Genomic DNA, 43,764 nt, shown 5'->3' on the forward strand with positions numbered 1-43,764 from the left:
TCTCGCCATCCTGAAGCTGGGATCTGGGGATGAATCCACGTAGACCCTCGAGATCACAGGTGACGCCTCCACGGTTGAAACCACTGACCTTCACCTGGGCCACCTTGCCCTCCTTCTCGAGCTGCTTCACCTTGTCCCAGCTTTGACGCAGTGCCAGGGCCCTGCAGCTGATGGTGACCATGCCGTCGGCATTCTGCTCCCGAGTCACCAGCACCTGGATCTCGAGGCCTTTCGGGAAACGTTCCTTGAGATTTGTGATCACTCCCAGACCGCACTCGCTCTTCGGCATGAAGCCAGGCGCTTTACCACCGATGTCGACATACACACCATCGCTTTCCATCCCGATCACCGTTCCTGTGACCACCTCGCCTGTGGTGCCGATGGGTTCGTTCTCGTCCAGGGCAGCCAGGAAGGCATCCTCGTCAAAGTCGAAATCATCAACACTGCGCTGAAGCCCTCCTGGGGCCTGCTGCATTTGAGCAGGCTTCCGGCGAGGCTCAGACCCACCCATGAGATCGGCCATGGTCATGCCGCCGAAATCGTCGTGATCGGGTGATCGGCTCGCCTGGGGTTCCGCTGTGCGGGGAGCTGCAGGCACGGCTGCCTGGGGAGGCGGTGCAAGGGACGTCCCGGCCTCACGGGCCGCCTGCTCGAGCTGTTCTGCCTTCGCTGCCGCCGCATCTGCCGCAGCTCTGGCTTCTTCGGCTTCCCGGCGGAGACGGTCTTGCTCCTCACGCTTGCTGATGTGCATCACCTGCAAGGGCTTCTTCGGCTGCTGAGGGGAGGGAGTCAATGCCTTAGGGGATTCTTCAGATGAATTTTGACGTTCTGTGCCGGCCATGGGACCCGTCGTCCTTGATCAGCCACTTTGACAGGAAATGGTGAAGTGCCGATGGAATGCTCGGACTCCCGCGGGTCGCGACGGCTTGATTTTCTGCATTGGCCTGATGCCGCGTCAGGGCTGAAAGCTCACCGTTCAACGCTGGTCTGGCCATTCGGAGCCCTGGAACAGCACGGACCTCAGCTGCCTCTCGCCACAGATGCTCTCTTCGCAGAGCAGATTCTCAACAGGGTGCTGGAGTCACTCCCTGCCCAATGGCCGATCTGGTCCCTCCCGCTTCAGTCCATCGGTCTGTCTCCTGAACACCGCGGCTTTCCTGGAACCCTGAGCCTCAGTGCCGACCTGCTGATCCGGTTGGTCGTGGAGGTGGGGAAGCAGTTGGCGGACCAGGAGGTGAAGCGACTTGTGCTGTTCAACGCTCATGGTGGGCAGATTGGATTGCTTCAGACCGCGGCCAGAGAACTGGCGGTTCGGGCTCCTTCGATGGCCGTGCTTCCCTGCTTTCTGTGGAGTGGGGTCCCTGGGCTCGAGGCCTTGATCCCGCGCCAGGAGCTGCAGAACGGATTGCACGCAGGGTTGGCAGAAACAAGTCTCATGCTGGCGCTTGCCCCTGATCTCGTTGGCGTGGAGCGCCCCTGCGACGGCCATCAATCCTCCACGCCTCCTCCCGACGGATGGAGCCTCGAGGGTGCCGCCCCTTGTGCCTGGTTCACAGCCGACATCAGTCACAGCGGAGTTGTCGGAGACAGCCGTGGGGCCGACGCATTCCTTGGGCAGCGTCTGCGTGAGGTCTTGATTGAGCACTGGACCGGCCTCTTCAAAAGCCTGATGACTTCTGACTGGCCGCCCTCTGCCGACGCCAGGCGTGTGAGAGGACCATCAACCGAACATCCATAGTGGGTTGCACTAGTTACAGTCAGTCGCATCGATGAATACGGAAAGATCCATGCCGACCCCTGTCACCTCCGAGGTCGCCGTCCTTGACGAGCAGGCTGGGTCCTCTTCGCTGCTCCCCGACTTTTCCAGCGAAGCCTATAAAGACGCTTACAGCCGGATCAATGCGATCGTGATTGAAGGTGAGCAAGAAGCTCATGACAACTACATCTCACTGGGCACATTGATCCCTGATCAGGCCGATGAACTGGCTCGCCTCGCCAGAATGGAAATGAAGCACATGAAAGGATTCACATCCTGCGGACGCAATCTGGGTGTTGACGCAGACATGCCTTTCGCAAAAACTTTCTTCGCTCCCCTTCATGGCAATTTTCAGACGGCTCTGAAGGACGGAAAAGTTGTGACCTGTCTGCTCATTCAGGCGTTGCTGATTGAAGCTTTCGCAATCTCCGCATATCACATCTACATACCAGTTGCTGATCCCTTTGCACGCAAGATCACTGAGGGTGTGGTGAAGGATGAATACACCCATCTCAATTACGGTCAAGAGTGGTTGAAGGCTAATTTCGACGCAAGCCGCGAGGAATTGATGGAAGCCAACAAAGTGAATTTGCCGCTGATCCGTTCAATGCTCGAGCAGGTGGCCGAGGATGCCGCTGTCCTCAAAATGGAGAAGGAAGATCTGATTGAGGATTTCCTGATCGCTTACCAAGAGGCGCTGGAACAGATTGGATTCACCTCGAGAGATATCGCTCGGATGGCTGCTGCGGCACTCGCGGTCTGAACCCGGAAACCTCGATCAGGTCCGGTTCGCCCACAGTCACGTTGTGCACAACACGTGCCAACGTGGGACCATGATTGATCAGCCCACCTTCGCGTGAGCTTCTGTTCCATGCGTTCACACACGACCGTCGGCGGCATATGTTTGGTCTGATTGGACATTCCACAAGTTTCGAAGCCGCCAGGCGGAAGGCTTCCGACCTTGGGTTCGATCACATTGCCGAGGGAGATCTCGATGTGTGGTGCAGTGCTCCTCCCCAGCTTGTGGAGCATGTCGAAGTCACCAGCCCCACAGGCAAATCCATCCAGGGTGCCTACATCGATTCCTGCTTCGTGCCGGAAATGCTGAGTCGTTTCAAGACAGCACGACGCAAAGTGCTCAATGCCATGGAGCTCGCCCAGAAAAAGGGGATCGACATCACGGCTCTTGGCGGATTCACATCGATTATTTTCGAGAATTTCAACCTGCTTCAGCATCAGCATGTGCGCAGCACAACCTTGGCTTGGGAGCGTTTCACTACGGGGAATACCCACACGGCCTGGGTGATCTGCAGGCAGGTTGAAAACAATGCTCCGTCTTTGGGCATCGATCTCAAAAAGGCCTCGGTTGCTGTTGTTGGAGCGACCGGCGACATCGGCAGTGCTGTGTGCCGCTGGCTCTCCTCCCGAACCGGGGTGGCTGAATTGTTGCTCGTGGCCCGGCAACAGAAACCACTTGAAGATCTCCGGGATGAGCTGGGTGGCGGTCGGATTCTCAGTCTCGAGGACGCCCTGCCGGAAGCTGATGTTGTGGTTTGGGTTGCCAGCATGCCGCGCACCCTCGAGATTGATGCGTCACGACTGAAAACACCCTGTCTGATGATCGATGGTGGTTACCCCAAAAACCTTGATGCCCGTGTGGCTGCCAAGGGTATTCACGTTCTGAAGGGAGGGATTGTTGAATTCTTTACTGATATTGGATGGTCGATGATGGAAATAGCAGAGATGGAGAAACCTCAACGGCAGATGTTTGCTTGTTTTGCCGAAGCCATGCTCCTCGAGTTTGAGTCGCATCACACCAACTTCAGCTGGGGGCGGAACAACATCACGCTTGAGAAGATGGACTTCATCGGTGGAGCATCCGTTCGCCATGGTTTCTCCACCCTCAATCTGCAAGGCCTTCCGCAGGCTGCCGCTGCCTGACCTCACTCTCCTGAACCGCAATGCCACGCCGTCCGCTTCTCGAGTTTGAGAAACCCCTGGTCGAACTCGAACAGCAGATCGAACAGATCAGACAGAGAGCGAGAGATTCTGAGGTTGATGTCAGCCCTCAGCTCCAGCAGCTCGAAACATTGGCCGCACGTCGTCGTGAGGAGATTTTTAAATCCCTGACACCCGCTCAGAAGATTCAAGTAGCCCGTCATCCCCACCGCCCAAGCACGCTGGATTACATCCAGATCCTGTGTGATGACTGGGTTGAGCTCCATGGGGATCGGCGTGGCAGTGACGATCAGGCTCTAATCGGAGGTATTGGTCGTTTGGGAGATCGTTCAGTGATGTTGATCGGACATCAAAAAGGACGGGATACCAAAGAAAACGTGGCACGGAATTTCGGGATGGCGACGCCTGGTGGCTATCGCAAAGCCCTCCGGCTGATGGATCATGCCGATCGCTTTCATCTGCCGATTCTTTCGTTTATCGATACCCCAGGGGCCTATGCGGGCTTGCTCGCCGAGGAACAGGGCCAGGGAGAGGCGATTGCCGTGAATCTGCGCGAGATGTTCAGATTTGGAGTGCCGATTATCGCCACAGTGATTGGTGAAGGTGGATCCGGTGGCGCTCTGGGTATCGGTGTTGCCGACAGGCTGCTGATGTTCGAGCACAGCGTCTACACAGTTGCGAGTCCTGAGGCCTGCGCTTCCATTCTTTGGCGTGATGCCGCCAAAGCCTCGGAAGCGGCGACGGCTCTCAAGATCACGGGCCCGGATCTGCTCAGTCTTGGTGTTGTGGATGAGGTGCTGCCTGAGCCAGTCGGCGGAAATCATTGGGCACCACTTGAGGCTGGTGAAATCTTGCGAGAGGCGCTCTCCCGAAATCTTGAGGCCCTGCTCGAGCTTTCCGAGCAGCAACTGAGAGAGCAGCGCTACCGCAAATTCCGGGCCATGGGGCATTTTCTTGATGGCTCATCGACGGAAGTCGTCTCAGATGACTAGGGTGCTGCAGCTCGCGCGGATTCATTGCCTTCCGTACTGATTACAGGTGCATCCCGGGGAATTGGTCACGCAGCTGCAAAAGCATTTGCAGAGGCTGGTTGGGATCTCCTTCTGGTTTCACGAAGTGAGGCGGCTCTTCAGTCCCTTACGACGGAACTCTCAGCCAGTGGAGTCCGAGTTGTTTATCAAGCCATTGACCTCACAGACCCTTCAGTCATCGCTCCGGGTCTGCAAGATCTCCTCAACCAGGGTCTGCGTCCTTCGGTACTGATCAACAATGCGGGTGCGGCCTGGACTGGTGATCTGCTTGCCATGCCTCTTGATCGTTGGGCGTGGCTCATGCAGCTCAATCTCACAAGCGTTTTTCAAGTCTGTGCAGGCGTGGTTCCGGCCATGCGTCCCGCGGGCGGTCTTGTTATCAATGTCAGCAGCCATGCGGCACGTAACGCGTTCCCAGGTTGGGGGGCCTACTGCACTGTTAAAGCTGCTCTGGCAAGTTTCACTCGCTGTTTAGCAGAAGAGGAGCGGACGAATGGGATCCGCGCTTGCACGCTCACCCTCGGAGCTGTTGACTCGTCACTCTGGGATTCGCCCACAGTGGAGAGCAATTTCGACCGCCGTGCCATGCTTCCCGTGAATCAGGCAGCTGCCGCGCTCCTGCACCTTGCTCAGCAACCCGCCACTCAGGTCATCGAAGACCTCACCCTGATGCCGGCCACCGGCGCATTCTGATCACAGCTCGATATGACTTCCACTCTTCCTGTCTCCACCAACGGCAACGGTTCCGTATCCCAGAACGGAAAGCTACCTGCTCTAGATTCGCGCGTTTCCGATCGCATCCGTGCGCGATTGCGGGAACAGGATGTGTCGTTTCTAGCCAATGACAATGTGGCTGACCACATCCTCCCTGGGGAGTTGGATGATTTGCAGGTTGAAGTTGCGGATCGTGTTCGTGATCTCCTGCATGCCTTGGTGATCGATATCGAGAACGACCACAACACTGCGGAAACAGCAGAACGAGTGGCGAAGATGTATCTGCACGAAGTTTTTAAGGGTCGCTATCATCATCAGCCAAAAGTTGCAAGTTTCCCTAACGTTAAAAGGCTTGATGAGATTTATACAGTTGGGCCCATCACCGTGCGTTCTGCCTGTTCTCACCACTTGGTGCCGATCATGGGTAATTGCTGGATCGGCATCAAGCCTGGCGAGAGAGTCATTGGCCTCTCCAAATTCACAAGAGTTGCCGATTGGGTTTTTTCAAGACCTCATATCCAGGAAGAAGCTGTGATGATTCTGGCCGATGAGATTGAGCGACTCTGCGAACCGCAGGGTTTGGGGATCATCATCAAAGCCCAGCACTACTGCATGAAATGGCGCGGCGTAAAAGAACCTCAGACCAGCATGGTGAATTCAGTGGTTCGGGGCGATTTCCGTCATGATCCCAGCCTTAAACAGGAATTCTTTGAGCTCGTTCGCCAGCAGGAAGCTCTTCTAAGTACCTAAGGCAGATATTTTTACGGTTCTCTTTGGTTGCTTAGTTCCTAGCAGGTCCGATCACATTGCTCGATATCCGCTGGGCTTTCCCGTCAGAAGTTTCTACAACGAGAACGGCCATTAGTTGATCTCCGCGATCGCTGGAACGAATGCGGTAAGTACTTTCGCTGACGTTATCGACCAACTGCCAATTTCCTTGGTCGCTTCGTCGATACCAATGGATGTGGACTTCATCGAATCCTCCACCTTGAAGCATCAACTCAGCCTTGATCAGCTGCCCTTCTTTGGCTTCGCCGATCAGTTCAAAGCGTTTTAATCCTTCGATCGCTTGCTCTAGCTGACCTTCGGTCCTTACGCCACGGTTGATCCTGCCGTCCAAAACCTGAATTTGCTGCTGGGGATCGGCTGTAAGTCCTGGAACGCACTGCAGGCTTCCGTTTTCGAGACGGCATCCAGGAAGTAGCCCCTGGGCTGACGTCCCTGCTGACAGGCCTGCTGTGATCACCATGAGCAGCGTTGAATGCCGAAGCATGAAGCTGTGACTCAGAGCCTTCAAGCTATTTGAGCCTTCTGGCTCTGTCTTCCACAGAGTTCACGAGAGCGCGCACGCGGTTGAGATCCTTCACTCCGGGACGTACTTCCAACCGGCTTGATGCGTCTAATCCATAAGGATGGATCTTGTCCAAGCTCGGTACCCATTCTGCGCAGACCCCACCGGCTAGCCACCAGGGGGGACCACCTGCGAGTTGATCTTGCACCCGCTTGAGCCAGGTCGGGTTCAGCTGGTGCCCCGTTCCCCCCAGTTGGTTGGAGCTCCAGGCATCAATCAGCAGTGCATCCACATGGCTCCAATAGCGCTTGATCGTCTCGAGATCCGCATCATCACGAGGGCGCAGTGCCTTCCACCAGCGGATGCTCGGATGTCTGGAGCGGAGATCCTTGCAGCGTGCTTCTGATTCTTGACCATGAAGTTGAACCACCGAAGGCGTTCCCTGGCCGCTCAGGACTTCGTCGAGTTCATTGTCATCGGGGTCAGCAGACACCCAGACGCGCTCAACGTTTGATTGAGAGGCCAACTTGGCATAGATCTCCCTTCGCCTCTCGGAAGAGACGCAGCGTGGCGTTCCCTGCACTCCGATCACCCCGATGGCCTGCACCCCCAAGGCCGCGATGGCGCAAGCCTGAGCGCTGTCGGTCAGACCGCAGATCTTGAGATGCAGGGCTTGGCCAACCATGGCGAGAAGCGACGATCGCAATCCTTTCTAGGATCATGGAATTGATGGCGACCGGCTTTGCCGGCGAATCTCTTGGCTGATGGCTGGCAACTGATGCGTATTGGTGGCATCCCGCTGAGGGTCCATCCCAGCTGGTTCATCATTTTGGTTCTCTTCACCCTGGCGTTCCAGAGTGAAGTGGCTCAGCTTCCGGAGGCGCAAGGGCTGGTCTGGGCTAGCTGGTTAACGGGTTTCCTGACCGCTCTTTTGCTCTTTGTCTCCGTTCTGCTGCATGAGCTGGGGCATTCGGTGATGGCGATCCGCGAGGGCGTCAAGGTCAGCAGCATCACCCTGTTCCTGCTCGGGGGTGTAGCCAGAGTTGAAAAGGAATGTCCCACGCCGATGGGGGCCTTGCGGGTCGCGGCGGCAGGGCCAGCTGTGAGTCTCCTTCTTGCCGCTGGTCTGCTGGCCAGCGTGCAGGCAGCAGGACAGGTGAATCCGCTGCTGGGAAATCTGGTTGCAAAGCTCGGTTGGCTCAATCTCATCCTTGCCCTGTTCAACCTGCTGCCCGGCTTGCCTCTCGATGGTGGTCTGATCCTCAAGGCCCTTGTCTGGCAGTGGACCGGCAGCCAACGCAAGGGCATCCAGGTGGCAACGGCCAGCGGACGTTTCCTATCGCTTTTGGCGATGGTGATTGGGTTTTGGTTGATCTTCAAAGGTGCCGTCTGGCCAGGCCTTTGGTTGGTGATGCTCGGTTGGTTTGGCATGGGGGCCTCACGCAGCCAAACCCAAACTCTTGCTTTGCAGCAGGTTCTTCAAAACGAGACTGTCGGCAAGACGGCGTCCCGACGTTTTCGAGTTGTTGAAGCCGATCAGCCCCTGCGCACGCTGAGTCAGATGAGGCTTGGGGCTGTGGAGACGGATGATCCCCGCCTTTCCCACTGGGTTCTGGTCTGCAGGAACGGTCGATGGGTCGGATTCATCACCGATCAACCCCTCAAAGACCTCCCTGTTCAGCAATGGGATCGGCAGACGATCAGCGATCATCTGCAGCCTTTGGACCTCTTGCCCTCAATCCAACAGTCATCGCCACTTTGGAAGGCGGTCCTCGCGCTTGAGAAGAGTGATCAGGGTCGTCTGCTTGTGCTGGGCCCAGCAGGACTCCCCGACGGCACCCTTGATCGCAGTGAGCTTGGTGAGGCCGTGCTTCGTGGGTTGGCTGTGAAGCTTCCTGATGCCATGTTGGAAAGCTCGAGGCGGAACAACACCTACCCCCTTGGTCTGCCCCTGCTGCAAGTGGTCAACAGCATGCAGGCGTCAGGACTTCTCAAGCGTCAGGCCTGATCCGGTTCAAGGCAGTAACGGGTCGTGAGCTTGTCCATCTGCCGAATCTCCTCTTGGGATAGATCTTCCTCACGCCAATTCAGACCTGGGTTGAGTGTTTGGAACGACTGCTTCAGAGCGAGCTCAAGGCTTGCTGGCGAGGGTGCCGAGGGCGTCCAGCGGGGGGGAGAGGATGCAAACACAGCCTCCCAGAGGCCTTCATGCGGATCCAAGGGGATTTCCCCGTGCTGCAGCAGGTGACCCCGTTTCCAGAATTGGGCACTGCCGATGCGTTTGCAGCCGCCGGAATCGACCAAATCCGCTGTTGTGGACTGCGCAAAACAGTCAGCAACGATTGTGGTCGCTGCGGCACCCCCGGGCTTGAGATGCAGGCCCAGGACCTCCAATCCCTCTTGAAGGCACTGGTTCACCTGGGCATAAGCCTGCCGGCGTTGGCGGGGTGGATCGGTCCAGATCAGGGCATAGGTGAGTCCGCCGGCATGCAGCACGGCGCCACCTCCGCTCGGGCGCCTTACCAGATCCAGGTCGCCGGCGGCGGCGAGCTGTCGCCACTGCTCGGTCGGGGGCCCCTGGTGGCGCCCTAAGGAGAGGGTGGGGCGACGCCACTGATAAAAACGCAGAATCAGGGCGTCAGATCCGCCGCCGCAGCTCTGCTCCAGAAGCAGGGCGTCAAGAGCCATCTGTTCAGCACCGCTGAGGCTCTGGGTCGGCACAAGCCGGGCTGGGCGGCGTCTGCCGGGCGGGCAAGATGCAGGCAGCGTCATGACAGCGATGACTTTGGCAGAAGGTCTAGTGGTTCTGCCGATGGGATTGCTCGCGGGAGCCCTGGCAGGCCTGCTGGGCATCGGCGGAGGGCTGATTTTCGCGCCTCTACTGCTGTGGATGGGGCTGACCCCGCATCAAGCCTTGGCCACCAGCACCTTTGCCATTGTTCCCACCGCCATCGGCGGAAGTTTCACCCATTGGCGGAGCCGTTCCTTGCCGCTGAAGGCTGCCTTTGTGATCGGCCTGACGGCCTTCGCGACCGCACTGATCTTCAGTCGTCTGGGAGGTCTGGTGGCCGGCTGGCACCTCCTGGCCCTGCAGGCCTTGTTGTATCTGGTGCTGGCCGGCTCAATCCGAGCTGATCGTGAGACGGCTCCGCAAACTGATGGGCAGCGTCCTTCTCCCTGGGGGTTGTCTGCTGTTGGAGCTGTGGCCGGTCTTTCCGGAGGACTGCTGGGTCTGGGCGGAGGTCTGTTGATGGTGCCCCTGATGGTGAGTGGACTGTCGATGCCCATCCGTCAGGCCATTCGACTGAGCACCTTGGCCGTGGCCTGTTCAGCCAGTGCGGCTTCGCTCCAGTTTCTCCAGGAAGGACGGGGACTGGCTTCGATGGGGTTGCTGCTGGGAGGTGTCGCTGCTGTTTCAGCCCAGTGGACTGCATCTCGCCTGGATCGCGTCAGGCCAGGAACGCTGGCCTGGCTTCTGCGGCTTCTTGCATTCCTGCTGGCCATCGACAGCGGACGACGGGCCATCACACTTGCACTGCAACTGGACTGAACTCAGCCCCCAGTCCATGCGATAAGCGGCTGGAGGCCGAGAGCGATCACAAGGCTGACAATCACGCCGATGAACGCTTTCCAGAGATCACTGCCGATGATCTTGCCGAGATTGCCTCCAGACCGATTGGTGAACACGTATTCGAATTCCTGTTCTTTGATGCGTAGGGCGATCTCACGTCCACCGAGCAGACCCAGGAAGACCCATGTTGTGCTTAATGGGAAGCTGCTCAGAAATGCCTTGTACAACAGGCAAAGCCCGAACATGAAATCAATCACCGTGGCTGAACGCAGATCAGCGGTGTTTGTTTTCGAGCGAAGTACACCCTGAATTGGACCACCTCCGATGGCCACGAGCACGCAAAGACCAATGCAGAGAATGGCGGTGCAGATCAGCATCGGGAATAACCCGAGATTGCGTGGCAGAAAGACGAAAATGTTGGCGAGATCTTGAACCATCCACATGCTCCAGAGGAAGCCGGTGGAGAACCACTGCAGGCCATACCAAACCTTGTTGAAATCCTTGCCCTCCTGGGTACGCCGGAAGACCCAACGCTCCAGCAGCCACAGACCAAGCCCCCAGGCCGCCAGACCGAGACAGAACGCCAAGAAATAACCGGAGAGAGAGCTTTCGAGAAGTTTGGGGATGTTCTTGGGAACAAACGCTGAAAGCACCAGGAAGGATGTACTCACGGGTGCACCCCAGGCGGTGAGGCCCAGCACCGCAAGCGGAGGAATGATGTAAACCCAGGTGAAGTTTTCAGGAGTCGGGAATTTTGCCAGCCGTCCCCAGGCCGGGTCGCCGCCGTTAATGGACCAGCCGAGCATCAGCACGAAGATCGTGACCATGCAGATGAAGATCATCTGCACCACCTTGGGAGTGCGTTTTTTGTTGGATGAAATGTAAGTGCCCAGTGTCTGAAGCGAATCGTTCGCCATCACTGAATAGGCAGCTAACAAAAAGCCAATAATCATCCAGATGTTGGCGTCCATCGATCCAAGGAATTCCATCCGTTTTTAGGGACCGTTCTGGGGTGCTGGTGTGATGCGTACAACACGTGGATTGTTCGCAAATTGCGTGCTGTCTTCTTTCGAGAATTAGTTCAACACGGTTAGTGATTGGATCTGGGACATTTTTGCCCAGCTTGCGAGGGCCTCCAGTGAGGTGCGATCTGGAAGACAGACGCAGCCACTGCCGGGGTTACAACCATGGATGCCCAAGCCGGAGCGGGTTGTTTCGAAGCGTGGCGTCAGGGTGAACCAGATGTCGTCTCCCCAGGCTTCAGGTAGACCCAAGGAGTAGTTGCCCGCAGGCAAAGGGGCTCCATTGCCGGGAGACCAGCGGCGATCAAGTGATTGGCTGGAAGCAAACCCGCTCACGGCCTCCCAGCTGGCCAGAAGTCGATCGTCTTGATGAAGCTCCAGTATCCAGAGGCGTTCTCCATCCTGACGTTCGCGTTCAGTGCGTCGAGCCGACAAAGAGAGAGGAGCTTGGCTCAGATTGGCCATAAGTTCTGGCGTTGGGCCGAGCTGCCCCGGTGGCGGAGGTTCCTGTGGCTGTGATTCTGATATTGCTGCAGGGATAGAGGCTCGCGCTGGTGCTGGGGATGTGAGGGCTTGTTCTGGTGGCGACCGCCTCCAGCAGCCCTGGAGAAGAACCCCCGCCAGCATTAGGCAGCACCATTGATACCTGGCTCTTCTCGGGGTCATCGCGACTGGTCCAGCAGCTCCCAGAAGCCCCCATCCAACTCGAAGCCGAGGCTCGCAGCCATTAAGGAGAGATTGCCGCGTTGGTGTCCAGGAATCCCTGCATCTGCCCCATGCTGATCCAGAACCATCAGTCGGTGAGTGATCCAGAGCTCAAGGGCCTGAGGGTCGAAGCGGATTCCATCGCTCGGGCGAAAATCATGGGGAACGAGCATGGCCACATGCTGAACGAGGCAGCCCTTCGGGCGATCCAGCAGGAGTGGTAGCCAGGGATATTTGGCGTCAGCTCTTAAAGCCCAAAGTCTGGGTTCTGCACATTCACTCAGCTCCCGAGGATCTTCTGCCGGACGGGGCCATTCATAACTCAACTCGAGAACAGCTCCGTCGTTCAACAGCTTGGTCATGGGCTTGTCCATCCAGCTGTCTAGGGCCCTCAGATCCAGTCGTTGAATCGCATCTGCGCCAATGGTCAGCGAAGACTGATGGCATCCGGCTTCCATAAAGGTGTGACAGGCCTTTGCGAATGATGGCGCTCGAAGGGGGCTTGGCGAAAGAATGCAAGGGTTTCGAGGTTCGTCATGGTCAGCTCCATCACCCAGGCTGAAATCTTCATCGCTCTCGTGGTCGCTGCCCATGCAGGGGTGCTCGCTGTGCGTTTGTGCGTCAGCCTCTACCGAGCCTGAGCGGTCGATGACCCCTGCATGATCCCCTTGGCACGGTGTTATCCCTGCGTTACAAGCGGGCATGCGAAAAGCTGTTTCAGAACCGACCGACGCAGCCACTCTGGCTGCGCTCCTTCAACGGCAAAATGACCGCAGAGAGAAGTTTTGCAGCTCTCTCGCGTTGTCAGTGAAACTCGGACTCATGCTACTGGGCGTCGTGAGTTTGATTCGCCTTTCCATGGCTTACCAAGAGCGACTCGAACGGCATGGCGAGATGGCTGCTGTCGTTGATGTAGAGACATCCAAGCTCGAAAACCTACAGCGGCGCTTTGACGCGTTTTTCACTCTGGGCGGTGATGATCGCCTGATGGATGAACAGGATCAGTGGATCGCACCGAACCGCCTGAGAGTGATCTGGCGCTGAGTTTCGTGATCTCAGGACGAGTGATGCAGCATTGAAGGGCAGACTGACTTCCTTCCAAGGGGTTTGAGATGACGACGCCCGGCACTGTTCTGATCACCGGCACCACATCCGGCGTGGGCCTGAATGCCACGCGTGCGTTGGTGAATCGAGGTTGGACGGTCATCACCGCCAACCGCAGCTCTGAGCGGGCCGCGGCGGCTGCCGATGCGCTGGACCTTCCTAAGGAGAGGCTTCAGCACGTGGTAATGGATCTCGGTGATCTCGATAGCGTGCGTCTGGGGGTTGATGCTCTTCCTGATCGCTTGGATGCTGTGGTCTGCAATGCAGCGGTGTACAAACCCAAGTTGAAGCAGCCAGAGCGTTCACCTCAGGGGTATGAAATCTCAATGGCCACGAACCACCTTGGTCATTTCCTTCTGGTACAGCTGCTGTTGGGTCGCCTGCAGAACTCCAGTCACCCCTCAAGGCGGGTCGTGATCCTTGGCACCGTCACGGCCAACTCCAAGGAACTAGGCGGCAAAATCCCCATTCCCGCTCCTGCTGATCTGGGAGATCTATCCGGTTTCGAGGCCGGTTTCAAAGACCCCATTGCGATGGCCAGTGGCAAGCCTTTCAAGCCCGGCAAGGCTTATAAAGACAGCAAGCTCTGCAACATGATCACCACGCAGGAGTTGCATCGCCGCTTGCACGCGGACATGGGAATCACCTTCACGTCGCTCTACCCCGGTTGCGTGGCGGATACTCCGCTGTTCCGCAACACACCCAAGGCCTTCCAGACAATTTTTCCCTGGTTCCAGAAGAACATTACTGGCGGCTATGTCTCTCAAGCGTTGGCGGGAGAACGGGTTGCCGACGTTGTCGCCAATCCCGACTTCACCGAATCGGGCGTGCACTGGAGCTGGGGCAACCGGCAGAAGAAAGATGGGCAGCAATTCAGCCAGGAGCTGTCAGATAAGGCCACCGACCCAGACACCGCTCGACGGGTCTGGGAACTGTCGATGCAGCTGGTGGGACTCTGATCAGTCGAAGCCGAGCAGGTCGAAGATCTCTCGGTCCTTCAGCGATGTGGCTTCGAGGGGCTGCACGTTCTCGAGCATGTTCTGCGCCAGACGCAGATATTCCTGGCGAACGGCCTGAACTCCCTCATCTGCATCATCCATTTCAAAAATGGTGCACTTCTTGAGACGCGACCGTCGAATGGCGTCGACATCTTTGAAGTGCGCCATCGTGCGCAGGCCCGTGCGCTCGTTGAATTTGTCGATCTGATCAGTGTCAGCTGAGCGGTTGGCCACGACTCCCCCGAGCCGCACCTTGTAGTTCTTGGCTTTGGCCTGAATCGCCTGAACGATCCGGTTCATCGCGAAGATCGAATCGAAATCGTTGGCGGTGACTATGAGGCAGTAATTGGCGTGCTGCAGGGGGGCGGCGAAGCCACCGCAGACCACATCGCCGAGCACATCGAAGATCACCACATCGGTGTCTTCCAGCAGGTGATGTTCCTTCAGCAACTTCACCGTCTGGCCGGTGACGTAACCGCCGCAACCGGTACCTGCGGGCGGTCCTCCGCTTTCCACACATTTCACTCCGTTGAAGCCTGTGAAAACGAAGTCCTCTGGACGCAGTTCCTCGCTGTGGAAGTCCACTTCCTCAAGGATGTCAATGACCGTCGGCACCATCTTGTGGGTCAGCGTGAAGGTGCTGTCGTGCTTGGGATCGCAGCCGATCTGAAGCACCCGCTTGCCAAGCTTGGAAAACGCGGCCGAGAGATTGGAGGAGGTGGTGGACTTGCCGATGCCGCCCTTGCCGTAAACGGCGATGACCAGGGTTTCCTCTTCGATGTTCAGCGAGGGGTCCTGATGGACCTGAACACTGCCGTCGCCATCAACAGGACGCTTCAGGGTCGTGGTCATGCAGCGACCTTTGCACAATGGATCAATGTCATTCAACAGCAGCGGATGTGTTCTGTCTGTGATTCAGCGGGAAATGAAAGATCTGCTTTCAGAAGCTTTAGCTTCACTGTTGATTATTGGTTGATTGGGTTAAATAATTGAGTGGAAATGCTCATGCTTTGTAGTGGGCTTTGGCGTCATAGAGCGTTTCGCTGCTGATTTGCTTGCATCCCACCTCCTTGGCATACGACTCGGCATTGCGGCGAACTTTCCCACGCACAAAGAAGGGAATCTTCTTCAGTTCGGCTTCGCCATCGGCGGTCCAAACCAGTTGGCTGGATGAGGCCTCGTGATGGCTGTCAATTTCGTTTGAGACCTCTGTTCCGTTCTCAGCTTCCGCACCTCCTTGGTGACCCAAATGACTTTGGTGCCCATCCACAAACTCGAAGTCGTGGCGGAACATGCCGATCAGGTGCTCCTCCAGGCCCATCATTAATGGGTGGACCCAGGCATCGAAGATCACATTCGCGCCTTCCCAGCCCATCTGAGGGCTGTGGCGTGCGGGAACATCCTGAACATGCATCGGGGTGCTGATCACGGCGCAAGGAATCCCAAGCCGTTTAGCGCTGTGCCGTTCCATCTGGGTACCCAGGACGAGTTCGGGAGCCGCTTCGGCCATGGCTGCCTCGACCGCCAGATAGTCATCGCAGATCAGGGCCTCAAGACCCAGCCTTTTGGCAGCGGCACGAACAGGTCTGGCCATTTCCCGGCTGTAGGTACCCAGCCCCACCACGGTGAATCCAAGTTCTTCGCTGCAGATCCTTGCTGCGGCAATGGCGTGGGTGCCGTCGCCGAAGATGAAGACCCGCTTTCCTGTGAGATAAGTGGAATCGACAGACTCGGAATACCAGGGCATGCGGGATCGCTGGTATCCCTCTGCAGCCTCCGGGGGGGCCATCCCAAGCAGGGCATGTACCTCCACAAGAAAGTCGTGGGTTGCCCCCATTCCGATCGGCACCGTTTTGCTGAAAGGGATTCCGAAGTTGCGTTCCAGCCAGCTGCAGCTGGATTCAGCCACTTCCGGATAGAGGCACACATTCAAGTCAGCCTGGGGCAGGCGAAGAATGTCCTTCACCCCTGCACTCAGCGGCGCGACAACGCCAACGTCGATGCCGTGAAGTGATAGCAGTCGCTGGATTTCAAGAACATCGTCTCGACAACGGAAACCAAGCAGGGACGGCCCGAGCAGATTCACCCGTGGGCGACGCCCTTCCTGCTTCCAGGCTTTCACGTCATGGTTCGGCTGCGGCGGGACGGTTTGTTTCAGCAGCCCTCGCACCAGTTGGTAGAAGGTCTCAGCAGCTCCCCAGTTCTCTTTCTTGCTGTAAGCGGGCAGCTCCAGGGTGACCACGGGCATCGGTAATCCCATTCCCTGCGCCAGAGCACCGGGCTGGTCTTGGATCAGTTCGGCCGTGCAGCTTTCTCCCACAAGCAGAGCATCGGGTTGAAAACGATCGGCTGCTTCTTGCACGTGCCGCTTGACCAGTTCTGCGGTGTCGCCTCCCAGATCTCTGGCCTGAAAGGTGGTGTAGGTCACCGGTGGTCGTTGCCCGCGACGTTCGATCATCGTGAACAGAAGATCGGCGTAGGTGTCGCCCTGCGGTGCATGAAGCACGTAGTGAACCCCTTGCATTGAGGCGGCGATGCGCATGGCACCCACATGGGGGGGGCCTTCGTAAGTCCAGAGCGTCAGTTCCATCGAATCAAGCGTGAACGGGGTGATCGGAGGGCGTTGGGTGCAGAGCCGGGTGGATCAGTTGGCGTCTGTGCAGTGGGCGTGAAAACAGTTCTGCAAGATCGCCGGCCTGGTCGATGCCGTGGATCGGACTGAACACCAGTTCGATCGACCATTTGGTTGTGATCCCCTCCGCTTCCAGGGGGTTGGCGAGTCCCATCCCACATACCACCAGATCCGGGCGGCCGGCGCGCACGCGATCCAGCTGCCGTTCCACGTGCTGCCCCTCCACAACGGTTGTCCCATCAGGAAGCAGGGCCAGTTCTTCGACCATTTGTTCGCGATTGAGATAAGGAACGCCCACCTCAACCAGCTCCATACCGCATTCCCTGTGCAAAAAGCGGGCCAATGGAAGTTCAAGTTGGGATTCCGGCAGCAGGAAGATGCGCTTTCCAGCCAGCACCTCACGATGGGGGGCGAGGGCGATCCGGGCCCGTGCTTCGAGAGGATCCAGAACTTCTCGGACGCTGGCTTCCGGACACTGGAAGTTGGCTGCGGCAGCTTCCATCCAGCGTCGGCTGCCCTCGGCGCCTAGAGGGAACGGGGCTTTGAGCACCGTGGCGCCTCGGTCACGCAGCAACCGTGCGGTTTCGGTGAGGAAGGGCTGCGTCAGCAGCACCGTGGTACCGGGCCCCACCGGTGGCAGCTCAGAGGACTGGCGCGGCGGGAGACTGCGCACGGTCTCGATGCCGAGTTTCGAGAAGAGGTGGATCAGGCGATCCTCCACGGCATCAGCCAAGGTGCCCACCAGGAGAAGCTGGCGGGCGTCGCTGGCCGGCAGCAGAGGCACGAGTGCAGCCAGGGCTCCGTCTTCCCCCTGGGTGAAGGTTGTTTCGATGCCGCTTCCCGAATAATTCACAACCCGGACGCGCCCCTGGAGCTCTTCGTTGAGGCGTTCGGCGGCTCGGGCGAGATCCAGCTTGATGACTTCGCTTGGACAAGATCCCACCAAGAAAAGGGTGCGGATTTCTGGGCGCCGTTTTAAGAGTTCCCGGGCAACCCGGTCGAGCTCGTCGTGGGCATCAGCCAGACCAGCAAGATCACGCTCGCTGAGAATGGCGGTGCCGAATCGAGGCTCGGCAAAGATCATCACGCCGGCGGCGCTCTGGATCAGGTGCGCGCAGGTGCGAGATCCCACCACGAGGAAGAAGGCATCGGGCATGCGGCGGTGCAGCCACACGATCGACGTCAGGCCGCAGAACACCTCCCGAGGCCCGGATTCCTTGAGAAGATTGGCGCTCATTTCGCCTGCGTCCACAGATCCTGTTCTCACCATGGCGCTGGAATCCCAAAAGGGGCCAACTGCCTGAAACTCTTTGGGATCGTGACGGTTCGAATCTGGAAATCTGACTACATTTCAACCGATGATCGGACGAATCCATGTCCTCGCTGCGCGTTCTCTCGGCGGCCCTAGCCCTTGGCCTGGCACTTGCGGCCTGCCAGTCCGCCGAGAAGAAAGCGGCCATGGATGAAGTGAAGGTGGCGCGAGGTGTTGAGGCGGTTTGTGCTGCTCAGGCGGATGTTGATGACGCCGTGGTCGCGGTCAACGCGCTTACAGCTGAATCCACCGTTGCCGAGGCCGAGAAAGCAGGCGAAAAGCTCAACAACGCACTGTCCGCACTGAACAAGGCTGAAGATCAGCTGGTGAAGGCAGAGGTGAAGGAGTACCGCGATCAGGTTGAAATCTTCCGTCAGGCCGTCAATGACGTCAGCAAGAACAAAAATCTCACCCTTGCCGAAGCTGCCGATCAGTTGAAGGGCAAGGCTGCACCTGTGGTGGCCGCACGCGCACAGCTGGCTGCGACCTCCGTTTGTGTGGCTGTGGAAGATGACTCCATGAAGGATCCCTCCTAAATGCGATTCGTCGTTCAGAGGCGACGGCGGAAGCGGTCATCGGCATAGCTTCCGCCCGATCTCTCGTCAGAAACTTCGATTTTCGTGAGCCGCCAGACATTGCGGCTCACGCGCCTGGCGCACAGCCCACCGCGCTCTACCTGCTCGGTGCCAGGCCTGGCACCGAGCAGGAAACCCACTTCCGCAGTACTCAGTGGTGCTCCGGTCTCCAGAGCCAATGCGGTGAGCTCCAGCCGTTGCCGCAGTTGATGCAGGGTCTGGGCTTTGTTTTCGTTTTGGGATGGCAACCAAGGCAGTTCGGCGTGTCCTTCTCGGTCCAAACGCTGCATCAGGCCATAGCTCACCAGTCCGAGCGCCTGTTCGGCATTCAGTTCAGTGGCTGGATTTCCATCGTTCAGGCGGGGCTCCTGTGTCGAGGTCATCGGTCTTGATGCATGTGGGCTGAAGGTATCGGCTGGCTTCAGCGGCGCAAGCGCACAGCCCTTGCGCACAGTCGGCTTCCGGTAAGATCCGCGCCATGAATCGTTTCGCCGGCTTCGATGCCAGGGAGCGGCGCGTCGGCGGCAGCGCCCTCGTTACCGGTACGGAAGTCCATCCTTCCGCGAGTGGAGCCAGCTGCGTTGTTACCACTGATTCCGAATCGTCACGCTTTACCCGCCGAAACAGCCATGTGCAGTCGATCGAACTGCGCACGCATGTCTTCATTGACTCCCTCCAGCCCCAACTAGCGGCGTATATGGGGTCTGTCAGCCAAGGTTTTCTTCCGATCCCAGGAGATGCCTGTCTCTGGATGGAAGTGTCACCGGGAATGGCCGTTCATCGTGTTACTGATATTGCCCTGAAGGCCAGCAATGTGCGGCTCGGACAGATGGTGGTGGAGCGGGCTTTCGGCTCCATGGCCTTGTATCACCGCGATCAGAGCACAGTGCTTCACTCCGGAGATGTGGTTCTCGAGGCGATCGGCAGCTCCATCGACCAGCGCAGTCCGGCTGAGGTGAGCTGGACTGAGGTGATTCGTGCGATTACACCTGACCATGCGGTGCTGATTAATCGGCAAAATCGACGGGGCTCGATGATTGAGGCGGGGATGAGCATGTTCATCCTCGAAACGGAACCAGCTGGTTACGTGCTGATCGCAGCCAATGAAGCCGAGAAGGCTTCCAACATCACATTGGTGGATGTGAAAGCGGTGGGTGCATTCGGACGTCTCACCCTGGCGGGGCGAGAAGGTGATGTTGAAGAGGCCGCTGCCGCCGCCATGCGAGCCATCGACTTGGTGAATCGACGTTCAACACTGCGCTGACTTCAGTCCAAATTGAGGCGTCTACGCAGGCCTTGAGCCAAATTGCGTGCGGCTTTTCCGCGACTGCCCAGCCTCGAGAGCTGGGAGGCGTTGAGTTGGCCGTAACTGCAGCCTGCTTCACGAACCCAGAACAGGGATTCAATCCCTCCACCCGGATAGGCAGGGGTATGGAGCAATTCACCCCAGCAGAACCCTTCAGCTTCCTCATCACAGCTCCCCTCCGGTGAGCAGAGCACCATGGCGCTGCGAAAGCATGCGCTTCGGTAGGGAATGTCGGCCATCGCCGCTTGAAGGCGTTCCAGCTTGTCGTGGTCCGATGCGGCGAACCTTGCCGTGAAGAGCCCAGGAGCACCGTCAAGAGCGTCGACTTCCAAGCCGGAATCGTCGGCAAGCGCCCAGCACCCTGTTCGCAGAGCGGCGGCGCGAGCTTTCAGGCGAGCATTTTCGAGATAAGTGCTTCCTGTTTCCTCCACATCAAGATCCGCAGGCTGGCGGCTCACGTCCACGTTGATCGGACCGAGCATGGCTTCAATCTCCGCCACTTTGTGTGGATTGCCACTGGCGATGATCAGCCTGCGCAAAGAACCCCCTTTGAAGCATTCCATTGTGTGGGATTAACGGGGCAACCAACCCCCTCTTGAGGCATGTTTTTTTGTAAACAAAGACTTTTGCCGTCGTCGGCAACCCAATGTGTTCAGGTGCTCACGCGATACACCAGCAGCTGTTCCCATCAGTCATAGAAAGGCTGATCAGTGAAGCTTATGAAGTTCACTATGGACAGTGATCTCCAGAATTCTCCAGATCGCTTGACGGCCAGGCCTTTGGCAGAGCAGGCTCAGCGGCGAACATTCCACCCCCTTTCCCGGTAGGCAATGGCTAACGAAACCATGGGCATCGCCCTCGGCATGATCGAGACCCGCGGTCTGGTCCCCGCCATCGAGGCAGCTGATGCCATGACCAAGGCTGCCGAAGTGCGCCTGATCGGTCGTGAGTTCGTCGGCGGCGGCTACGTCACCGTTCTGGTGCGCGGCGAAACCGGCGCTGTGAACGCTGCTGTGCGTGCTGGCGCCGATGCTTGCGAACGTGTCGGCGACGGCCTGGTCGCTGCTCACATCATTGCCCGCCCCCACCGCGAAGTAGAGCCTGCTCTGGGCAACGGCAACTTCATCGGTCAGAAGGACTGAGATCTTCCGCTGAGCCTCAGATGAGGCACGCGAACGTCTCAACCTCTTCACCGACCTAACGGAGATTTCCCATGAGCAAGAAGTACGACGCTGGGGTCAAGGAGTACAGGGATACCTACTGGACTCCTGATTACGTCCCCCTCGACACCGACCTGCTGGCCTGCTTCAAGTGCACCGGCCAAGACGGTGTGCCCAAGGAAGAAGTTGCCGCTGCTGTGGCTGCTGAATCCTCCACCGGCACCTGGTCCACTGTGTGGTCCGAGCTCCTCACCGATCTCGACTTCTATAAAGGCCGTTGCTACCGCATCGAAGACGTCCCTGGTGACAAGGAGTCTTTCTATGCATTCATCGCATACCCCCTCGACCTGTTCGAAGAGGGTTCCATCACCAACGTTCTGACCTCCCTGGTCGGCAACGTGTTCGGTTTCAAGGCTCTTCGCCACCTGCGCCTGGAAGACATCCGCTTCCCGATGGCGTTCATCAAGAGCTGCTACGGCCCGCCGAACGGCATCCAGGTCGAGCGCGACCGGATGAACAAGTACGGGCGTCCCCTGCTGGGTTGCACCATCAAGCCGAAGCTCGGCTTGAGCGGTAAGAACTACGGCCGTGTTGTCTATGAGTGCCTGCGCGGTGGTCTGGACTTCACCAAAGACGACGAGAACATCAACTCCCAGCCCTTCCAGCGTTGGCAGAACCGCTTCGAATTCGTTGCGGAAGCCATCAAGCTGTCCGAGCAGGAGACCGGAGAGCGCAAGGGTCACTACCTCAACGTGACCGCCAACACTCCCGAAGAGATGTACGAGCGCGCTGAGTTCGCCAAGGAACTCGGCATGCCGATCATCATGCACGACTTCATCACCGGTGGCTTCACGGCCAACACCGGTTTGTCGAAGTGGTGCCGCAAGAACGGCATGTTGCTGCACATCCACCGCGCCATGCACGCGGTGATCGATCGTCACCCCAAGCACGGCATCCACTTCCGCGTTCTGGCCAAGTGTCTGCGTCTGTCCGGTGGTGACCAGCTCCACACCGGCACCGTGGTCGGAAAGCTGGAAGGTGATCGTCAGACCACCCTCGGCTACATCGACCAGCTGCGCGAATCCTTCGTGCCCGAAGACCGCAGCCGCGGCAACTTCTTCGATCAGGACTGGGGTTCCATGCCTGGCGTGTTCGCCGTTGCTTCCGGCGGTATCCACGTGTGGCACATGCCTGCCCTGGTCACCATCTTCGGCGACGACTCCGTTCTGCAGTTCGGTGGTGGTACCCACGGTCACCCCTGGGGTTCCGCTGCAGGTGCTGCGGCCAATCGCGTGGCCCTCGAGGCCTGCGTCAAGGCCCGCAACGCCGGCCGTCATCTCGAGAAAGAGAGCCGCGACATCCTCATGGAAGCCGGCAAGCACAGCCCTGAGCTGGCGATCGCCCTCGAGACCTGGAAGGAGATCAAGTTCGAGTTCGACACCGTCGACAAGCTCGACGTTCAGAACTGATCGTTTCTACGGCCGGTTGATGCAACCGGCCCAACCCTTTTTTTACAACCAGGATCCCCATGCCTTTCCAGAGCACCGTGGGTGACTATCAAACAGTCGCCACCCTGGAGACCTTCGGCTTTCTCCCGCCGATGACCCAGGACGAGATCTACGACCAGATCGCGTACATCATTGCCCAGGGTTGGAGCCCGCTCGTCGAGCACGTCCACCCCAGCAACTCCATGGCCACGTACTGGTCCTATTGGAAGCTCCCCTTCTTCGGTGAGAAGGACCTCAACGTTGTTGTGAGTGAGCTCGAGGCTTGCCATCGCGCTTACCCCGACCACCACGTTCGCATCGTCGGTTACGACGCTTACACCCAGAGCCAGGGTGCCTGCTTCGTGGTTTTCGAAGGACGCTGATCCTTCGAACCTTTGGTTCCGAGCCCTGAACTCCTCAGGGCTCCAGTTTTTTCAGGAGGGGCAGGTGCCCCTCCACTTCACGACGACACCCTCGGGCGGACATGGCAAGACTTTCCAGTCGCGAACTCGCACTCGAGCGCCGCAAGGCGCTGACCACCTCCGGTAAGAAGTCCTCTGTGGCTGCAAGAGATGGTGCCAATCGCGTGCGCACTGCCGCCGACGCACGTCCCACCCGTACGGAGGCTGCTGCCGCTGTTGAGCCCACTGCTCCAGCTGTTGCCGCTCCCGTGAAACCCAAGGTGTCGTTTACACCGGCGTCCCCTTCCCGCAGTTCTCAGGTGAAGCCTCAGCGTCATCCCAGCCGGGATCTAGTGCTGGCCCGTCGTGAGGCACTGTCGCGCCGCGGTAAGACCGCTGACACCAGCCGCGATCGCAGCCGAGCAGATGTCGCCCGTCAAACCAAAGCGGCTGCACCAGCTGAATCCACCAAGAGCTGTGGCTGCGGTGGCAAGCGTGCTGCTGAGAAGACTGCACTGACTTCACTGAGTGCATCGGCACCCAAGCTGTCCGCTCGCACGGAGCGTCGTTCAGCGACGCCAAAGCGTCGCGCTATCGAGAACCCGAGTCGTGCTCTTGTGCTCGCTCGACGAGACGCCATGTCGAAGCATGGCAAAACCGCAGGTAAACAGCCCACTAGTGCTGCGGCTGTGGCTCGCCAGGCCAATCCAGACCTCACCAGCCGAGAGCTCGCTCAGCAGGTGCGCGAGCTGCGCACGAAGGCCGGTGCCCGCAACAAGCAAAGCGCCGGTGTGACCCGGCCCACTGGCCCGAACCGTCACGGTGCCAAACAGGCTGCTGCTGCCGATGCGCATTGGAAGGTGGGTGAAAGCACCACCACCTCAGGCCAGACCGTCACAGGCACGCAAGCCAACCGTTCGGTCAAGACCACTGGCAACGAAGCCAGCACTTGCCGTTCGATCACGGGTACCGAATATCTGGGCGCTGAGGTGTTCCAGACGTTCTGCCAGCAGGCACCTGAGCCCACCACCCCAGCCAAGGTGCGAGTGTCTGCCACCAGTCATGGCAACCGGGTCACCGGTAACGAGGTTGGTCGCTCCGACAAAGTCACCGGTGATGAGCCCGGGACTTGCAAAAACGTAACGGGTACTGAATACATCTCGGCCAACCAGTCCGCTGCCTACTGCGGTAGCTCGCAGGTTTCACCTCGAAAGGTGGGCCATAGCCTCACCCAGCAAGGGCGTCCTGTCAGTGGGGTGATGGTGGGCCGCTCCTCCAGTGTCACCGGTGATGAGGCTGGTGCTGGCCGCAGTCTCACCGGTGATCAATACCTCGGGTCTGATCCCCTCCCTGAAGGTCGTCCTGCCGCCAAAGTTGGCCTGTCGGGAACTCTCTCCGGCACAGGTGTCACCGGCACCATGGTGGGCCGGTCCTCTCAGGTGACAGGCGATGAGTTCGGCTCATGCCATCGCGTGACTGGCGATCAATACATCAGTGCAGAACAGGTGAATGCCTTCTGCGGCAGCAAGCCTGAGCCTGAAGCTGCCAAAGTCGGCTTCAGCATCACCAACCGCAACCAGGTGGTGAGCGGCACCCGCACCGGTCGTTCGGAGCGTGTGACTGGCGATGAGCCCGGCAGTTGCCAGGCTGTCACCGGCACCCCCTATGCAGGTCTTGAGCAGGCCGGCCAACACTGTGGTACTCCAGCTGTGCAGGCCATTCGCGAACGCACCCCTGTGCGTCTCGGTACGCCGTCTGCAGCTATGACCGGTATTCAGCCCGGTGTGGGTGGTGTGATGACGGGCGACGAAAAAGGTGCCTGCGAAGCTGTCACCGGTACTCCCTATGTGGGCGCAGACCAGCTTGCCCAGGCCTGTGGTGATGAATCTCCCGCAGGTACAGAGACCCACGGTCAATCCCCCGAGGGTGCAGCCTGGACTCGCTTCAGCGTGATGTCCCCTGCCCGCGCCGCCCAGCAACAGCGCGATGCCCAGGGTGCTGTCACTGGAACTTCTTACGAGCAGGGCAACCGCATCACCGGCCCTTTTGACATGGCCGGTGGCAAGGTCACCGGCACCGAGCAGTTCCGCTTCGACAATCGCGAATTCCAGCGTCGTCATTTTCAAGCCACTCCGCCAGTGGTTGAGGCTCCGGTGACCATGGATGAGGATCTACGTCAGGTCTCCCGGGTCACCGGTGAAGGTTCAGCGAGGAAAGTGACTGGTGATGACTGGGACCGTGGTGAGCACGTCACCGGCACCGAGGGAGCTTCCGCCCGTCGGCGCAATCCCAGCCGCACCGGATCGATGGGTGCGATGCCACCTTTCGAGCGCAAGCGCAATCAAGAAACCGACTGGCCTGTCAGTCGCGTTACAGGTTCCAGCGGCAATACCGACAAGGGATCTCTGATCACAGTGTCTGGCGGCGCACGGGGTTGAGGATCTGATGGTTCGCTCCATGCCTCTCCGCGGCGGGCGACCTCAGGCGCCCACGGCTCCGACGCGGCGTCAACTGTTTTCTCAGGATGACCAACCGTCATCATCTCCAGGGTCTTCCATTCCGTTAACCCGATCCGAGACGCGTTCTTCAGCGCTGCAACGCCGACAAGCGTTGACCACCGCTGGTAAGGCTGCTGTTCTTAACTCTGGTTCAGTCGCTGCTGGGCGAGTTCGCACTCAGCAAGACCGTCCCCGACCTTCAACCCAGCAGCCTGGCTGGGTCAAGAAGGTCTCTCAGCCATCGCGTTCGACTGTCAATCTCAGCCGCTCGTCTCTTCCATGGACCGTTGATCTTCACCCCCTGACGGATCAACAGCAGAACCGTGATCTTCAGGCTTATGAGACTGAGATCAAAGGACGATTTGATCGGATTGTTCCTGTGCTCAAGCAGGTGGCGGTCCTGCAGCATGAGCCAGATTTCCTTTCGCAGGCCCAACGTCTGGCTCGAGCCGAACTGGGATTTGATCTGCCGGATCACATTCTTGAAAAGTCCTGGGTCCGTCCCCTGGATATGCGAGCGTTGTTCGCCTGGTGTGTTTTTCAATCTCACCAGCAGTTCAGCGATCACTTCTTTCAGGAGGATCCTCTGAAGAGCGCTGTGGGGAGTTCAAATGCTCAGGCATTTGATTCATTTCTCCTCGAGTGTGGATTCCATTTACTGGATGTCACTCCCTGTGCTGATGGTCGGCTAGCGCACACCATTGCTTATGCCCTGCGCATTCCTTTCAGCTCTGTTCGCCGACGTTCCCACGCTGGTGCGATGTTCGATATTGAGAACACTGTCAATCGCTGGGTAAAGACCGAACATCGACGTTTCCGAGAGCAGATTCCGAATGAAGCTCATGCTTCAACGCGTTATCTGAAAATGGTGGCGTATCACTTCAGCTCAGTTGATCCTCTCCATCAGGGATGTGCAGCGCATGGAAGTGACGATGGTTTAGCGGCATCGTCCGGGCTTCGTCGCCTACTTGATTTCAGAGAGGCTGTTGAAAATAGTTTTTGCTGCGGAGCGTCTGTTGATTTACTTCTGATCGGTTTAGACACCGATACGGATGCGATCCGTGTCCATGTTCCCGATCAGCAGGGTGAGATCCGTGTTGACCAATGGTTATGTGCCAGGGCGCTGTACGACAGCACGGTGTCCTTGACATCAGAGCAGGCGCATGAAGCTGTGGAAGCTGCTGTCACTACGCATGTTGCAGCGGCTCCTGATCCGGGCATGGTGCGTTTTGTTTCACAGCTTCTGGTTAATAACTTTTCTCAGCAGGACTATGTCCGTGCTTTGCACCGCGGCCCCTATCCCGACGCAGGTCATGCCGAACGATTCATTGGTGTTGGTATTGGATTCAAGGAGGTTCACCTTCGCAATCTCACGTATTTTGCTCACCTTGATACGGTTGAACAGGGAGCTCCTGATCTGGATGTGGGAGTGAAGATCTTCAAAGGTCTGAATGTATCCCGTGATCTTCCGATTCCAGTTGTGGTGCGTTTTGACTATTCAGGAAAGGTTCCAGGTGCCCGTGATCGAGCGATTGCTGATTGTCATCGCATCCAGTCGGCGATCAACGATCGTTATGAACCTTTGGTGAGTCAGGGACTGCTTCATACGCTGCTCACCATCCGCGACCGCGATCAACCTCATTCCGCCGTTGTCGTTGGTTCAACACTCGATCCCGTTCAACAGGAGGCTCACTGATCATGTTGATCGTCAAGGTCATCAAGCCGCTGGTTTCCACTAACCGGATTCCTGATTTCGAGCACAAGCATCTTCAGGTTGTGCAAGACGGCAGTACCAAGAAAGTGGCGGTGGATGCTGTAGGCGCCAAACCAGGCGACTGGGTCATCTGTGTCAGCAGTTCTGCTGCCCGCGAAGCCGCCGGGAGTAAGTCGTATCCCAGCGATCTCACAATTGTGGGAATCATCGACCACTGGGAACCAGACCCTCCCAAGTCCCCAACCCCTGCGCCTGCCCCAACCTCAGCGCCTGCACCAGCATCAACGTCTGCTCCCGCAGCGAATCCAGCGGCAGGAGCGGCTGGCTGATGGAGATTATGCAGGTGATGGGAACTCTGGTCTGCACCTTCCGCGTGGCGGGATTGGATCACATGCACCTGCGCGTCTTGTGCAATTCCAAGGGCAAAAAACTGGTGGCAGTGGATCCTGTGGGTGCCCGAGAGGGCAACTGGGTGTTCACCGCCAGTGGCTCTGCCGCCCGACATGCCTGCCCCGACAACACGGTCCTGACCGATCTGACAATCGGCGGGATCATTGATCACTGGAATCCGGACGGATAGGGAGTTTTCCCCTCTCTCCTCCGTTTCCGTTCCGCTTCCACACCGTTAACCCCATGGCCACTCCATCCCCTTCTCCCCGTCGCCGCACCACCCGCAGCAGTGCCGCTGCGAACAAGACCGTTGATGTGAATCCTGTGGCCACACCTGCTTCCACCTCTCCAGATCCGGCTGCCAGCTCCACCCCAGAGGCATCCACTGGTTCGACAGCGACTAGTTCAGCGGTCACCCGCGCAACCGCCAGTCGCTCCACGACACGCGGCAGTGCAGCGACAGGTTCCGGAGGTCGGGGCAGTGTGCCCAAGCCTGAGACCACCTCCTCATCCGCGGCCCAGCCCATCAAGGGTATCGCTCTGGGCATGATCGAGACGCGTGGCATGGTGCCTGCCATCGAGGCCGCTGATGCGATGACCAAGGCTGCAGAGGTCTCTCTCATCAGTCGTGAGTACGTCGGTGGTGGTTATGTGACCGTGATGGTGCGCGGAGAGACCGGCGCTGTGAATGCTGCCGTGCGTGCCGGGGCCGACGCCTGTGAGCGGGTCGGTGACGGGCTCGTTGCGGCTCACATCATCGCCAGGCCGCATCAGGAAGTAGAACCCGCACTCATGGCGACCAATGTGCGACGACGTAGCTGATCAGAGATGTCGCCTTTCGACATTTCAGGGTAGATTCCCCGGCCAACACGACATACGAAGATCGATCCGGTCTCGTTTCCTTTGACCTCAGCATTGACGCTGCCACTCCAGACCGCCTGGTTCATTCCTCTCTACGGATTGGCCGGGATGATTGTCTCTCTCCCCTGGGCCTTTGGCTGGTTCCGTCGGGATGCACACAAGCCTCCCGCTTATCTCAACATTCTGCTCACCCTGGTTGCGGTGATCCATGGCAGCTTGGTGCTCAGAGACGTCATGCTCACCGGGCCGGCTTTGATTCGAGTGCCCTGGCTTTCCGTGGCCGATCTGAATCTCGAGATCAGTTTCAGCCTTTCTCTGACGAATGTATCTGCGCTTGAGCTGATCACTGGATTGAGCCTCTTGTCCCAGATTTACTCACTTGGATACATGGACAAAGAGTGGGCTTTGGCTCGCTTCTTTGCGCTGCTTGGATTTTTCGAAGGGGCTATGTCAGGTGTTGTTCTGAGTGACTCGCTTTTTCAGAGTTATTTCCTTCTGGAAATGCTTACATTGTCAACCTATCTGTTGGTTGGATTTTGGTATGCCCAGCCGCTTGTTGTTACTGCAGCCCGAGATGCCTTTCTGACCAAGCGTGTTGGTGACGTGTTGCTGCTGATGAGTGTTGTGGCAGTGACCGCTTGGTCTGGCGTGACGAGCTTTGAGGATCTTTACACCTGGTCTGCTCAGAGAACACTTTTTCCTCTTGCGGCAACGCTTCTCGGGCTTGGACTGATTGCTGGCCCTACAGGTAAGTGTGCACAGTTTCCCATGCACCTCTGGTTGGATGAAGCGATGGAAGGTCCCAACCCCGCGTCCATTCTTCGCAATTCTGTGGTGGTGACTTGTGGTGCCATCGTTCTGCTGAAGGTGATGCCGCTTCTTCAAAACGCTCCCGTCACCTTGGTGGTTCTTCAGGTGATCGGTGCGATCAGCGCCATTGGTGGTTCATTGGTATCGATCGCTCAGGTTGATATCAAGCGAACACTCTCCTATTCCACAACCGCTTATCTGGGCCTGGTCTTTATCGCAATTTCCCTTCAGGTCCCTGTGTTGGCCTTGCTACTTCTTTACGCTCATGCAGTTTCGAAAGCACTGCTCTCCATGAGTGTGGGGGGAGTGATTGCTTCAACCAATTGCCAGGACATCACCGAGCTTGGTGGCTTGGCCAGTCGCATGCCGGCGACAACAGGCTCATTCCTGATTGGTGGTGCTGGACTTGTCGGCCTTTTGCCGCTGGGGGGATTTCTCTGTCTGGCACAGGCGGTTGAGCTGATTGGCGCTCGAGAGGTGATTTTTGTGCCTGTTTTCTTGACCACAAATGTTTTAACGGCACTCAATCTCACTCGAGTTTTCAGACAGGTCTTCCTTGGTCAATCCCTCGCGAAGACGAGGCGAGCCGCTGAGGTGAACTGGTTGATGGCTCTGCCAATGGTTGCGCTGGCAGTGATTGTGCTCTTAACACCATTCCTGCTGATTCGTCTGGAGTCCCTCGATGGTCTTCTTGCATTCCCCCTATGGGCAGCAGCACTGGTGGTCATCAGTGGAGTGATCGGAGTTTCGATCGGTGGTTTGATCCCACTGAACAAGGCTTGGTCCCGATCCCTTAATCCCATTTTGCGATGGCTTCAAGATCTTTTGGAAAATGATTTCTACACAGAGCGTTTTTACAGGGTGACCATTGTTAATGTCGTGGCGAGCTTTTCTCGTTTGGCAGGTTGGTTCGACAGCACTGTTGTTGATGGTGTGCTTCATGGCTTGGCTCGAATCTCTCTTCAATCGGCTGAAGGTCTCAAACTCAGCATCAGTGGGCAGACTCAGTCTTATGTACTCACGGTGATCGCGGCCATTGTGATTCTTCTCTCCTCCCTTAGTTGGATCCTGAACTGATTCTGTCATGCTTACGATTCTTCTTTTAATTCCTTTCCTTGGTGCGCTGGTCATCAGTGTTCTCCCTCCTGAGGGTTCCGGCAAAAATAGATTTCTTGCATTGTTAACCCTTGCTATTCAGTGTGTTTATAGCTTTGCTTTGTTAATTCCTTTTCAGGCCGGCGAGGCTGGCCAGCAATTGGTTGACAGCGTTCCATGGCTCCCTGTTGTAGGTCTTGAGTTCAGCCTTGGTGTTGATGGCTTGTCCCTGCCTCTGGTGCTGATGAATGGAGTTCTTTGCCTGGTTGCTGCATTAGCTTCGCGTTCAGTTGATAACCGTTCGAGGCTTTATTTCTCACTACTGTTGGTGATCAGTGGAGCGGTTAATGGTGCTTTTCTCTCTCAGAATCTGCTTCTGTTTTTTATTTTTTACGAACTGGAGTTGATCCCTCTTTGGTTGCTGATCGCAATCTGGGGTGGTGCAAACCGGGCCTATGCATCGACAAAGTTTCTGATTATAACTGCCGTCTCTGGTGTACTCATTCTGGTTGCATTTCTTGGAATTGCTTTAGTTACTGGATCGGCTGACTTTGGAATACGTCCAATTCTTGTCGGTCAGATGAGTTTGTTCACCCAGCTGTTGCTGATGGGTGCTCTTCTCGTTGGATTCGGCATCAAGATTCCTTTGTTCCCTTTCCATACTTGGCTGCCTGATGCTCATACCGAAGCTTCAACGCCCGTTTCAGTTTTGCTGGCAGGTGTTCTTCTCAAGCTGGGCACCTACGGACTCTTGCGCTTTTGCCTGGGACTCTTTCCTGAAGCCTGGTCTGTGGCGGCCCCTTGGTTAGCAGGCTGGGCTGCTATTTCAGTGCTCTACGGATCGCTGGCTGCCATTGCACAGACTGACATGAAGCGCATGGTGGCCTACAGCTCGGTTGGCCACATGGGGTATGTGCTGCTTGCGGCAGCTGCTGCAACGCCATTGGCGATTATGGGCGCTTTGTTCCAGATGGTGAGTCATGGATTGATATCCGCTGTGCTTTTTCTCGCGGTCGGCATCGTCTATCAGCAAACAGGAACGCGTGATCTCAATGTTCTTCGAGGACTTCTCAACCCTCAACGGGGTTTGCCTCTCACAGGCACACTGATGATTATTGGTGTGATGGCCAGTGCAGGTATTCCTGGGATGGCAGGTTTCATTGCTGAATTCCTGGTCTTCAAAGGAAGTTTCGAGCACTTCCCTTTGGCCACCCTCTTGTCCATGGTCGGCTCCGGTCTGACTGCTGTGTATTTCCTGCTGCTGGTTAACCGTGCGTTTTTTGGTCGCCTTGCAACTGCTCCTGGCGAAACTCTCAATCCGAATATTCTCGATAAGGTGAACTTGTTTCAACAACTTCCAGCGTTGTCCATGTCTGCGCTGATCCTCATCCTTGGACTGGCTCCACACCTTCTGGTTGGACTCAGCCAAGCGGCCACGACGCAGCTGAGCGATCTTGCCTCGCTGGTTCCATCTGGAGGTTTCGCATGATCACAAGCACTCAGTCGCTGCCTCAAACCCCAGCGCAGGCTCTTCCTGATCAGGATGAGCTGGTTCGGCGCCTCCTTTCAGACACCCCTCTCCTGGCTGATACTCCTGACCACTTGTTGCAGGTGGTCAACATTCTTGAAAGCTACGGACTCGTTCTTGATGCTTATAGTCGCAATTTGATTCATCAAGGAAACACTCAGCTTCTCAATCCTTTTCCAGTACTACGTTTTTTTCACGAAGGCTTTTCCTTAGATCGTCTTTGGTCTCATCTTCTTGGTGATCGCATCAATTTTGAATATGCTGAATACTGCCAGAAGGCGATGTTTTGGCATGGCACGGGCGGGATGGATGCCTATTTCGATTCGGATGCCTTCAAGAGTGCCTGTCAGCAGGTGATTGGTTTACGTAGCCGTCGCGATCCTCTGTTGCGCCTCGTTAACGGGCTTTACCCCGGCTTTGCCCCTGAGGCGATTCGTTCGATGACCACGATCTACGCCCTTGGTCTGTTTTGGCGGGTGATGAGTGATATTTTCATTGATCTCGCACGTCGGTATCGAATCGGCGAAGTGGCTTGTGTCCTCGATGTTGTCCATCACATCCGGGATGGACTCGTTGCTGCAGCTGCAAGCCCGATCACTTACAAAGTCACCCTGGGTGATGAATCCGTGTGGCTTCTTCCACCCGAGGCTGGGCTTACCTTCCTCGTGGATGTGGCGGTTCCTTATGTAGAGGCTGTCTTTTTTCGCGGGATGCCTTTCCTGGGAACGGTGTCTTACAACGCTCAGGCGCGTCAGATCTCTCCCGATCAAAGCCAATTTAAGTATGGGGCGCTCTACGCCGATCCAGTGCCCAGCATGGGTGCTGGGATCCCTCCGAGCCTTTGCATGCAGGATATGTTTAGAAACCTCCCGGAGGAGCTGAACGCTTGGTATGCGTCTCATGGACGCTCTGACGCTGACGTGCATGTGCAGATCTGTGTGAGCTTCCAGAAATCAATGTTCTGCGTCACAAACGCTGCCATTGCAGGCACCATGCCTCATCCATTGGAAAGCCCGGAACCTTGTGATCAAGCGGCTAATAGAGCCTATGCTGAGGTATGGGCAGGTCGGTTGATGGGATGCCAGCGTGGGGCTCTCCTCTAGCTTTCTTTCAGTTGGTCTGACAAAAGGATGGATCAGTGGACTGAGCGCAAACGTCCGGTTTGTCTGGAAAAACGCATTGAATTCTCTTCCTATGCTGAAACTCGGGACTTTCTTGATCGTCTTGGTTGCTTGAGTGAAGCTCAAGATCGCTTCCCTGATCTCAGCTTTGGCAAAACTTATGTCAACATCACGTTGCGGCCGGTGAGCGACGACGTTGATGCAGTGCTGACTAGTGATGACCATTCATTCGCGAAACTCATTGATGAGCTCGTTGATTGATCTCGCATCCTCTTATAAGTCTTCTGGTGTTGCTGACTTGCTTCAGCAGCTTGATCATGAACTGATTGGCCTGCATCCAGTCAAAACTCGAATCCGCGAGATTGCAGCGTTGCTTCTCGTTGATCAGGCTCGACGTCAACTTGACCTTGTCAGTACGGCACCCAGTCTTCACATGTCCTTTACTGGGCAACCGGGAACAGGAAAAACAACGGTGGCACTTCGCATGTCACTGATTTTGCATCGTTTGGGCTACCTCCGAAAAGGCCATGTCGTTACTGTGACTAGAGATGATTTAGTGGGGCAATACGTTGGACATACAGCACCTAAAACGAAAGAGATGATCAAAAGGGCACATGGAGGGGTCCTATTTATTGATGAGGCTTATTATCTATACAAGCCAGGTAATGAACGTGATTACGGCGCTGAAGCGATTGAAATATTGTTGCAGGAGATGGAGAGCCAGCGCAATGATCTCGTTGTGATTTTTGCTGGATATAAAGATAAGATGAATGATTTTTACCTTTCTAATCCAGGCTTGTCTTCACGTGTCGCTCATCATATTGATTTTCCGGATTACAGTGAATCAGAGCTATTGCAAATCACCACCTTGTTGTTGCATCAGCAGCAATACGAATTAAGCGCTGATGCTGCTGATGCGTTCGTGACCTATATCTCCAGGCGACGCCAGCTCCCTTTTTTCGCGAACGCCCGTTCAATGCGTAACGCGGTGGATCGCCTTCGTCTTAGGCAAGCGAACCGCCTGTTCTCCCAGATGCACAGCCCTCTTGATCGGGATGCTCTTGTGACGATTGAAGCAGCAGATGTGCTGGCCAGTCGTGTGTTTCAGGGGATGGTGGAGGGGGAGGATCCTTCGATCCCTCTCACCGAGATCGAGCCCCCTTCCGCGAGCTGAGAAGCAGGGTCAGGTGGGGCTGGCTTGCTCGAGGTCCCGCCTGATTAACGCCATGAGATAGGACGGAGCTTTGTAGCGACCAGGAAGGCAGCGGTTGAGGGTCTCGAGGTGTCCCCAGCAGACAGTTTTCTCGATCTCTTTGACCTCGCGTCCTTCTTTCAAAAGTCTCCGTAAAGCCTTGCAGTACAAGGGGTAACCCGCTTCCAGTTCGCCGATGGTCAGCTTTGCCTGGGGCATGAGGATTGCTCGGGTGCAACCCTCAACCTATGAAACCGTCGGTCAGCTGTTGGGGCCAAGGCCAGCGAGATGGAGGACCAATTGGCTGCTGTTCGCTTTTGCCAGCTTCTCGATCGTTTCAATTGGACCTTGCAGCCAGTGAGCCACCTGAAGCATCGCCTTCAGATCGAGCGGTTCCTCCAATTCGTTCCGCTCCGTTCCACTCAGACGACGCAAGGTGCTTCGCTCAATGCCCTGCTCTTCCAGCCAGGTTCTCAATGGAAGGCTGAGTTGCCTTTGGCAGGCTTCGATCCAGAGATCCCAATCGCCCTGCGCTTCACCATCGGCGTCGACAGGAATCTGCAGACTGATCTGCAGGCTTTCGCTTGGGTCAAGGAGTGTGACACTGGCGCGATGGGGTGTGAGCCCTGAATACAGCCGCTGCCAGCCGTTGGCGACCAGTGATCGCGTTGCCTCTTCCCTGGCATTCAGCCAAGGCGTGAGTTCCTCAGAAGTTTGTTGATCAACCTTTTCAAATGATTGGGTAAGGGACTCCACGACAAGGTTCAGCAAGGCACAAGAGACTTAAAAGATGGACGCGTGTGCCTTGCGTTTGCCGTGATACTTCATGTTGAAATGTGGATGAATGCGGGATTGTCCCCAGCTCAACTGAGGCAGGCGATGCAATCGATCTCGACCCTTGATCCTTTGGGCAAGGCAGCTACCTGCACACAGGCTCTGGCCGGGCTGACACCCTCTCCGAACCATTCGGCGTAGATCGCATTCACCACCTGAAAGTCGTTGAGATCCACCAGATACACCGTTGTGCGGACCACGCGTGATCCATCGGTGCCTGCTGCTTTCAGTACCGCATCAAGGTTATGAAGGACTTGGCGTGTTTCTGCCTCCACATCGCCTTCTCCCACCATTTCGCCACTGGCAGGATCAAGAGGGATTTGTCCTGAGCAGTAAAGCCATCCGCCAGCCTGGACCGCTTGGTTGTAAGGGCCGACTGGAGCCGGAGCAGCATCGGTATAAACGGCCTGAATCGCAGAAAGAGTCATGGTTGAGGCTCACAATGTGTCTGCATCTTCGCGTTTTGTGCCGATGGGGGCCTTGCCGGTCGAGATCAATGGTCTCTGGCATCGCTATGGCGGATCCGCTGATGATTGGACCCTTCAGGCAATCGATCTCAAGCTTCAAAGTGGTGAGTTGGTGGGACTGTTGGGACCTTCCGGTTGCGGTAAAACCACGCTGTTGAGACTGATTGCTGGATTTGAGACTCCAACCCGTGGTGTGGTGCGTCTGCATGGAAGTGAAGTAGCCACACCAGAGAGATCCCTGCCGCCGGAGCGACGCGGTGTTGGCATGGTGTTTCAGGATTACGCCCTGTTCCCGCACCTCAACGCATGGGACAACACTTGTTTCGGGCTGCGACGGGGGGCGGATACCAGTCGGGCCTCGTGGCTTTTGGAACTCCTGGGCCTTGAGCGTCTTCAGCAGCGCTATCCCCATGAACTTTCGGGAGGCCAGCGGCAGCGGCTGGCTTTAGCTCGGGCCCTTGCACCCGCTCCGTCGGTCGTGCTTCTGGATGAGCCGTTCTCCAATCTTGATGTGGAGGTTCGACTAAGGCTGCGAAGTGAGCTCCCCTCTGTCCTTAGTGCTTGTGGCGCCAGCGGAGTGCTAGTCACCCACGACCCCGAAGAGGCCTTGGCCATCTGTCATCGCGTGGCTGTTTTGCGTGATGGATCCCTGCATCAGTGCGCCAGCCCAAGAGAACTCGTGGCGTCACCGGCCACGCCCTTCGTCGGCCGCTTCGTGTTGCAGAGCAATGTGCTTCCCGTTTGGCGAGAGCTCTCGGCCGGGTGTCTTCGATGTCCCCTCGGTGATCTGGGGGATCCAGGCGACCTCGATGAGGAATCATTGCCGGAGGACGCCACTGTCCTCGTCGCTCCAGAAGCCATCATCCTGCACCCTGACCCTTCCGGAGAAGACTGTGTGATGGGACGAGAGTTCCTTGGCCACGGCTGGCTTTATCGGGTTCAGAGTGGTGAGCGTCAACTTCGACTTCTGAGACCACTGGCGGAAGATCACGATCGTGGCCTTCGATGCCATCTGCAACTTCAACCGGGGGCAACCGTGCTCTTGCATCCTCAGCGCCGGCCTCTTAAAGCCCTCACCAGGCGTCTTTGAGTTTGCGCAGGTCACCGAGCTCTTCTGCAGATTCCGCTCGCAGAAAAAGATTTGATCGACGTTCCTCACCAATCGTGCTCGGCACGGTGAGTTGTCCATGGCTCCTCAGTTCGACCACGTCCCTGAGCCGAGCCTTGATCGCCTGGTCATCAGGCTTGAGTGCATGGGCCCAGTGGAGATTGCCCTCCGTGTATTCATGGGCGCAGTACACACGCGTCGATTCAGGCAGGGCCGCGAGTTTCTGCAAGGCCCTGTGCATGTCGTCGGGAGAGCCTTCAAACAGTCGTCCGCATCCTCCGCTGAACAGGGTGTCGCCACAGAAGAGTGCAGGGGTTGTTTCAGCGGGCGAACAGCCGTCCGGTAAGACAAAGGCGAGATGGGCATTGGTATGAGCCCGTACGTCGATGACGTCCACGGGCATGCCAAGCAAATGGAATCGTGTACCGGCTGAGACCGATTGGGTCTGAAAAGGGATCCGCCGTCGATCCTGTCCTGAGGCGATCACGGCGGCTTGAGGCCACTGATCAAGCAACGCGGGCGTGCCGCCGATGTGATCGGCATGGTGATGGGTCTGCAGCACAGCAATCAACGTCAGCTTTTGCTGCTGAAGTGTCTGGATGACCGGCTCTGCAACGGCGGGATCCACAACCACGGCCTCGGATCCACGTGACCAGATCCAGATGATGTTGTCCTGCAGGACAGGCAGAGGCTGAATGGCTTTCCTCTCCGATACCAGGCTCATCGTTAAAGTCCGAAATGTTGCAGAAGTCCATGATCACCGTTGCATTGGCCAAGGGCGCGCTGTTGCGGGATTCCGTGGAACGATTCCGCTTGGCCGGTCTGGACTTTTCAGCGGTGCTTGATCCGGACAACCGCCAGTTGATGGTTCCCTCCACCTGCGGACGGGCCAGAGCCCTGCTCGTGCGCAACGGGGATGTGCCTGTTTACGTGGCCTATGGACAGGCCCAGCTTGGAATTGTGGGTTACGACGTGTTGCGCGAACACCAAATGCCGGTTGCCCATCTCGTGGATCTGGGTTTCGGAGGCTGCAGGATGTCTGTGGCCGTGAAGAGCTCAAGCGATTACACAAGAGCAACGGATCTCCCTCCGCATTGCAGGGTGGCTAGCAAGTTCACTCGATGCGCGCGTCACTATTTCGATTCCATTGACCTTCCGGTTGAGCTCATTCATCTCTCCGGGTCAGTGGAACTTGGACCGATCACAGGGATTGCTGAAGCCATCGTGGACTTGGTGGCTACAGGCCGAACGTTGCGTGACAACGGGCTCGTGGCCATCGAGGATTTGTTTCATACAACGGCTCGTCTTGTCGGTCATCCGCTTGCCTTGCGTCTGGATCAGGGAGAACTTCAGGGCATCGTTGATGTCATGCAGGGCTCCCGGCACGATGCAGTGGGCGTGAGCTGATGGCGGGTTCGGATCTGCAACGCATCCGCAGGCTCGGCCGCTACCTCGGACGTGACCGTCGCCGACTCCTGCTCACGCTGACGCTGCTGGTGCCTTTGGCTCTGGCTGGCGCTATCCAGCCGCTTCTTGTGGGTCAGGCGATTTCTGTGCTTCGCACAGTGGCTGGTGCCACGAATGAGTCGGTCCTTCCAGCTCTCCAGGGTCTCGACAGCTCAGTGGCCATCCGTCTGATTATCGGCACGTTGTTGTTATCTGTCTTGCTGCGTTTGGCCCTGCAGGGTTATCAATCGCTCAATATTCAAATTGTTGGCCAGCGTCTGACGGCACGAATCAGGCGTGATTTGTTCTCACACGCCATGGATCTCTCGCTCCGGTTCCATGATCGGATGCCTGTGGGAAAGCTTCTCACCAGACTGACCAGTGATGTTGACGCTTTGGCTGAAGTTTTCGGTAGTGGTGCCGTGGGTGTGCTCGGAGATCTGGTTTCACTGACAGTGATCGCCATTTCAATGGTGTTGATCGAGTGGCGGCTGGGGTTGCTCCTCCTCGTCACGCAGGTTCCGGTCACTTTGTTCATCCTCTGGCTTCAGCGTCGTTACAGGAAGGCGAATTACAGAGTGCGAGAAGAGCTCTCACAACTCAATGCTGAGTTTCAGGAAAATCTTCAGGGCTTGGAAGTCGTTCAGATGTATCGCAGGGAAGCCTTCAACGGTTCCCGGTTTGAAACCACTGGTTTCGCGTACAGAAAGGCTGTGAATGGAACGATCTTTTACGACAGCAGCATTTCCGCATTTCTGGAATGGGTGTCGCTGGGTGCCGTCGCCATTGTTCTCGCTCTGGGTGGATGGATGGTCACGGCTGGTGCCATGGGGCTGGGCACGCTCACCACATTCATTCTTTATTCCCAGCGGTTGTTTGATCCCCTTCGCCAGATGGCAGAACGTTTTACACAGATTCAGGGCGGGTTGACGGCGGTGGAGCGCATCGGTGAGCTGCTCGAAGAGCCCCTCGAGATCCAGAAGCAACCCATCGCTGCGGATGTCGTTCAGCAATCCATCACGACCAAACCACTCCAACTCATCCAGACGCCTCGGGGGGAGGTGGTGTTCGACAACGTGCATTTCGCTTATCGCCCTGACGAACCGATCCTTGAAGACCTCAGTTTCCGCATTGCACCCGGGGAGCATGTGGCGTTGGTCGGCCCAACCGGCTCTGGGAAAACCACGGTGATCCGTTTGCTGTGCCGTCTTTATGAACCCCAGCGGGGGAGGATCCTGCTGGATGGCCAAGACATCCGCACCCTCTCCCTCTCAGATTTGCGTCATCAGCTCGGAGTGGTTCTGCAGGACACCTTTCTCTTCAGCGGCAGCATCGCTGACAATCTTCGGCTCGATCAGAACATTGCTGATCAGAAGCTGGAGGATATCTGCAGAGATCTTGGTCTCAGTGGCCTTCTCAATCGCCTGCCGGAGGGACTTGACACTGAACTCCGGGAACGGGGGGGAAATCTCAGTTCAGGAGAGAGGCAGCTGTTGGCTGTTGCCAGGGTGGCCATTCGCAATCCCACTGTGTTGGTGATGGATGAAGCCACTGCGTTTCTCGACCCCTCAACCGAAGCCACGCTTCAACGCGATCTGGATCGGCTTCTGGAACGACGAACAGCTGTGGTGATTGCGCACCGTTTGGCCACCGTGGAGGCGGCAGACCGAATTCTGGTGTTACGGCGTGGTCGTCTGATCGAGCAGGGCAGCCATCTCCAGCTTCGAGCCCAAGGTGGTTTGTACGCCGAACTGGCTGAACTTCAGGAACGTGGTCTGGCCAGGCTCTGAGCGATCAGCCACGTCTCAATCTCAGTACATAACGCCTCCGGTTGCTCCCGCATCGGCAGATGTCCGCAGTTCGTGATTTCCCGATAGTCATGCCCGGAGCTGTATCCCGCCAGGTGGCGCACATAGCCAGGTTCCATCACCTGATCTCGCTCACCACTGATCCACAGGCTGTTCACCGCAAGCCGTGCCACCATCCCCGGCAGTTGACGAACAGCTCCCCTGCTGGTGCTGTTCACTAGAAGCCCCCGGGCAGCTCGACTCTCGGCTCGTAGAGGACCCAGGCGCCCCAGGGGCGGCGGTAGCCGGTGCAGGCCCTCCGGTCGCATGTGGATCACGAGTCGTCCGATCGAGCGCAGTTGCCGGAAGGGTTTGGGCTGATAAATTCCTCCCCCCGCCGCCACGCAAACAAGGCCACACAAGCCTGACTTGGCGTTTCTGCGCAGTTCGGCTTCCGCGTGAAGCACAACGCTCCCTCCTAGGGAATGCCCCATGAGAATGAAGGGTCGACCTGCTGCTCGATCCAGAGCCTGAGTGGCCAACCAACGTCCGTAGGCCGCCAGTGTTGGCAGAAGGGTCTTTGGGCGGATCCGGTCTCCGAAGCCAGGCAGGTCCGGACACCACAACGTGACAGGGATGCCTCGCTGTTCCCAGGTCTTCACAAACGGTTCCCAGACCTGTCGGCTCAGCATCCAGCCATGCACCGCGATCAGCAGGGGAGAGTCGTTCATCAGAGCGTCAGTGGCCCGACCAGCCTGCCGTCTTCTGGGCCTCCGGTGCGTCAGGATCACTCCAAAGCAGCACAGGTCGGTGATCAGCGGTTCCTCCCTTCAACCGGAAACTCTGCAGGCCATGTACGGAGAACAGGCCAAGCTGTGCATGTCTCCCAACGAGCAGCTGACTCTGGTGTTCAGTCAGCACCGGGCGTTCGATCTGGTGGAGCTGGAGCAGCTTCTGGAAGCGGTGGGTTGGAGCCGACGGCCAGTGCGCAGAGTTCGCAAGGCCCTTGATCACAGCCTTCTGCGGGTTGGTCTGTGGCGACATGACGCGCGGATTCCCCGCTTGGTTGGATTTGCGCGCTGCACTGGGGATGGAGTGCTTGAGGCCACCATCTGGGATGTGGCTGTGCATCCCCTCTACCAGGGGGCAGGCCTCGGCAAGCAGCTCATGGATTACATCCTCGATTGCTTGCGCACGATGGGCACAGAGCGTGCCACTCTTTTCGCTGATCCTGGGGTGTTGCCGTTCTACCAGCGGTTGGGATGGGATCTGGAGCCTGCCGGTCATCGTTGCGGCTTCTGGTACGCCAGCTAGGAGGTGTAGTAGTCGCGGGCCAGCGTTTCCAGGGAAACACCTTGTTTCCATCTCCGCTTGAGCCTGAAATTTTGCAAGCAGCGCTGGAGCACACCGCAACGCTCCCAGCGACGCCCGTCGGTGATCAAAGGGATATGCAGTGGGCGCAACATGGCGATCCTGCTCAGTCGTTCCACCAGGTCGAGGTCTTCCATCAAGGGGACTTCGGCGAATCCCCCAGAGCGTTCGTAGAGAGTCTGATGCAGGAGAAGTCCCTGGTCCCCGTAAGGCCTTTGCAGCCATCGGCTGCGAAGGGCGACAGCTTTCCCCAGGATGTGCCTCATCGGGGTTTCAGGATCGATGTGGAGATCGAAATACCAGGCGGATGCCGCTGCCTGCCGTGAGAGAAGAACCGTGCGGATGTGTTCGGCCCAGGTCTTCGGCAGCCGACTGTCAGCGTGAAGAAACAGCAACCACGACCCGGATGCATGACGGGCGCCTTTGGCAAGCTGGCGGCCTCGACCAGCCGGTTCCACAGTGATGACCTGGGCTCCGCTGAGCCGAGCGATCGCAGGGCTGCCATCGATGCTGCCCCCGTCCGCGATCACCAGTTCGAGATCGCCACGTCCCTGATGGAGATCGGCCAATAACAACGGCAGCCTGTCGCGCTCATTCAGGCAAGGAATCACCACACTCAGGAATGGGATCGCCTGGTTCATGCCAGCCAACCACTTAGGTCGCCGATCGTATCGATGTCATTGCGCCAGCTCAGGAACTCCGGGGTCCGGCCCAGACGCCGGGCTCTCTCGACGGTGAGCCTGCAGACCGCATCCGTTCCCCACGGAATGGAATGAAAGGGCCAGTGAGGGTCTTCCTCCGCAGCCAGGCCGATGAGCCAGTACCCCCCATCAGGCGATGGACCGATCACCAACGGTGAATGGTTCAGTTTGTCGATCGCTGTGAGTAGATCCTGCTGATGAAGATCGGGCAGATCCGTGCCGATCAGGATCACCGAAGTGGGGGGGCGGTGGGCCCGGGCTCTGAGCACTTCATGACAGAGACGGGTCCCCAGGCCACCGCGACTCTGGGCGTTCACCGACACACCCTGCTGAGGGGAAAGCCAGCGCCGACAGGCTTTGGGACCAGCTCCACTCACAGCGATCCTTACGTCCAGAACCCTGTTTTGCGCGAGGCTTTCCGCCACGGCCAGCGTGTGACTGATCAAACGGGCCTGAATGCCCGCAGCTGAAGCCTTCCCAAGGCTTTGGGCTAGGCGTTGTTTGCAGCGCCCGCTGGCAGGCCAGCGGGTCATCACGATCAGGACAGGCAGAGCTCCGGATTCACCCTGATGACTCATTGTTGTCTGGGTAGTTCCTCGGGTGTCACGGTGAGGTCGAGGCGTTGCCCATCTCGCTCCACCACGATCGGCATCGCTTCACCCACGCGACCACGGTCAACGGCCAACTGGACCTGGGAAGGATCCTGAACCTCTGTGCTGTTGACATTCCGAATCAGGTCACACGGCTTGATTCCAGCTTTTGCTGCAGGGCTGTTTTGCACAACTTCGATCACAAGCACGCCGTTGAGCTCAGGGACCTTGCAAAGGTCGATCGTGGCATTGATCTCTTTAGCCAGCTGAGGCGTGAGGCTCTGCAGCCTCACGCCGATGAACGGATGGGAGGCCTGTCCGGTACTGACGATCTGCTGGGCGATCCTTTTGGCCAGATTGATGGGGATCGCGAAGCTCAGGCCAGCCCCCGGTGCCTGCCGGATAGCCGTGTTGATGCCGATCACCTGGCCTGAGGCATTGATCAGCGGACCACCACTATTGCCAGGGTTCACCGCTGCATCCGTTTGGATGTAGGGGACTCGCTGTCCTTCACCAACAGCATTGGTCCGGTCAACGGCACTGATGATGCCTGCTGTCACCGTGTTGTTGAGTCCAAGGGGGTTGCCGATCGCAATGGCCCATTCCCCGGGTTTGAGGTCATTGGAATTCCCTAACGGCGCTACCGGCAGTTTGTCGGCCACGACGCGGACGACGGCCACATCCGTCAGCGGGTCTCCCCCGAGAACACGACCACTGAAACTGCGTCCATCGGGCAGGGTGACCGACACCTGATCAGCGCCTTCCACCACGTGGGCGTTGGTGAAGATCAATCCGTCTGATCGGGTAATGAAGCCGGAGCCCTGGCCAGCCTGCCTCTGGATGGGGGCTCGGCCGCCGAATAAATTTCCGAGTGGACTGGCCACCCGTTTCAGGGTGTCGATGCGAACCACCGCAGGACCCACCCGGTCCACCGCCTCAACGATCACGCTCTCTCCCGGCTTGAGCGGTGCTGACCGGGGGCCGTCACTGACCTCTGGCATCGGCTCTGCAACAGGCTTCTTCTCAAGGCCAATGCGCTGCCGCCACGAGCCATCGCAGCTGCTGAGACCGGTGCTCAGGAGGCCGAGGGTCAGCGTGGCAAGGATTGGCTGCCTGGAGCGCTTAATAGCGGGAGCCATGAAGAGAGAGTGTTGTTGTCAGTGCCTCATTAAAGACCGATTGATCGACGGAGAGTGCGTAGATTCACTTCCGCGAGGCAGGAGGGGT

At 57.6% G+C, this 43,764-nt stretch carries 50 protein-coding genes (1 of these 50 only partly in view); 30 read left to right on the plus strand and 20 right to left on the minus strand.

The features are described from left to right. On the minus strand, positions 1-841 hold the 5' portion of the coding sequence (locus tag ACLM45_RS13895; protein WP_415409860.1) for a S1 RNA-binding domain-containing protein. It extends 452 nt beyond the left edge of the window; the window shows 841 of its 1,293 coding nt (coding positions 1-841); it begins with the start codon at positions 839-841; its stop codon lies off the left edge, out of view. Positions 842-892: 51 nt separating this feature from the next. Here ACLM45_RS13895 and ACLM45_RS13900 point away from each other — a divergent pair, with 51 nt between their 5' ends. The 6 genes from ACLM45_RS13900 to folE all read left to right on the plus strand — a co-directional run bounded on the left by ACLM45_RS13900 (position 893) and on the right by folE (position 6,210). Beyond that, entirely contained in the window at positions 893-1,738 is an 846-nt protein-coding gene (locus tag ACLM45_RS13900) for a creatininase family protein (protein ID WP_415409861.1), read from the plus strand. 49 nt (positions 1,739-1,787) lie between these two features. Next, the gene (locus ACLM45_RS13905; protein ID WP_415409863.1) at positions 1,788-2,519 is read left to right on the plus strand and encodes an aldehyde oxygenase (deformylating); all 732 of its coding nucleotides are present in this window, start codon (positions 1,788-1,790) and stop codon (positions 2,517-2,519) included. 137 nt (positions 2,520-2,656) lie between these two features. Continuing rightward, entirely contained in the window at positions 2,657-3,697 is a 1,041-nt protein-coding gene (locus ACLM45_RS13910; RefSeq protein ID WP_006043626.1) for a long-chain acyl-[acyl-carrier-protein] reductase, read from the plus strand. A 20-nt stretch (positions 3,698-3,717) separates the two neighbouring features. Beyond that, positions 3,718-4,707 (plus strand): acetyl-CoA carboxylase carboxyltransferase subunit alpha, encoded by a 990-nt coding sequence (locus ACLM45_RS13915; RefSeq protein WP_006043627.1) that lies wholly within the window; start codon positions 3,718-3,720, stop codon positions 4,705-4,707. 24 nt (positions 4,708-4,731) lie between these two features. Further along, positions 4,732-5,439: an SDR family oxidoreductase gene (locus ACLM45_RS13920; protein ID WP_415409864.1), complete on the plus strand. Its 708-nt coding sequence runs from the start codon at positions 4,732-4,734 to the stop codon at positions 5,437-5,439. Between the two features lie 12 nt (positions 5,440-5,451). After that, positions 5,452-6,210 (plus strand): GTP cyclohydrolase I, encoded by a 759-nt coding sequence (folE, locus tag ACLM45_RS13925; RefSeq protein ID WP_006043629.1) that lies wholly within the window; start codon positions 5,452-5,454, stop codon positions 6,208-6,210. A gap of 31 nt (positions 6,211-6,241) precedes the next feature. On the opposite strand, the gene ACLM45_RS13930 is transcribed toward folE, so the two are convergent. Beyond that, the gene (locus ACLM45_RS13930; protein WP_415409866.1) at positions 6,242-6,733 is read right to left on the minus strand and encodes a hypothetical protein; all 492 of its coding nucleotides are present in this window, start codon (positions 6,731-6,733) and stop codon (positions 6,242-6,244) included. A 25-nt stretch (positions 6,734-6,758) separates the two neighbouring features. After that, positions 6,759-7,436: a phosphoribosylanthranilate isomerase gene (locus tag ACLM45_RS13935; protein WP_415411441.1), complete on the minus strand. Its 678-nt coding sequence runs from the start codon at positions 7,434-7,436 to the stop codon at positions 6,759-6,761. A gap of 72 nt (positions 7,437-7,508) precedes the next feature. On the opposite strand from ACLM45_RS13935, the gene ACLM45_RS13940 reads away from it, so the two are divergent. Continuing rightward, positions 7,509-8,759 (plus strand): site-2 protease family protein, encoded by a 1,251-nt coding sequence (locus ACLM45_RS13940; RefSeq protein ID WP_415411442.1) that lies wholly within the window; start codon positions 7,509-7,511, stop codon positions 8,757-8,759. Here the strand turns inward: ACLM45_RS13940 and ACLM45_RS13945 are convergent. After that, positions 8,750-9,523: a lipoate--protein ligase family protein gene (locus ACLM45_RS13945; protein ID WP_415409868.1), complete on the minus strand. Its 774-nt coding sequence runs from the start codon at positions 9,521-9,523 to the stop codon at positions 8,750-8,752. The two genes, ACLM45_RS13940 and ACLM45_RS13945, sit on opposite strands and share 10 nt — an antisense overlap. Here ACLM45_RS13945 and ACLM45_RS13950 point away from each other — a divergent pair. After that, the gene (locus ACLM45_RS13950; RefSeq protein ID WP_415409870.1) at positions 9,522-10,301 is read left to right on the plus strand and encodes a sulfite exporter TauE/SafE family protein; all 780 of its coding nucleotides are present in this window, start codon (positions 9,522-9,524) and stop codon (positions 10,299-10,301) included. The two genes, ACLM45_RS13945 and ACLM45_RS13950, sit on opposite strands and share 2 nt — an antisense overlap. A 2-nt stretch (positions 10,302-10,303) precedes the next feature. On the opposite strand, the gene ACLM45_RS13955 is transcribed toward ACLM45_RS13950, so the two are convergent. The 3 genes from ACLM45_RS13955 to ACLM45_RS13965 all read right to left on the minus strand — a co-directional run bounded on the left by ACLM45_RS13955 (position 10,304) and on the right by ACLM45_RS13965 (position 12,507). Next, positions 10,304-11,311 carry a hypothetical protein gene (locus ACLM45_RS13955; RefSeq protein WP_415409872.1) on the minus strand — a complete coding sequence of 336 codons (1,008 nt, stop codon included), beginning with the start codon at positions 11,309-11,311 and terminating at the stop codon, positions 10,304-10,306. 87 nt (positions 11,312-11,398) lie between these two features. Continuing rightward, positions 11,399-11,809, minus strand: coding sequence for a hypothetical protein (locus tag ACLM45_RS13960; protein WP_415409874.1), 411 nt, complete (start codon positions 11,807-11,809; stop codon positions 11,399-11,401). Positions 11,810-12,006: 197 nt separating this feature from the next. Further along, positions 12,007-12,507 (minus strand): CRR6 family NdhI maturation factor, encoded by a 501-nt coding sequence (locus tag ACLM45_RS13965; protein WP_415409875.1) that lies wholly within the window; start codon positions 12,505-12,507, stop codon positions 12,007-12,009. Positions 12,508-12,585: 78 nt separating this feature from the next. Between ACLM45_RS13965 and psaM the strand changes: the two genes are divergently transcribed. The 3 genes from psaM (at position 12,586) to ACLM45_RS13980 (ending at position 14,112) form a co-directional block, all read left to right on the plus strand. Continuing rightward, positions 12,586-12,690, plus strand: a complete 105-nt coding sequence (gene psaM, locus ACLM45_RS13970) for a photosystem I reaction center subunit XII (protein ID WP_006043638.1) — start codon at positions 12,586-12,588, stop codon at positions 12,688-12,690. Positions 12,691-12,751: 61 nt separating this feature from the next. Next, positions 12,752-13,093 carry a hypothetical protein gene (locus tag ACLM45_RS13975; RefSeq protein ID WP_006043639.1) on the plus strand — a complete coding sequence of 114 codons (342 nt, stop codon included), beginning with the start codon at positions 12,752-12,754 and terminating at the stop codon, positions 13,091-13,093. 68 nt (positions 13,094-13,161) lie between these two features. Continuing rightward, positions 13,162-14,112: a protochlorophyllide reductase gene (locus ACLM45_RS13980; protein ID WP_415409877.1), complete on the plus strand. Its 951-nt coding sequence runs from the start codon at positions 13,162-13,164 to the stop codon at positions 14,110-14,112. Here ACLM45_RS13980 and bchL read toward each other — a convergent pair whose 3' ends face one another. The 3 genes from bchL to ACLM45_RS13995 form a co-directional block, all read right to left on the minus strand. Then, positions 14,113-15,003: a ferredoxin:protochlorophyllide reductase (ATP-dependent) iron-sulfur ATP-binding protein gene (bchL, locus tag ACLM45_RS13985; RefSeq protein WP_006043641.1), complete on the minus strand. Its 891-nt coding sequence runs from the start codon at positions 15,001-15,003 to the stop codon at positions 14,113-14,115. Between the two features lie 151 nt (positions 15,004-15,154). Continuing rightward, positions 15,155-16,741: a ferredoxin:protochlorophyllide reductase (ATP-dependent) subunit B gene (locus ACLM45_RS13990; protein ID WP_415409879.1), complete on the minus strand. Its 1,587-nt coding sequence runs from the start codon at positions 16,739-16,741 to the stop codon at positions 15,155-15,157. A 4-nt stretch (positions 16,742-16,745) separates the two neighbouring features. Beyond that, complete coding sequence (locus ACLM45_RS13995; protein WP_038005550.1) at positions 16,746-18,020, minus strand: ferredoxin:protochlorophyllide reductase (ATP-dependent) subunit N; 1,275 nt, start codon at positions 18,018-18,020, stop codon at positions 16,746-16,748. A 137-nt stretch (positions 18,021-18,157) separates the two neighbouring features. Between ACLM45_RS13995 and ACLM45_RS14000 the strand changes: the two genes are divergently transcribed. Continuing rightward, positions 18,158-18,631 carry a hypothetical protein gene (locus tag ACLM45_RS14000; protein ID WP_415409881.1) on the plus strand — a complete coding sequence of 158 codons (474 nt, stop codon included), beginning with the start codon at positions 18,158-18,160 and terminating at the stop codon, positions 18,629-18,631. A 14-nt stretch (positions 18,632-18,645) separates the two neighbouring features. Here the strand turns inward: ACLM45_RS14000 and ACLM45_RS14005 are convergent, their stop codons facing one another. Then, the gene (locus tag ACLM45_RS14005; protein ID WP_415409882.1) at positions 18,646-19,053 is read right to left on the minus strand and encodes a hypothetical protein; all 408 of its coding nucleotides are present in this window, start codon (positions 19,051-19,053) and stop codon (positions 18,646-18,648) included. A 95-nt stretch (positions 19,054-19,148) separates the two neighbouring features. Between ACLM45_RS14005 and ACLM45_RS14010 the strand changes: the two genes are divergently transcribed. Continuing rightward, the gene (locus tag ACLM45_RS14010) at positions 19,149-19,934 is read left to right on the plus strand and encodes a BMC domain-containing protein (RefSeq protein WP_006043647.1); all 786 of its coding nucleotides are present in this window, start codon (positions 19,149-19,151) and stop codon (positions 19,932-19,934) included. Between the two features lie 2 nt (positions 19,935-19,936). Here the strand turns inward: ACLM45_RS14010 and ACLM45_RS14015 are convergent, their stop codons facing one another. Further along, entirely contained in the window at positions 19,937-20,539 is a 603-nt protein-coding gene (locus ACLM45_RS14015; RefSeq protein ID WP_415409884.1) for a non-canonical purine NTP pyrophosphatase, read from the minus strand. Positions 20,540-20,806: 267 nt separating this feature from the next. Here ACLM45_RS14015 and ACLM45_RS14020 point away from each other — a divergent pair, with 267 nt between their 5' ends. From ACLM45_RS14020 to cbbX, 13 genes are all read left to right on the plus strand, one after another. After that, positions 20,807-21,118 (plus strand): BMC domain-containing protein, encoded by a 312-nt coding sequence (locus ACLM45_RS14020; protein WP_006043649.1) that lies wholly within the window; start codon positions 20,807-20,809, stop codon positions 21,116-21,118. Between the two features lie 71 nt (positions 21,119-21,189). Beyond that, positions 21,190-22,605, plus strand: a complete 1,416-nt coding sequence (locus ACLM45_RS14025; protein WP_006043650.1) for a form I ribulose bisphosphate carboxylase large subunit — start codon at positions 21,190-21,192, stop codon at positions 22,603-22,605. A gap of 59 nt (positions 22,606-22,664) precedes the next feature. Continuing rightward, positions 22,665-23,006, plus strand: coding sequence for a ribulose bisphosphate carboxylase small subunit (locus tag ACLM45_RS14030; RefSeq protein ID WP_006043651.1), 342 nt, complete (start codon positions 22,665-22,667; stop codon positions 23,004-23,006). 101 nt (positions 23,007-23,107) lie between these two features. After that, the gene (locus ACLM45_RS14035) at positions 23,108-25,462 is read left to right on the plus strand and encodes a CsoS2 family carboxysome shell protein (protein WP_415409886.1); all 2,355 of its coding nucleotides are present in this window, start codon (positions 23,108-23,110) and stop codon (positions 25,460-25,462) included. Positions 25,463-25,469: 7 nt separating this feature from the next. Then, positions 25,470-27,218: a carboxysome shell carbonic anhydrase gene (locus ACLM45_RS14040; RefSeq protein WP_415409887.1), complete on the plus strand. Its 1,749-nt coding sequence runs from the start codon at positions 25,470-25,472 to the stop codon at positions 27,216-27,218. A gap of 2 nt (positions 27,219-27,220) precedes the next feature. After that, positions 27,221-27,565, plus strand: coding sequence for a carboxysome peptide A (locus ACLM45_RS14045; protein WP_415409888.1), 345 nt, complete (start codon positions 27,221-27,223; stop codon positions 27,563-27,565). Beyond that, positions 27,565-27,816 carry a carboxysome peptide B gene (locus ACLM45_RS14050; RefSeq protein WP_006043655.1) on the plus strand — a complete coding sequence of 84 codons (252 nt, stop codon included), beginning with the start codon at positions 27,565-27,567 and terminating at the stop codon, positions 27,814-27,816. Before ACLM45_RS14045 ends, ACLM45_RS14050 begins: the two co-directional genes overlap by 1 nt. A 53-nt stretch (positions 27,817-27,869) precedes the next feature. Continuing rightward, on the plus strand, positions 27,870-28,448 hold the full coding sequence (locus ACLM45_RS14055) for a BMC domain-containing protein (RefSeq protein ID WP_415409889.1): 579 nt from the start codon (positions 27,870-27,872) through the stop codon (positions 28,446-28,448). Positions 28,449-28,529: 81 nt separating this feature from the next. Next, positions 28,530-30,374, plus strand: a complete 1,845-nt coding sequence (locus tag ACLM45_RS14060) for an NAD(P)H-quinone oxidoreductase subunit F (RefSeq protein WP_415409890.1) — start codon at positions 28,530-28,532, stop codon at positions 30,372-30,374. 7 nt (positions 30,375-30,381) lie between these two features. Beyond that, a complete protein-coding gene (locus tag ACLM45_RS14065) occupies positions 30,382-31,881 on the plus strand; it encodes an NADH-quinone oxidoreductase subunit M (protein WP_415409891.1) in 1,500 nt (499 codons plus the stop codon). Then, entirely contained in the window at positions 31,878-33,023 is a 1,146-nt protein-coding gene (locus ACLM45_RS14070) for a CO2 hydration protein (RefSeq protein ID WP_415409892.1), read from the plus strand. Before ACLM45_RS14065 ends, ACLM45_RS14070 begins: the two co-directional genes overlap by 4 nt. Positions 33,024-33,050: 27 nt before the next feature. Continuing rightward, positions 33,051-33,302 carry a 4a-hydroxytetrahydrobiopterin dehydratase gene (locus ACLM45_RS14075; RefSeq protein ID WP_006043660.1) on the plus strand — a complete coding sequence of 84 codons (252 nt, stop codon included), beginning with the start codon at positions 33,051-33,053 and terminating at the stop codon, positions 33,300-33,302. Further along, positions 33,286-34,215, plus strand: coding sequence for a CbbX protein (gene cbbX, locus ACLM45_RS14080; RefSeq protein WP_415409893.1), 930 nt, complete (start codon positions 33,286-33,288; stop codon positions 34,213-34,215). Before ACLM45_RS14075 ends, cbbX begins: the two co-directional genes overlap by 17 nt. 9 nt (positions 34,216-34,224) lie before the next feature. On the opposite strand, the gene ACLM45_RS14085 is transcribed toward cbbX, so the two are convergent. From ACLM45_RS14085 to ACLM45_RS14095, 3 genes are all read right to left on the minus strand, one after another. Beyond that, complete coding sequence (locus ACLM45_RS14085; RefSeq protein WP_006043662.1) at positions 34,225-34,452, minus strand: DUF3136 domain-containing protein; 228 nt, start codon at positions 34,450-34,452, stop codon at positions 34,225-34,227. A 42-nt stretch (positions 34,453-34,494) separates the two neighbouring features. Then, complete coding sequence (locus ACLM45_RS14090; protein ID WP_415409894.1) at positions 34,495-34,989, minus strand: hypothetical protein; 495 nt, start codon at positions 34,987-34,989, stop codon at positions 34,495-34,497. 107 nt (positions 34,990-35,096) lie between these two features. Next, complete coding sequence (locus tag ACLM45_RS14095) at positions 35,097-35,495, minus strand: RidA family protein (protein WP_006043664.1); 399 nt, start codon at positions 35,493-35,495, stop codon at positions 35,097-35,099. Between ACLM45_RS14095 and ACLM45_RS14100 the strand changes: the two genes are divergently transcribed. Continuing rightward, on the plus strand, positions 35,494-36,624 hold the full coding sequence (locus ACLM45_RS14100) for an ABC transporter ATP-binding protein (RefSeq protein ID WP_006043665.1): 1,131 nt from the start codon (positions 35,494-35,496) through the stop codon (positions 36,622-36,624). The genes ACLM45_RS14095 and ACLM45_RS14100 overlap by 2 nt on opposite strands. On the opposite strand, the gene gloB is transcribed toward ACLM45_RS14100, so the two are convergent. After that, positions 36,608-37,366, minus strand: coding sequence for a hydroxyacylglutathione hydrolase (gene gloB / locus ACLM45_RS14105; RefSeq protein WP_415409895.1), 759 nt, complete (start codon positions 37,364-37,366; stop codon positions 36,608-36,610). The two genes, ACLM45_RS14100 and gloB, sit on opposite strands and share 17 nt — an antisense overlap. 29 nt (positions 37,367-37,395) lie before the next feature. Between gloB and hisG the strand changes: the two genes are divergently transcribed. Both hisG and ACLM45_RS14115 read left to right on the plus strand, forming a co-directional pair. Next, complete coding sequence (gene hisG, locus ACLM45_RS14110) at positions 37,396-38,049, plus strand: ATP phosphoribosyltransferase (protein ID WP_415411443.1); 654 nt, start codon at positions 37,396-37,398, stop codon at positions 38,047-38,049. Beyond that, positions 38,049-39,878 carry an ABC transporter ATP-binding protein gene (locus ACLM45_RS14115; RefSeq protein ID WP_415409896.1) on the plus strand — a complete coding sequence of 610 codons (1,830 nt, stop codon included), beginning with the start codon at positions 38,049-38,051 and terminating at the stop codon, positions 39,876-39,878. Before hisG ends, ACLM45_RS14115 begins: the two co-directional genes overlap by 1 nt. Here the strand turns inward: ACLM45_RS14115 and ACLM45_RS14120 are convergent. Beyond that, positions 39,851-40,606 carry an alpha/beta fold hydrolase gene (locus tag ACLM45_RS14120; RefSeq protein ID WP_415409897.1) on the minus strand — a complete coding sequence of 252 codons (756 nt, stop codon included), beginning with the start codon at positions 40,604-40,606 and terminating at the stop codon, positions 39,851-39,853. The two genes, ACLM45_RS14115 and ACLM45_RS14120, sit on opposite strands and share 28 nt — an antisense overlap. Positions 40,607-40,685: 79 nt before the next feature. On the opposite strand from ACLM45_RS14120, the gene ACLM45_RS14125 reads away from it, so the two are divergent. Then, on the plus strand, positions 40,686-41,189 hold the full coding sequence (locus ACLM45_RS14125) for a GNAT family N-acetyltransferase (protein ID WP_038005557.1): 504 nt from the start codon (positions 40,686-40,688) through the stop codon (positions 41,187-41,189). Here the strand turns inward: ACLM45_RS14125 and ACLM45_RS14130 are convergent. The 3 genes from ACLM45_RS14130 to ACLM45_RS14140 are packed head-to-tail and all read right to left on the minus strand — an operon-like array spanning position 41,186 to position 43,676. Further along, the gene (locus ACLM45_RS14130) at positions 41,186-41,887 is read right to left on the minus strand and encodes a TIGR04283 family arsenosugar biosynthesis glycosyltransferase (protein ID WP_415409898.1); all 702 of its coding nucleotides are present in this window, start codon (positions 41,885-41,887) and stop codon (positions 41,186-41,188) included. The genes ACLM45_RS14125 and ACLM45_RS14130 overlap by 4 nt on opposite strands. Next, positions 41,884-42,525, minus strand: coding sequence for a TIGR04282 family arsenosugar biosynthesis glycosyltransferase (locus ACLM45_RS14135; protein WP_415409899.1), 642 nt, complete (start codon positions 42,523-42,525; stop codon positions 41,884-41,886). The genes ACLM45_RS14130 and ACLM45_RS14135 overlap by 4 nt, the downstream gene beginning before the upstream one ends. Next, the gene (locus ACLM45_RS14140) at positions 42,522-43,676 is read right to left on the minus strand and encodes a trypsin-like peptidase domain-containing protein (RefSeq protein WP_415409901.1); all 1,155 of its coding nucleotides are present in this window, start codon (positions 43,674-43,676) and stop codon (positions 42,522-42,524) included. Before ACLM45_RS14140 ends, ACLM45_RS14135 begins: the two co-directional genes overlap by 4 nt. Positions 43,677-43,764: the final 88 nt, after the last annotated feature.

Source organism: Synechococcus sp. A10-1-5-9 (assembly GCF_047716785.1).
Lineage (GTDB): Bacteria > Cyanobacteriota > Cyanobacteriia > PCC-6307 > Cyanobiaceae > Synechococcus_C.

What these genes read in the sequence shown, in the direction of transcription:
- ACLM45_RS13900 (WP_415409861.1), top strand. Translation starts at nt 893, where the DNA reads ATGGAATGCTCGGACTCCCGCGGGTCGCGACGGCTTGATTTTCTGCAT.
- ACLM45_RS13905 (WP_415409863.1), top strand. Translation starts at nt 1,788, where the DNA reads ATGCCGACCCCTGTCACCTCCGAGGTCGCCGTCCTTGACGAGCAGGCT.
- ACLM45_RS13910 (WP_006043626.1), top strand. Translation starts at nt 2,657, where the DNA reads ATGTTTGGTCTGATTGGACATTCCACAAGTTTCGAAGCCGCCAGGCGG.
- ACLM45_RS13915 (WP_006043627.1), top strand. Translation starts at nt 3,718, where the DNA reads ATGCCACGCCGTCCGCTTCTCGAGTTTGAGAAACCCCTGGTCGAACTC.
- folE (WP_006043629.1), top strand. Translation starts at nt 5,452, where the DNA reads ATGACTTCCACTCTTCCTGTCTCCACCAACGGCAACGGTTCCGTATCC.
- ACLM45_RS13930 (WP_415409866.1), bottom strand. Translation starts at nt 6,733, where the DNA reads ATGCTTCGGCATTCAACGCTGCTCATGGTGATCACAGCAGGCCTGTCA.
- ACLM45_RS13935 (WP_415411441.1), bottom strand. Translation starts at nt 7,436, where the DNA reads ATGGTTGGCCAAGCCCTGCATCTCAAGATCTGCGGTCTGACCGACAGC.
- ACLM45_RS13950 (WP_415409870.1), top strand. Translation starts at nt 9,522, where the DNA reads ATGACAGCGATGACTTTGGCAGAAGGTCTAGTGGTTCTGCCGATGGGA.
- ACLM45_RS13945 (WP_415409868.1), bottom strand. Translation starts at nt 9,523, where the DNA reads ATGACGCTGCCTGCATCTTGCCCGCCCGGCAGACGCCGCCCAGCCCGG.
- ACLM45_RS13955 (WP_415409872.1), bottom strand. Translation starts at nt 11,311, where the DNA reads ATGGAATTCCTTGGATCGATGGACGCCAACATCTGGATGATTATTGGC.
- ACLM45_RS13960 (WP_415409874.1), bottom strand. Translation starts at nt 11,809, where the DNA reads ATGGCCAATCTGAGCCAAGCTCCTCTCTCTTTGTCGGCTCGACGCACT.
- ACLM45_RS13965 (WP_415409875.1), bottom strand. Translation starts at nt 12,507, where the DNA reads ATGGAAGCCGGATGCCATCAGTCTTCGCTGACCATTGGCGCAGATGCG.
- psaM (WP_006043638.1), top strand. Translation starts at nt 12,586, where the DNA reads ATGGTCAGCTCCATCACCCAGGCTGAAATCTTCATCGCTCTCGTGGTC.
- ACLM45_RS13975 (WP_006043639.1), top strand. Translation starts at nt 12,752, where the DNA reads ATGCGAAAAGCTGTTTCAGAACCGACCGACGCAGCCACTCTGGCTGCG.
- ACLM45_RS13980 (WP_415409877.1), top strand. Translation starts at nt 13,162, where the DNA reads ATGACGACGCCCGGCACTGTTCTGATCACCGGCACCACATCCGGCGTG.
- bchL (WP_006043641.1), bottom strand. Translation starts at nt 15,003, where the DNA reads ATGACCACGACCCTGAAGCGTCCTGTTGATGGCGACGGCAGTGTTCAG.
- ACLM45_RS13990 (WP_415409879.1), bottom strand. Translation starts at nt 16,741, where the DNA reads ATGGAACTGACGCTCTGGACTTACGAAGGCCCCCCCCATGTGGGTGCC.
- ACLM45_RS13995 (WP_038005550.1), bottom strand. Translation starts at nt 18,020, where the DNA reads ATGAGCGCCAATCTTCTCAAGGAATCCGGGCCTCGGGAGGTGTTCTGC.
- ACLM45_RS14000 (WP_415409881.1), top strand. Translation starts at nt 18,158, where the DNA reads ATGTCCTCGCTGCGCGTTCTCTCGGCGGCCCTAGCCCTTGGCCTGGCA.
- ACLM45_RS14005 (WP_415409882.1), bottom strand. Translation starts at nt 19,053, where the DNA reads ATGACCTCGACACAGGAGCCCCGCCTGAACGATGGAAATCCAGCCACT.
- ACLM45_RS14010 (WP_006043647.1), top strand. Translation starts at nt 19,149, where the DNA reads ATGAATCGTTTCGCCGGCTTCGATGCCAGGGAGCGGCGCGTCGGCGGC.
- ACLM45_RS14015 (WP_415409884.1), bottom strand. Translation starts at nt 20,539, where the DNA reads ATGGAATGCTTCAAAGGGGGTTCTTTGCGCAGGCTGATCATCGCCAGT.
- ACLM45_RS14020 (WP_006043649.1), top strand. Translation starts at nt 20,807, where the DNA reads ATGGCTAACGAAACCATGGGCATCGCCCTCGGCATGATCGAGACCCGC.
- ACLM45_RS14025 (WP_006043650.1), top strand. Translation starts at nt 21,190, where the DNA reads ATGAGCAAGAAGTACGACGCTGGGGTCAAGGAGTACAGGGATACCTAC.
- ACLM45_RS14030 (WP_006043651.1), top strand. Translation starts at nt 22,665, where the DNA reads ATGCCTTTCCAGAGCACCGTGGGTGACTATCAAACAGTCGCCACCCTG.
- ACLM45_RS14035 (WP_415409886.1), top strand. Translation starts at nt 23,108, where the DNA reads ATGGCAAGACTTTCCAGTCGCGAACTCGCACTCGAGCGCCGCAAGGCG.
- ACLM45_RS14040 (WP_415409887.1), top strand. Translation starts at nt 25,470, where the DNA reads ATGGTTCGCTCCATGCCTCTCCGCGGCGGGCGACCTCAGGCGCCCACG.
- ACLM45_RS14045 (WP_415409888.1), top strand. Translation starts at nt 27,221, where the DNA reads ATGTTGATCGTCAAGGTCATCAAGCCGCTGGTTTCCACTAACCGGATT.
- ACLM45_RS14050 (WP_006043655.1), top strand. Translation starts at nt 27,565, where the DNA reads ATGGAGATTATGCAGGTGATGGGAACTCTGGTCTGCACCTTCCGCGTG.
- ACLM45_RS14055 (WP_415409889.1), top strand. Translation starts at nt 27,870, where the DNA reads ATGGCCACTCCATCCCCTTCTCCCCGTCGCCGCACCACCCGCAGCAGT.
- ACLM45_RS14065 (WP_415409891.1), top strand. Translation starts at nt 30,382, where the DNA reads ATGCTTACGATTCTTCTTTTAATTCCTTTCCTTGGTGCGCTGGTCATC.
- ACLM45_RS14070 (WP_415409892.1), top strand. Translation starts at nt 31,878, where the DNA reads ATGATCACAAGCACTCAGTCGCTGCCTCAAACCCCAGCGCAGGCTCTT.
- ACLM45_RS14075 (WP_006043660.1), top strand. Translation starts at nt 33,051, where the DNA reads ATGGATCAGTGGACTGAGCGCAAACGTCCGGTTTGTCTGGAAAAACGC.
- cbbX (WP_415409893.1), top strand. Translation starts at nt 33,286, where the DNA reads ATGAGCTCGTTGATTGATCTCGCATCCTCTTATAAGTCTTCTGGTGTT.
- ACLM45_RS14085 (WP_006043662.1), bottom strand. Translation starts at nt 34,452, where the DNA reads ATGCCCCAGGCAAAGCTGACCATCGGCGAACTGGAAGCGGGTTACCCC.
- ACLM45_RS14100 (WP_006043665.1), top strand. Translation starts at nt 35,494, where the DNA reads ATGGTTGAGGCTCACAATGTGTCTGCATCTTCGCGTTTTGTGCCGATG.
- ACLM45_RS14095 (WP_006043664.1), bottom strand. Translation starts at nt 35,495, where the DNA reads ATGACTCTTTCTGCGATTCAGGCCGTTTATACCGATGCTGCTCCGGCT.
- gloB (WP_415409895.1), bottom strand. Translation starts at nt 37,366, where the DNA reads ATGAGCCTGGTATCGGAGAGGAAAGCCATTCAGCCTCTGCCTGTCCTG.
- hisG (WP_415411443.1), top strand. Translation starts at nt 37,396, where the DNA reads ATGATCACCGTTGCATTGGCCAAGGGCGCGCTGTTGCGGGATTCCGTG.
- ACLM45_RS14115 (WP_415409896.1), top strand. Translation starts at nt 38,049, where the DNA reads ATGGCGGGTTCGGATCTGCAACGCATCCGCAGGCTCGGCCGCTACCTC.
- ACLM45_RS14120 (WP_415409897.1), bottom strand. Translation starts at nt 40,606, where the DNA reads ATGAACGACTCTCCCCTGCTGATCGCGGTGCATGGCTGGATGCTGAGC.
- ACLM45_RS14130 (WP_415409898.1), bottom strand. Translation starts at nt 41,887, where the DNA reads ATGAACCAGGCGATCCCATTCCTGAGTGTGGTGATTCCTTGCCTGAAT.
- ACLM45_RS14135 (WP_415409899.1), bottom strand. Translation starts at nt 42,525, where the DNA reads ATGAGTCATCAGGGTGAATCCGGAGCTCTGCCTGTCCTGATCGTGATG.
- ACLM45_RS14140 (WP_415409901.1), bottom strand. Translation starts at nt 43,676, where the DNA reads ATGGCTCCCGCTATTAAGCGCTCCAGGCAGCCAATCCTTGCCACGCTG.